General features: G+C 47.6%; 36 protein-coding genes, 1 other RNA gene and 3 pseudogenes. 22 read left to right on the forward strand and 18 right to left on the reverse strand.

The window, feature by feature from the left end:
- Nucleotides 1-103, reverse strand: a 103-nt coding sequence (locus DXZ20_RS23010) for a helix-turn-helix domain-containing protein (protein ID WP_163703591.1), incomplete at its 3' end; no start/stop codon positions are given.
- A gap of 248 nt (nt 104-351) precedes the next feature.
- Here DXZ20_RS23010 and DXZ20_RS23015 point away from each other — a divergent pair.
- The 5 genes and pseudogenes from DXZ20_RS23015 (at nt 352) to DXZ20_RS23035 (ending at nt 4,555) form a co-directional block, all read left to right on the forward strand.
- Nucleotides 352-1,038, forward strand: coding sequence for a type 1 glutamine amidotransferase domain-containing protein (locus tag DXZ20_RS23015; protein WP_163701071.1), 687 nt, complete (start codon nt 352-354; stop codon nt 1,036-1,038).
- Nucleotides 1,039-1,266: 228 nt separating this feature from the next.
- A complete protein-coding gene (locus DXZ20_RS23020; protein WP_163701074.1) occupies nt 1,267-2,061 on the forward strand; it encodes a phosphoribosylaminoimidazolesuccinocarboxamide synthase in 795 nt (264 codons plus the stop codon).
- 161 nt (nt 2,062-2,222) lie between these two features.
- Nucleotides 2,223-3,197 carry a glutathione S-transferase family protein gene (locus DXZ20_RS23025; RefSeq protein ID WP_163664634.1) on the forward strand — a complete coding sequence of 325 codons (975 nt, stop codon included), beginning with the start codon at nt 2,223-2,225 and terminating at the stop codon, nt 3,195-3,197.
- Nucleotides 3,198-3,298: 101 nt separating this feature from the next.
- Nucleotides 3,299-4,093, forward strand: a complete 795-nt coding sequence (locus DXZ20_RS23030; protein ID WP_163664632.1) for an ADP-ribosylglycohydrolase family protein — start codon at nt 3,299-3,301, stop codon at nt 4,091-4,093.
- A gap of 55 nt (nt 4,094-4,148) precedes the next feature.
- A pseudogene (locus tag DXZ20_RS23035) lies at nt 4,149-4,555 on the forward strand (2-oxoglutarate and iron-dependent oxygenase domain-containing protein).
- A gap of 290 nt (nt 4,556-4,845) precedes the next feature.
- Here the strand turns inward: DXZ20_RS23035 and DXZ20_RS23040 are convergent.
- Entirely contained in the window at nt 4,846-6,078 is a 1,233-nt protein-coding gene (locus tag DXZ20_RS23040) for an aminotransferase class V-fold PLP-dependent enzyme (protein ID WP_250564945.1), read from the reverse strand.
- A gap of 677 nt (nt 6,079-6,755) precedes the next feature.
- Here DXZ20_RS23040 and DXZ20_RS23045 point away from each other — a divergent pair.
- Nucleotides 6,756-8,753: a C1 family peptidase gene (locus DXZ20_RS23045; RefSeq protein WP_163701079.1), complete on the forward strand. Its 1,998-nt coding sequence runs from the start codon at nt 6,756-6,758 to the stop codon at nt 8,751-8,753.
- 111 nt (nt 8,754-8,864) lie between these two features.
- The gene (locus tag DXZ20_RS23050) at nt 8,865-11,681 is read left to right on the forward strand and encodes a WD40 domain-containing protein (RefSeq protein WP_163701082.1); all 2,817 of its coding nucleotides are present in this window, start codon (nt 8,865-8,867) and stop codon (nt 11,679-11,681) included.
- A 180-nt stretch (nt 11,682-11,861) separates the two neighbouring features.
- Here DXZ20_RS23050 and DXZ20_RS23055 read toward each other — a convergent pair whose 3' ends face one another.
- Nucleotides 11,862-12,917, reverse strand: coding sequence for an MBL fold metallo-hydrolase (locus tag DXZ20_RS23055; protein ID WP_163701086.1), 1,056 nt, complete (start codon nt 12,915-12,917; stop codon nt 11,862-11,864).
- Nucleotides 12,918-13,910: 993 nt separating this feature from the next.
- Between DXZ20_RS23055 and rbp the strand changes: the two genes are divergently transcribed.
- Nucleotides 13,911-14,204 (forward strand): RNA-binding regulator, encoded by a 294-nt coding sequence (gene rbp, locus DXZ20_RS23060; protein ID WP_163664623.1) that lies wholly within the window; start codon nt 13,911-13,913, stop codon nt 14,202-14,204.
- Nucleotides 14,205-14,503: 299 nt separating this feature from the next.
- Here the strand turns inward: rbp and DXZ20_RS23065 are convergent, their stop codons facing one another.
- From DXZ20_RS23065 to DXZ20_RS23095, 7 genes and pseudogenes are all read right to left on the reverse strand, one after another.
- Nucleotides 14,504-15,919: a tetratricopeptide repeat protein gene (locus DXZ20_RS23065; protein WP_163701089.1), complete on the reverse strand. Its 1,416-nt coding sequence runs from the start codon at nt 15,917-15,919 to the stop codon at nt 14,504-14,506.
- 58 nt (nt 15,920-15,977) lie between these two features.
- Nucleotides 15,978-17,381: a sensor histidine kinase gene (locus DXZ20_RS23070; protein WP_163701092.1), complete on the reverse strand. Its 1,404-nt coding sequence runs from the start codon at nt 17,379-17,381 to the stop codon at nt 15,978-15,980.
- A gap of 2 nt (nt 17,382-17,383) precedes the next feature.
- Nucleotides 17,384-18,013, reverse strand: a complete 630-nt coding sequence (locus DXZ20_RS23075; protein ID WP_163664617.1) for a LysE family translocator — start codon at nt 18,011-18,013, stop codon at nt 17,384-17,386.
- Nucleotides 18,014-18,218: 205 nt separating this feature from the next.
- Complete coding sequence (locus DXZ20_RS23080; RefSeq protein WP_163701094.1) at nt 18,219-18,773, reverse strand: AAA family ATPase; 555 nt, start codon at nt 18,771-18,773, stop codon at nt 18,219-18,221.
- Between the two features lie 232 nt (nt 18,774-19,005).
- Nucleotides 19,006-19,431: a type II toxin-antitoxin system VapC family toxin gene (locus tag DXZ20_RS23085; RefSeq protein WP_163701097.1), complete on the reverse strand. Its 426-nt coding sequence runs from the start codon at nt 19,429-19,431 to the stop codon at nt 19,006-19,008.
- Nucleotides 19,422-19,622, reverse strand: a complete 201-nt coding sequence (locus DXZ20_RS23090; RefSeq protein ID WP_163671665.1) for a hypothetical protein — start codon at nt 19,620-19,622, stop codon at nt 19,422-19,424. Before DXZ20_RS23090 ends, DXZ20_RS23085 begins: the two co-directional genes overlap by 10 nt.
- Before the next feature lie 163 nt (nt 19,623-19,785).
- Nucleotides 19,786-20,714, reverse strand: a pseudogene (locus DXZ20_RS23095) (IS1595 family transposase).
- A 96-nt stretch (nt 20,715-20,810) separates the two neighbouring features.
- On the opposite strand from DXZ20_RS23095, the pseudogene DXZ20_RS37710 reads away from it, so the two are divergent.
- Nucleotides 20,811-20,978: pseudogene (locus DXZ20_RS37710) on the forward strand (Uma2 family endonuclease); the annotation flags it as partial.
- Nucleotides 20,979-21,441: 463 nt separating this feature from the next.
- On the opposite strand, the gene DXZ20_RS23110 reads toward DXZ20_RS37710, so the two are convergent.
- A complete protein-coding gene (locus tag DXZ20_RS23110; protein ID WP_163701106.1) occupies nt 21,442-24,990 on the reverse strand; it encodes a WD40 domain-containing protein in 3,549 nt (1,182 codons plus the stop codon).
- Nucleotides 24,991-25,503: 513 nt separating this feature from the next.
- The gene (locus DXZ20_RS23115; protein WP_163701108.1) at nt 25,504-27,156 is read right to left on the reverse strand and encodes an FAD-dependent oxidoreductase; all 1,653 of its coding nucleotides are present in this window, start codon (nt 27,154-27,156) and stop codon (nt 25,504-25,506) included.
- A gap of 283 nt (nt 27,157-27,439) precedes the next feature.
- On the opposite strand from DXZ20_RS23115, the gene DXZ20_RS23120 reads away from it, so the two are divergent.
- The 3 genes from DXZ20_RS23120 (at nt 27,440) to DXZ20_RS23130 (ending at nt 30,490) form a co-directional block, all read left to right on the forward strand.
- Nucleotides 27,440-28,228: a phytanoyl-CoA dioxygenase family protein gene (locus DXZ20_RS23120; RefSeq protein ID WP_163701110.1), complete on the forward strand. Its 789-nt coding sequence runs from the start codon at nt 27,440-27,442 to the stop codon at nt 28,226-28,228.
- A gap of 114 nt (nt 28,229-28,342) precedes the next feature.
- Nucleotides 28,343-28,651, forward strand: a complete 309-nt coding sequence (locus tag DXZ20_RS23125) for a cupin domain-containing protein (RefSeq protein ID WP_163669415.1) — start codon at nt 28,343-28,345, stop codon at nt 28,649-28,651.
- A gap of 471 nt (nt 28,652-29,122) precedes the next feature.
- Nucleotides 29,123-30,490, forward strand: coding sequence for an MATE family efflux transporter (locus DXZ20_RS23130; RefSeq protein WP_163701113.1), 1,368 nt, complete (start codon nt 29,123-29,125; stop codon nt 30,488-30,490).
- Nucleotides 30,491-30,506: 16 nt separating this feature from the next.
- Here DXZ20_RS23130 and DXZ20_RS23135 read toward each other — a convergent pair whose 3' ends face one another.
- Entirely contained in the window at nt 30,507-31,067 is a 561-nt protein-coding gene (locus DXZ20_RS23135) for a TetR family transcriptional regulator (protein WP_163669411.1), read from the reverse strand.
- A gap of 162 nt (nt 31,068-31,229) precedes the next feature.
- Here DXZ20_RS23135 and DXZ20_RS23140 point away from each other — a divergent pair, with 162 nt between their 5' ends.
- A complete protein-coding gene (locus tag DXZ20_RS23140) occupies nt 31,230-31,853 on the forward strand; it encodes a glutathione S-transferase family protein (RefSeq protein WP_163701116.1) in 624 nt (207 codons plus the stop codon).
- Between the two features lie 91 nt (nt 31,854-31,944).
- On the forward strand, nt 31,945-32,550 hold the full coding sequence (locus DXZ20_RS23145) for a pyridoxamine 5'-phosphate oxidase family protein (protein WP_163701119.1): 606 nt from the start codon (nt 31,945-31,947) through the stop codon (nt 32,548-32,550).
- Nucleotides 32,551-32,626: 76 nt separating this feature from the next.
- Here DXZ20_RS23145 and DXZ20_RS23150 read toward each other — a convergent pair whose 3' ends face one another.
- Entirely contained in the window at nt 32,627-33,406 is a 780-nt protein-coding gene (locus DXZ20_RS23150; RefSeq protein WP_163701122.1) for a ZIP family metal transporter, read from the reverse strand.
- Between the two features lie 276 nt (nt 33,407-33,682).
- On the opposite strand from DXZ20_RS23150, the gene DXZ20_RS23155 reads away from it, so the two are divergent.
- From DXZ20_RS23155 to DXZ20_RS23170, 4 genes are all read left to right on the forward strand, one after another.
- On the forward strand, nt 33,683-33,976 hold the full coding sequence (locus DXZ20_RS23155) for an STAS domain-containing protein (RefSeq protein ID WP_036018518.1): 294 nt from the start codon (nt 33,683-33,685) through the stop codon (nt 33,974-33,976).
- 126 nt (nt 33,977-34,102) lie between these two features.
- Nucleotides 34,103-34,546, forward strand: an RNA gene (gene rnpB / locus DXZ20_RS23160) — RNase P RNA component class A.
- 47 nt (nt 34,547-34,593) lie between these two features.
- On the forward strand, nt 34,594-35,364 hold the full coding sequence (gene rnc / locus DXZ20_RS23165; RefSeq protein ID WP_163669403.1) for a ribonuclease III: 771 nt from the start codon (nt 34,594-34,596) through the stop codon (nt 35,362-35,364).
- A 60-nt stretch (nt 35,365-35,424) separates the two neighbouring features.
- Entirely contained in the window at nt 35,425-36,444 is a 1,020-nt protein-coding gene (locus DXZ20_RS23170; protein ID WP_250565890.1) for a Gfo/Idh/MocA family protein, read from the forward strand.
- 95 nt (nt 36,445-36,539) lie between these two features.
- Here DXZ20_RS23170 and DXZ20_RS23175 read toward each other — a convergent pair whose 3' ends face one another.
- Nucleotides 36,540-38,552 (reverse strand): sensor histidine kinase, encoded by a 2,013-nt coding sequence (locus DXZ20_RS23175; protein ID WP_163669401.1) that lies wholly within the window; start codon nt 38,550-38,552, stop codon nt 36,540-36,542.
- 500 nt (nt 38,553-39,052) lie between these two features.
- On the opposite strand from DXZ20_RS23175, the gene DXZ20_RS23180 reads away from it, so the two are divergent.
- The 3 genes from DXZ20_RS23180 (at nt 39,053) to DXZ20_RS23190 (ending at nt 41,758) form a co-directional block, all read left to right on the forward strand.
- The gene (locus DXZ20_RS23180) at nt 39,053-39,772 is read left to right on the forward strand and encodes a RibD family protein (RefSeq protein WP_163701126.1); all 720 of its coding nucleotides are present in this window, start codon (nt 39,053-39,055) and stop codon (nt 39,770-39,772) included.
- A 189-nt stretch (nt 39,773-39,961) separates the two neighbouring features.
- Entirely contained in the window at nt 39,962-41,152 is a 1,191-nt protein-coding gene (locus DXZ20_RS23185; protein ID WP_163701128.1) for a GNAT family N-acetyltransferase, read from the forward strand.
- A gap of 198 nt (nt 41,153-41,350) precedes the next feature.
- On the forward strand, nt 41,351-41,758 hold the full coding sequence (locus tag DXZ20_RS23190; protein WP_163701131.1) for a DUF4346 domain-containing protein: 408 nt from the start codon (nt 41,351-41,353) through the stop codon (nt 41,756-41,758).
- Here DXZ20_RS23190 and DXZ20_RS23195 read toward each other — a convergent pair.
- The gene (locus DXZ20_RS23195) at nt 41,755-42,759 is read right to left on the reverse strand and encodes a glycosyltransferase family 2 protein (RefSeq protein ID WP_163701134.1); all 1,005 of its coding nucleotides are present in this window, start codon (nt 42,757-42,759) and stop codon (nt 41,755-41,757) included. The two genes, DXZ20_RS23190 and DXZ20_RS23195, sit on opposite strands and share 4 nt — an antisense overlap.
- Nucleotides 42,760-43,374: 615 nt before the next feature.
- Between DXZ20_RS23195 and DXZ20_RS23200 the strand changes: the two genes are divergently transcribed.
- A complete protein-coding gene (locus DXZ20_RS23200; protein WP_163669390.1) occupies nt 43,375-43,911 on the forward strand; it encodes a PTPA-CTERM sorting domain-containing protein in 537 nt (178 codons plus the stop codon).
- A gap of 163 nt (nt 43,912-44,074) precedes the next feature.
- Here DXZ20_RS23200 and DXZ20_RS23205 read toward each other — a convergent pair whose 3' ends face one another.
- Together DXZ20_RS23205 and DXZ20_RS23210 are read right to left on the reverse strand one after the other, a co-directional pair.
- Entirely contained in the window at nt 44,075-44,344 is a 270-nt protein-coding gene (locus DXZ20_RS23205) for a YciI family protein (RefSeq protein WP_006515648.1), read from the reverse strand.
- Between the two features lie 59 nt (nt 44,345-44,403).
- A partial coding sequence (locus DXZ20_RS23210) for a cofactor assembly of complex C subunit B (RefSeq protein WP_163703593.1) occupies nt 44,404-44,750 on the reverse strand: 347 nt, incomplete at its 5' end.

The raw sequence follows: 44,750 nt of genomic DNA on the forward strand, positions 1-44,750 counted from the left end.
GACTGACATAGGATGTGGAAACGCCCAGCCGCTTTGCGGCAGCGGAGAAACTGCCTGCATCCACCACGGTCACAAATTCTGACACACCATCCCAAATGCCCATGGATCTATATTGTTGCTGCTGAGCAAAGGTCATTTAACTAAACTCGATTTTATATTGCCTGAGCAACAATAAGCATATAGTTGACCGATTCGACCCAACTGGGGCTGTAGTACTGACTTTTAAGACAATGCCGACGGGTATTGACAGTTAGGCAAAATAGCATTGGTTTAGCGTGCTTTAGGGTTTTCGGATTAATTTCTTTGTGCTAGATTTTTCAGATTTTCTAAATTCGTTAGGAGCAACGTTCCATGGCTAATCCTCGTATTCTGATTGTTCTCACATCCCACGACCAACTAGGTGACACCGGACATGCCACTGGGTTCTGGCTAGAAGAACTGGCCTGTCCCTATTACACCTTTTTAGATGCTGATGCCACTGTTACGCTTGCATCTATCCAGGGGGGCCAGGCTCCGTTAGATCCAAAAAGTCACCTAGAAGAGAGTCAAACTGACGATACAAGGCGTTTTATAGCAGATAGTGCAGCCCAAATCGCATTAGCCAATACCCTGGCTATTGACCAGGTTGATGCAGGTGATTATGACGCTATTTTTATGCCCGGTGGTCACGGCACCATGTGGGACTTTGCAACCAGTTCTACCCTGAGCAATTTGATTGAAGCCTTTGATGAGGAAGAGAAAATCATTGCAGCTGTCTGTCATGCGCCTGCTGGATTGGTGAATGTGAAAACCTCTGCGGGTGAGCCGTTGATCAAGGGTAAAGTAGTCACTGCCTTTTCCAACAGTGAAGAAAAGGCAGTTGCATTAGACACGGTTGTTCCCTTCTTGTTAGAAACTCGTCTGCGGGAGTTGGGGGCAATCTTTGAAGCCGGTCCAGACTGGGGAGCTTTTGCTAAGCAGGACGGTAACTTGATTACGGGTCAAAATCCAGCTTCGTCTGAACCAGCAGCTCAGGCTGTTTTGGCGGCGTTAAAGTAGGCTTTGGAAAAGTTTTTGAGTGGTGTGCGATCGCATCACGCTGATGGAAAGTCGGATGCGATCGCACAGAGTAAACAACTGCCTCCCTTTACTCCCTCTTCCCCTTGAACTCTCCTTATCCTCCATCACCTTCCACTTTTATCAAGATTCTTATCGCAAAAGTGTCACTTAGCACCTATTAAGGCAAAATTGGGCGGCTACAATAGCCTCACCAATCTGGAAAAGGCGATGGTATCCCTCAGATCCAAAACGTTATTCTTTTCTGGCATCACCGCTGGTATTGTTATCAGCTGGTTGACTCAGCTAACCCCAGCCTGGGCCAACTGCCCCGATTGGGTCGGTAGTGTAGAGTGGCATCGCCCTACAATGACCGCCCATTTCCAATTTCTACAAAACCAGACCAGCTATCCATGGGGTAACGCCCGTGTTTTTGAACGTATTGAAAACGGCCAGGTCTTTCTAACAGAAGCTTTTGATACGCTCGACGGAGAACAAAAGCAGCAAGTACTTCAGACACTGTTCTCCTTTGATAGTCGAGACTACCTCACCGAAGAAGACTATTTAGAACGTCTGAAAGCACCAGGAATGGGACTGTCTCCCTACCAGGTCATGACCCATGAGGGCCGTTTACTACGCGGAGTGTATGACGGCTGTACTGTGTTTATCCTATTGACCGAAAAGCAGCGCTACAGCTGGGCTTATCTTAGTCAGGGTCGCAGCCAGCCCTATAACCTAGCCGATAGCCTGTTACGCAACGCGGGACAACCAAGCTGGCGACAGGTTAATTTCCCCATCGGTGCCATGGCTGAAAAGAGAGTCCGGCTTAACTTCTGGAACTCCATAGGCTATGAAAACAGCGACTGGTGGATTGCCTGGGTGCCAGAAAATGGCTATTTTGAAATTAATGTCCCTGGGAATTTTGACACAGCTCTACTAGAAGACTATTGGCAAGTTGCCGATCAAAACTACCGTTATATGATTGTAGGCAACGACGGAACCTGGCTAGAAGAGAAACGATTTTAGATAAAAGCTAAGCATGAGTGTTTAGGGACTTACCGCTAAATAAAATACCCGTTTTGCCTGGCTGTCAGATGTTAGGCGTTGGGTGCTTTAGCCTATTAGCTATGAAGCTAAAGTACTGTCAACATTTCAAACAGTGAACTTTACCAGAATAGCGTATAGCGATGGGACTATTAGTCAATGGCATATGGCAAGACCAATGGTACGATACCAGTAGTACCGGCGGACGCTTTGTTCGTAAGGCCTCTCAATTCCGCAATTGGATTACACCTGATGGTGCCCCTGGCCCCAGAGGAGCAGGTGGCTTTAAGGCAGAAGTTGGACGCTATCACCTTTATGTCTCTTACGCCTGCCCTTGGGCACACCGCACCCTAATTTTTCACACCTTAAAAGGCCTAGAAGAGATCATATCGATCTCTGTTGTCCATTGGCTTATGGGTAACAATGGTTGGACCTTTGAACCAGGAGAAGGCGTCATTGCCGATTCTTTATTTAATGCTAAGGTTTTACATGAAATCTATACCCATGCTGACCCTAACTATACTGGGCGGGTAACCGTACCTATCCTATGGGATAAACAAACTCAAACTATTGTTAACAACGAATCGTCAGACATCATACGCATGCTTAACAGTGCGTTTGATCAAATTGGGGCTAAATCAGGAGATTTCTATCCTGATTCGCTCAGAAAAGAAATTGATACCTTGAATGAACGTATTTATAACACCGTCAATAATGGCGTGTATAAATGCGGCTTTGCCACTACCCAGACAGCCTATGAAGAAGCCTTAAAACCACTGTTTGAATCCCTTGATTGGCTGGAAGAGATTCTAACTAATCAGCGCTATCTTACCGGTAATCAGCTTACCGAAGCTGACTGGCGATTGTTTACAACGCTGGTGCGCTTTGATCCAGTCTATGTCGGACATTTCAAATGCAACATGCGGCGGATTGTGGATTATCCAAACCTTTGGGGGTATGTGCGCGAGCTATATCAAATGCCTGGCGTGGCACAAACGGTAAATTTCTCACATATTAAACGCCACTATTACCAAAGTCATGAAACCATTAATCCAACCAGCATTGTTCCCAAAGGTCCGGAAATCAACTTTATGAAGCCTCACAAACGCAAGTTGTAAAGGATATTTTCAGGTTTTAATCAGTAACAGTATCCCACTTGAACACATATACGTTAGAATGCGGAAGCGGCGAATGTCGATGGAAATCAATTAACTAAGATATGCTCGGAGTCATTCTTGGAGATGCGTTTGGTTCTGCCCATCAACGCACCAAAATCCAAGACTTTGAACTGATTACTCCAGATAGCCACTGGACAGAAAACACAGTTTTTACACTGGCTACTGCAGACTACTTGCTCTATGGCGGGGAATACGAAGAAAGCTATACACGTTGGTATAGTTGGTATCCCGATGTAAAGGGAGGGTACAACAACAGCTTTAGTGAGTGGGCTAAGACAAATGGCCTAAAGCCTTACTACAGTTGTCGTAACGATGGCGCACTGAGAGCGGCCCCCATCGCCTATGCATTTGACAATCTTAAAGAGGTTATGGAAGAAGCTGAGCGCTCTGCCATGGTCAGTCACAACCATCCTGACGGCATTAAAGGTGCCCAAGCAACTGCTGCTGCTATCTTTCTAGCCAAAGAAAAGGCTCCAAAGGAGACCATCTCACAGCTGTTAACCAGTATTTTTGGTTATAGCTTTAAGACACCTTACCAAGAGTTGCAACAAAGCTATCAGTTCAGCTGCTTAGCAACAGACACTGTGGAAGCAGCTATTACTGCATTCCTGTACTCCAAGGACTTTGAAGATGCTGTTCGCAAAGCCATTGCCCTCGGGGGTGATGCTAAAAGCCTGGCCGCCATTGCTGGTGGTATTGCGGAGGCCTTTTATCCAAAGGTGCCAAAATCACTACAGACATTAGTGTGGGATTTACTGGATGAAGGTCAGCAAGATTTAATCACCGAGTTTCAGACCGAATTTGTAAGAGAGGTGTTACAAGTACAGGCCGCTTAATCCTTGGGTAATGAACACTGATAACGTTCAACCTCAGTAAACAGAGATACCGATAATCGACTGTTCCAAATTTCTTGTCGGCACTCCAAAAAGTCAGCAGCACACCGCGCAAGCAATTTTTCGAGCCTGCCACGGTGTGGGTTTTCTATGTCTAAAAAACCACGGCATTCCTTTATACGCGATTGATCAAGCTTTTGATCAGTCGCGGCTTTTTTTAACCGTCCCCTCACCGTAAAACAGCAATTCGCCTGGTCTAGCATCCATAGCAATCGTGGCTACATCGGCATCGAACGAGAACGTCTCGATGAAACCAAACCAGCGGATCTTAAGGAAGCCTTTAATATTGGAAAAGAGCTCTCTACTCCACTGAACAGACTTTTGTCCACAATCTTTGGCCCAGTGATCAACCATTTTTTTGCCAGACCATTAATATTTTTTTCAGATATGCTTAGCTACCGCTAATAAGCATATCTGTTCAAGCATTTGCCTGGGCGCGCGCGCTGTAGGCCAATTCAATCGTTCCGATAGATCCCCCCCTACAGGAGCACCCGTTTAAAAAACTAACCAACACCAAAACCAGACCAAACCTCTCCCGCCGCACCATGGGTGACGAAGCCACCTACATACAAGTCGACATGCGCAACGCCCCAGTGGTTAGCTTCCGATGCCATATCCTATGTGCCGGGTATGTGCTTTGGCATTGATAGTGGCGGATTAGACTAACCCATGCGCAAATGGAGAGGTTTATCGTGTTAATCCAAAGCAGCGGCAAGCCCGTTAATCAATTGGCTAATCTCATCCTCGATTGTGTAATGGAGAAATGATAATCGCAAAACTCCAGTATCAACGGGAATATTCATCTCCGCTAACGGACGCATGCTGTAAAAATTTCCCTGCCCTACCATCAGTTTCTTTTCTGCTAGTACCGCACATATCTCATCAATGGATTTCTTTTTGGGTACGACAGATACAGTGGGCGCGCGTAACGCTGGATCATCTGGCCCGATAATGGAAATATCGTCGCGCTGCCGTAGCCACTCCAGAAGAGGTTTTAGCAAGCTTTTCTCATGCTCTTGGAACAGTTTCTTAAGCTGCCGTCCCTTTTCTGCATGGTTAACAGCTTCAGAGAAATGATGCTCATAAACTGTATCCAGATACTGGGCTACACCAACAGCAGCAGCAATCTGGGCATGGTCCGGACCAGCTGGCAACATCTTCTTCCGAGCACTATGTGCATTAAAGGAATGTCCCTGGTTGGGTAATTTATCCATGATCTCTTTTTTAATAGTCATGAGACCGAGATGTGGCCCCCATGTCTTGTACAGGGAAAACAGATAAATATCGACCCCCAGAGCCCTAATGTCCGGTAGGCCATGGGGGGCATGGGCTACCCCGTCAACAACAACACAGATATCCGCAGTCTTTACCTTTGAGACAATCTCTGCGACCGGATTCGTATGGCCAATGACGTTGGAACAATGGGGAAATGCCAGCAGTCTGGTTCTATCGGACAACAGGGTATCCAGATGATCCGGATTCAACCTACCTGTCTCAGGGGCAATGCGCCATTCCTTAATCACAATGCCTGTTTTTTCAAGACGTCTCCAAAATCCGGCATTGGCCTCATGATCCTGATTAGAGAGGATGATTTCGTCCCCCTCGTGCCATATCTCCCGGAAGGCATGGGCCAAAACATAGAGGTTCTGGGTAGTAGATGGGCCAAAATGAACGTCATCTTCGCTAACATTGAGGTATGCAGCTAGTTGACGGTAGGCTTCATCCATTGCCGCACCAGCTTTTTGTGCGGCTGGATAATTGTAATAAGGTTGAACTTTGGTCTGTGTATAGTAGTCGTTTAGATGGGAAATTACCTGTCGGCATGTATAGGACCCGCCTGCATTTTCAAAAAAGCCCCATCCGTCTAATGACGGTTCTGCAAAGGCAGGAAATTGACTTCTAATAAACTGTGAATCTAACTGCGTCAAAGTTCTCTCCTCATCTCAGGCAACAGTAGGTAGTCATTAGCTTATAATGATCTCGCCTCGCTCAGGGGGATGTTAATCCTTGTGCAGGCAATGCTAGAGCGTTACATTATTCTATGGCAACAGATTTGTTAGGCGATGGTCTGCTCAATCAGGCAATAACAGTAATAGTCCCATAGCGAGGCTAATCCACTCGTCGCCATCAATGTCGAGTCACCAAAACAGCGTGGACCACAGATGGAGCAACCACCACACTCCACTTTGTCAGATGAACGGTACCAATGAATACTGTTTTATCCCTCAATAGACAGAGCTGTTTTGAAATCAGCCAGGGATTGAAAGCCCATTTTTTCGTTCAGAAAACCGAGCTTTAGGGGCTAGTTTCAATGCCAAGATCTCATACTGAGAATTGCTGCGATTGAGCATAACGGATCGTGAAATCAGGTAATAATTTGATAATTTACTAAGTTATGTCCGAAAAATTAGTCCGTAGTTTCGGAGAAGAAGTTACAAGGAAGTTACAAAGAAGTTACAAATTTAAGGAGAGATTGGTACCTACGGTCACTCAAGCTGTTGGTGGCTGATCCAAGTAGCAGCTTGACTGCTGACTTTTTTGACGATTTTTTCGCACTTGAGCAAAGTCAATCGTATCTAACACTATTAGGGGTGCTAAGAGTACTATGGGCGATCGCAAAACTGGCTGGATTACTGACGGGCAGAGTCTCCAGGATTACCAGCTAGAAAATCAAGAAGTGAGGGCGCTTTTAACCCGTGTAAAAGTGACCAAGCAGTTTATTCGATTCCTGGAAAAGGCCAAGCAGGAAATTACCCAGAATGATGAAGAAATTTTAGCGGCTACTCAGCAGGAGCCATCTGAGGAAAACCTCATCCCGAGATTTTTTAGATCCCTTAAAAAGTGGTTTACAAAGGATGCTAGCTCGAATGAGCTGCTGAACACATCGATCAAGCATCTTCAAAACAACATTAAACAGATTCTGGCTAATGTTGATTCGGACATAGAGTTATTTGATGCTGAGTTGGTGATACCGAATGACTACCAGGCCCAGAAAGATGTGGTCAATAGCGATCGCATCGCCCCCCCCATCGACACGGAAATCAGCCAGCACCTCGCCAAGATTTTAGATAGCAGCCTAGCAAATCTGCCAAAGAGCGTAGCATTTAACCATGAGCTGCTGGCACAGGTTGAGGGTGCTCTGCAGGAACTTTCTCCTATTTCAGCACAGGAAAAAGCAGCCTATTCAAAGCTGATTGAGGATGCTTTTCACCTGCTACCGGAGCTGATATCTAAGCTCTCCAATGCACCAATACTACAGGAGCTGATGCAGCAGCCAGAGCTAATAGCCAACTTCACCAACTTCACAGATTCAAAAATGCTAAAGGAGCTGATGCAGCAGCCAGAGCTAATAGCCAACCTCACCAACTTCAAAAATTTGATATCGCCCACTAGACCATCGGGGGACAAGCTTAAAATTCGTCAGTTTCCGCTCCCTACTACTGATCCAGACTCGGTTACTGGGGAGGCAAAGACTATCAGACTGCAACTGCCCCTGACTCGGCATCTGGTGAATCGCATTACCCACGGCGAAGACATCCTGCTAGAGCTGCCTCGGGTCGTGGATTTATCCTACTGGTGTTCGCCAGTCAAGGACCAAGGGAGCCTGAATGCCTGTACCAGCAGCGCCATTGCATCCCTGGTGGAATATTTCCAAAATCGCTACGCCCAGGGCTCATCAGCAGATGGTACCTTTACCCCAAGCCATCTCTCCGCTCGCTTTTTATATAAGGTTGCTCGTCGGTTGGGGGCTGGGGAACTAGGAGCTGACGCAGTGAAACGATATGGTCGATACCTCAAAACCGAGACCGGCCAGGCTGTCTCCGAGGCAAAGCAGCAGGCTCTCTTGCAACAGCTTAAGGCAGACATGGAGGTCGCGTTTACGTCCACCGCACAGCTGCAGAAGTACATTGACGATGAAAAAATCGCCGAATTTATGACCGACTTTACCGATATCGGCGCTTCCCTGCGGCAAACCTTTAAAGCACTACAGCTATTTGGGATTCCCCAAGAGCGCTACTGGCCCTATACTTCTAGCTCTCCAGATTTTGATCTAGAGCCCAGCCCCTTCTGTTACGCCTTTGCCCAAAGTTATCAGGCACTTAAATATTTCCGATTGGATCCCATAACAGAGAATCCTGGGTCCCCCAATGAGCCAACCTTGGAATGTGCTCAAATCATCCTGTCTCAAATTAAAGTGATTCTAGCCTCGGGCTTTCCTGCTGTCTTTGGCTTTATCCACGATGCAACCTACGATCAGCCCTACGGCAAAACATATACTAACGGGGGTAATATTGTCTGTCCGATAGATTCAGAGAAAATCAGCGCCCTCAAGCAGCAAATTCACGACCCTAACAACAGCCAGGTGACGGGCCATGCGGCTTTGGCGATAGGCTACGACGACGATCGCCGGGCCTTTTTGATTCAAAACTCCTGGGGAACTGACTGGGGCAAGCAAGGTTATGGCTGGCTGTCCTATGATTATGTGCTCCAGGGACTGGCCACCCACTGGTGGACGCTGCTGACCACCAAGTGGGTAGAGGTGAGCAACTACGGTCTTGATACTCGTTTAACGACACCGATTAAAACGAAAAAGGACAAGTAGGCTTTGCGCCAGTGGTGTCCCACGTTCTGTTTGCTAGAGCCCGTTTACTAGAGCCCCAGCCTGGTGCTTCCCAGACGATTACACCTAACTACCATCTACCCAGTGTTCCCAATGGATTTTTCACCTACGTCATCTGACGCGTCACCTGACGCGTCACCTGATACTGTTCAAGAGAGCCCTCGCAGCCAGTACGATCTCTTTGTTTCCTACTCCAGACGCAACAAGGCCTTTGTGCAACAACTGGTGGAGCGGCTCCGCTCCGTCGGTTACAAGCTATGGGTAGATTGGGAAGAGATTCCCCTACTGTCTCAATGGCGAGAAGAAATTCGTCAGGGGATTGTTGCAGCAGACAATTTTTTGTACATCATGAGCCCTGATTCTGTGGCATCAGCAGAATGCACTAATGAAGTGGACTGTGCCATTGCCCACAACAAACGTTTAGTGCCGATTCTCTACCAAACGGTTGAGCCTCAGACAGTGAATCATAAGATCGCAAACGTTAACTGGGTCTTTTTTCCAGATCCTGACAAAGAACCCGACCAATTCGAGTCCGCTTTTACCGACCTGTGCGATTCTCTCAGCAAAGATCTCGATGCTGTCCGTGTCCACACCCGCCTGCTCACTAAGACCGATGAATGGTTGCATCACCAACAGGATACCAGTCTGTTGCTGAGGGGCAAAAACCTAGCGTTCTTCGAGCAGTGGGCGCTGTCCCCAGCTCAGCAAAGCTCTTCTCTGACGGAGCAGCAGCGGAACTATTTGCTTGCCAGTCGTCAAGCAGAAACTCAGCAACAAAAGCAAACCCTGCGGCAGCAACGTCTGGCCTTGATGGTAATTTCCAGCCTACTGCTGCTGGTTGGTCTTTTCGCCACTGTCGGGGAGATGAGGCGACGCACCGCTGTCACCCGAGAAATTGCGGCCCTCACCACCGCCTCTGCCGCCACCCTGGCTCAAGGCTATCCCCTGGATGGCCTAAATCAGGCCATCCAGGCGGGCCATCGGCAGCAGCAGGCCCACTGGCTGAAGCAGCCAGATCTGTTGGCGTCGGTGCGGACCGCTATGGTAACGGCACTCTATCAAACCCAGGAATATAACCGCCTCGAAGGTCATAACGACTGGATATACGGTCTTGCAATACATCCTACCGATGGCACGATCGTCTCCGCTAGCCGGGATGGAGATATCAAATATTGGGAGTCATCGGGGCAGCTGCGCCAGACCCTGACCGACGCCCATGGTGGTGCAGCGATCAACTACGTGCGCTATAGCCCTGACGGGCAAATGATGGCCTCCGTCGGGGAAGACAGCCTGGTGCGCTTGTGGACCGCCGAGGGAGACCCCCTATACACCCTGGAAGGACACCAAGATTTTGTGGTTGGCCTGGCCTTTAGCCCCGACGGCAACGCCCTGGCATCGGCCAGTGACGACGGTACCGCCCGGCTGTGGAACCTGGCTAATCAGACCAGCATGGAACTGACGGGTCACCAGGATATTGTAAATAAAATGGCCTTTAGCCCCGACGGGCAACTGCTGGCCTCTGCCAGTGATGATGGCACCGTGGGGCTGTGGCAGTCCGACGGTAAGTTTTTAAAGTTCTTAGCAGGTCATGGGAGCTGGGTGATGGATGTGGCCTTTAGCCCCGATGGCACAACCCTGGCTAGCGCTGGCGACGATGGCACTGTCCACCTGTGGCAGCAAGATGGGACTCTGATCACAAAATTCGTAGCCCACGACGACAGAATCAACGCCGTAGCCTTTAGCCCTGACAGCAGGTGGATTGCCACCGCCAGCCGCGATCGCACCGTCAAGCTATGGCATAGCCAGGATCAGACCCTGGTAAGAACTCTACGGCAGCACCGGGGAGCGATCCAGACCTTTGCCTTCACCCCCGACAGTAGCAGCTTGCTGTCCGCCGGTCGCGATAGCGTTGTGCGTTTCTGGGCCTTGGATCTACCGCTGACCCAGCAATACTTGGGCCATCAAGGCGATGTCTACAGCGTATCCCTTGGTCCGGGTCCGGGGCAGTGGGTGTCCACTAGCGCCGATGGCAACCTCCGGATCTGGAACCAGGAGGGAAAGAGTCATGTGTTGCAAGGAGAGATCGACACTGTCTATCACGCTAGCGTCAGCCCCAACGGTCAATATATTGTCAGCGGCGGCAGCGACGATGACACAAACACTGGCCTAGTGGAGCTGTGGGACTCTGAAGGTCAGCTCCTCCGCAGCCTGGGCCGCTATGGTCAATGGGTTGTTAGTGTGGCCTTTGACACTGAGAATCAGACCATTGCCGCCGCCACAGATGATGGAACAGTTTATCTGCTGGGGCTAGATGGCACGGTAAAACACACTCTGGCCTATGGCGACTCGGTCTTTAATGTGGGTTTCAGTCCCGACGGCCAGCATATGACCGTCGCCGGAGAAGGCGGCCTCCAGATCTGGAATACGCAGACCTACGAGAAGGTTGAACAAATTGACTACCCCGCCAGCGTATACCAGTTTGACTATAGCCCTACCGGAGATTTGCTGGCCTTTGCCGCCAGTGACAACAAGGTGGGTCTTTGGACAGTGGGTTCAGGGAATCTACAAATCCTGGAGGGCCATGCAGGAGAAGTCTACGGAGTGGAGTTTAGTCCCGACGGCCAGCTCCTGGCCTCCGCCAGTGCTGACAAAACCATTCGCCTCTGGCAGCGATCCGGAGATGCGATCGCATCCTGGTCAGGCCACCAAGACGCTGTCCTTGATGTGAAGTTTTTCCAGGACGGCCTCTCCTTGATCTCAGCCAGCTATGACGATGCCCTAATCAGCTGGGACCTCAGCGTTCTAGATCTCAATCGGGCCATGGCAGTTGGCTGTGACTGGCTCCAGGACTATCTCACCAATCATCCCGAGAGTGAAATTGCCCAGCAGGGCATCTGTAGCGACGGGTAGTCTGATGGTGAGTGGTCGCGATTCATTATTTCGTATAAGGCAGCTTGATCATGGATAACTGCCACAAAATCGCGACCCCTGCCGCTCAACCCTGCTGGAATCCCTCTTGGAAATACAAGAAATGGGGTACACACCTCTACAGAAGATCTGCACCCCAATCTCCATAAATTTAGGAGTAAGCTAAGCTGTAAACCGCCAGACAACAGGTTCCCAACCATAGGCATTCCCCTGGGTTCTCACGTGCCCCAACCCTGGAAAGGGCATATGGGGCACCAACAACAGTTGACGCTCAGCTGTAGTCGTTTCAAGTAGCTCACGACGGGCCATCACGCCCTGTGCAGGATCATCATCAAAGACAACTTCCCAGTCCGGGTTTTCCAGGTTGAGAGGATCGCTAAAGAACACATCTCCTGTGGAGAGCAGACTATCTTCACCAGAGGTAATGAGGAATGACGCTTGTCCTGGGGTGTGCCCGGCAGAATCAATCGCCTGGATATGGGGAATGACCTCATCGCCCATGGCAAATAGGGTGGTGCGATCGCGAATTGCCGTCAGGTTCCCCTTAGCCGCAGCAATGAGTCCGGTGCGTGTTTCTTCGTCCAATAGCGACTTAGGCATCTCCACGGTGTCCGCCATCCAAAACTCAGATTCTGCCTGGGAGATGTAGAACCAGGCATTGGGCAAACGTAACTGACCATCGGTGTCTAAAATACCGCCAATGTGGTCCGGGTGAGCGTGGGTCAAAATAACAGTGTCAATATCTGTGGCAGCAATGCCTGCCGCTTCTAGATTTTCCAACAGATGACCAGCGGTAGGCCCAAAGGCATTGCCTGCACCCGTATCAATCAGCACTTTATGGTCGTCAGTTTCAATGTACAGGGCATTGACGTGGGCAAACACATCTTCTGTTGAGAGAAAATGTTCTGTCAGCACCGCTGTTACGGCACTGGGGTCGGCATTGGGGACAAAGAAACTGGCGGGAAAGGAGAGGGTACCATCACTTACCACCATGGCGTTAAGGTCACCCACTTTGAAGTGATAGACGGCGGCATTGGTCGGGCCGGTTTCAAGTGTCGTCTCAACCGGATCAGTTTGTGCGATCGCGTCGTGCCCCAAGATCACCAGGCCAAGGGTTATCCCTGTCGCTAGCACCAGTAACTGCCAGCGACGAAACCTGCGAGAAAGATAGTGTGTTAGTCCTCTTAATAGAGCACCATACCAGTGTTGTTCTCTCATATTTGCTCCTATTTATTGGGTTCCAGAGGCGAGTTGATTTTGGCGGCAAATTCAGCCATTTTCTAAACTCATTGGGCGCGATTTTCAAGTTTCCTGGCTATTTTAATCCACCTAAGACTATCGCGCTTTGCAGCACCAATAGAGGAATCCTCAGAGAACTGTTTGATATCTGACGTGATTGATACCTGATGTATTAATGACTTGCCATCCTATGGTTTCGGCAACGAAGCGATCTCCAATCATTAAGAACGTTTGCACCAATGATGTTTCCAGTCCCTTAGAACAACAATGCAGACAAAGGAAGTCTCTGTTCTCGCAAGCTAGCGGACCAGAGTAAGTACCCATTAAAGGCAGCGTAATAGCTAAAAGCGACGTAATAGCCAAAAGCGACGTAATAGCCAAAAGCGACGTAATAGCTAAAAGTGACGTAATAGCAACTTTCGAACCCTAAAGTTGAACTCTTAGAGATAGTCATCTAAAACATATCTCTAGGAGTTCACTCACCTGGCAAAATTGGCTTAACACAGTCTCAAACCGTATCGCTATGGAACGAATAGATATCGAATCAAGACGCTCGTACATCCATGATTTTTTCATACTCCAGATTAATTATGCAGTTTTTCGTATTTTTTTTGACCTATAGAATAATAGCTATGTATAACGCCTGATTCAGCGTGTAATCGCAAATATACGGAAGCCCAAGAATTAGGTGTGTTTAGAGCTATGAATTGACTTGATCTAGTAGATGCAACACACCACTACGCCAATCCAATAAAGGTCTAAATTTCGGAAATAGTAAAGTAATAAGCTAAAACTCCACCCTATTAACTAAAAAAGCTATCACCATAGGGTTCCCAAATCCTAAAGTCAAATGCTACGATAGTGTACGGTAAGTTTTCGGCAGAGAAATCAGTTTTGTTGCAGTCTCAATTTCAGTAACAGGAATATCTCCGTTTAACTCGCTACATGTTTTTCAATTAAGGGGATTTCCTTATGTCTATTTATGTGGGCAATTTGTCCTACGATGTCACTCGTGAAGATATCGAAGACGTTTTCAATGAATACGGTCGTGTAAACCGAGTCAGTTTACCCATGGATCGTGAATCGGGTCGTCCTCGCGGCTTTGCGTTTGTAGAAATGGCGGCTAAAGAAGATGAAGCCAAAGCCATCGAAGCACTAGATGGTGCTGAGTGGATGGGTCGTGTGATGAGAGTCAACGAAGCCAAGCCTCGTACTGCATCTGCAGGTAGTGGTGGTGGTGGTGGCTATCGTCGCAACTCTTTCTAGACTTTTAACTGCTAACTAAATCGAGATTTTGTTAGTGTTATTCGCGGGTGGTTCTAGGAATCACTCGCTTTTTATTGGCTCACTTTAGACCACAGGGGTGTCGGCCTAAGGCCACATAATGGTCCAACTCGCTCAATATCGTCTCATTCAACTGATTAGACTTTGCAGCCAGGGCCATGGCTCACATTGCTTTTACCTTGGTCGCAGATAAACCACAGTTACGTCAACTGTCAGGGGCAACGGTAGAAAAATGGTCTACACCTTTCACCCCCACCTCAAGTCTCCCATTTTATGCAAGTCTAATTTAAATTAGATTCAAGAATGTGCTTCGTGTTCAACTGCAAACCAATAGCCCCAGTGCCTAGTCGTAAAATATCTTCGTACTGCTCCAACGATGCGGGATAGGCATTCTGTTGACAGTTCTGCCAGTTATCCGCAGCACTACTCAAACGCTCATTTTGTTCATCCAGGGTAGCAATATAGCAATAAGCCACCCCCTGACCTGGATACGTGCCTTCATTCACGACCATTTTCTCAATATTGATTGATGCTTGAAAGTGCTGATGAGCTTCTGTAAGTAATGCCTGCTGTTCTACGTCAGAAACATCCTCAGATTTCCCTCGTTTCATAAGGGTAATGCCTAAGTTTCGATGCATTGATGCCTTTAGAAACAGCTTTCTGTCATCTAGCTCGTCCATATCCTCCAACTGATTTAACCCGATACGAAACAGAACTTCTGCATCAAATAAACCACTAAGTTCTCCAAACTCAGTAGATTGCTCGTTTTCAGCGGCAGCTAAACTCAAAGTACCCATGCCATTAAGGGCAACCAGATCTCCTTTCAGCAAACCATCCTGATATTCGGCTTGGGCTTCTTGAAATTTCTCTAAATTCTGATACACTTCTGCCAGGTGATTATGGGGCTCTGTAGCATCTGGATTAAATGCAATGGCCTCTTTATAGTACTCAACTGCCACATAGAGATTACCAGCATTTTGAGCCCTAAGCCCCTGGTGATAATAGTAATTAGAAAACTGAGGCAGAGAGTTATACACCCCATAGGACGCCAACAATAACAAAATAGAAACTACCAGCGTTGCTTCCGAGTGAAAATAGGTGGGAATATTAATTTTTTTGAGAGTGTTTTTGACTAACCTGCGACCACGGTGGGTTAAGGTACCACTGGCAATTACCACCAGCCCTGTCGCTTGGGACAACGTACTCAAGGCCTGGATCAAATCAAACCCACCGACAACCGAAAATGCCTGTGCTGTAATGGTTAAGAATGACGCTGAAATCACCAAACAACTAGCACTCAAAAAATTCCACAGCCAGTCAAAGTGATCTAATCTATGACGCTTTTCTTCGGATACATAGGGCTCTAACCACCACCACCAAGCAGTTTCATCAGGTTGTCGACTACGACGACAGTCAGCCAGTTTGCCATCTTTAAGCAAAGCTGGAGCTAGCAGCTGGAGCTGATTATCCAAATCACTGAGACGAGCTAACGTATTTGCCTGCTGAATAATAGAGCCAGTTGCCTGGAGTTTGCTCTCCAGGGCATCTCGGATCAACAGTAATCGCAAAACTTGCTGCTTCGCTATAGTGTCAGAGGTTTTCGCCAGTCGCGCTAGCTCCTGAGTATAGGCTTGCAATGCCACTTGCACAGGAGGAGTATGGCTGCTGTGCAATGATTTGGGTAATATCTGGGCCATGCCTAGATTCCGTCTACAGTATCGGAATAATTGATGTTCCTACAGATATACAGTTCCCTTAAAGTGGGAGCAGCACAATAAAACAGGTACATCCTGGCATAGACTCAATCATCAGGCTACCTTCATGGCGATTTTCAACAATCCTACGGACCACATCTAATCCCAGACCAGAACCTTTGCCCATGGGTTTGGTGGTAAAAAATGGTTCCGTTAATCGGTTTTTAATCTCTTCTGGAATCCCCGGACCATTATCCTCGACTTCTACTCTAAGGCAGTTATTTTTCTCACAGGTTCGAATCGTTATCTTTGGCGGTACTCCTGAGTCGCTCTCACAGAGAGCATCAATGGCATTGTCGATCAGGTTAGTCCATACCTGGTTTAGCTCACTACCAAAGGCCGTAATCTCGGGAAGCGTCTGATCATATTTGCGCTCCACTGTAATGCCGTGTTTCAGTTTAAAGGCAAACAACCGTAGGGTATCTTCAATGCCGTCATGGACATTAATCTGTTGCTGGGCCGCTCGATCCATGTAGGAATAGGACTTCATCGATTGAACCAGGGTAGAAATCCGTTCGGCACCGTCTAAACCGTTCTGAATCATTCCCATGACGTCAAAGGATAAGGCTAGCCAGCGTAGTCCCATATCTCGCAGTTCAGTTGGGTCATCGCGCCAACGCGCCATTAAGTCTTCTAGCTTAGCAGGGTCAACATGACCAGCTGCTAAGGGTTCTACCAGCTTCCACGCATCTTCTACGCCATAATCGTCTAGCCAGTCCGTTAAGGCATCTTCTCGATCAGCCTGGGCTAAGGGGTCATTATCGGGATGGGCAATGGCAGCAAACCCGCGATCGCGAATGGCTTCCCATTCCTCAGTATGGTCATCCTCAACTTGCTGTTGACCATATACCAGGTTCATCCGCTGCAACTCCAACATGGCAGGTTGCAGATCTTTAAGTGCTCGCACAAGAGCGGCGGCTGGGTTATTGAGTTCATGGGCTAACCCAGCTGACAGGGTGCCCAATGCAGCCATTTTTTCGCGGCCCTGGATAAATGATTCTAAGCCCCGTAATCGTTTGCCAACGGTGCGAAAGATATCGCGTTCAAATTCTCGGCAACTGTGGATAACGTCTAAAAAGTCGGCACACTGTAGACGATAGAGGTCAACATCTGTGTCTGCTGTCAGGGTTACCGGCACCAGATCTTCTGTGAGTACTTGAATCTCTCCAAAAAAGGATGGGCTTACATGGCGACCAAGGGGCATATCGACACCATTACTTTTACGGCTGATGGTAGTCTGACCACTTAGCTGAATAAAGAATCCTCGGGGGCGATCGCCTTCTTTAACCAGGACTTCACCGGCAGAGAGATGGATGTGTTCGGCGCGATCGCAAATCCAATCCAACCGCTCCCGAGGCAATGTTTGAAACGGTTTCATCTGCAACAGAGAATCAACACAGAGCATCGTTATTCTCCCTCACCAGTTAACGCCACATAGCTACCCAGCGCAATCAGCCCTGTTCCCGTCGCATAGCGCTGTCCTCTCCTCAGCCTCGGACTGGACTTCAACCACTGACCAATGGGGCCGGCTAGGGCAATAACAAGAAAATCAACACTAGTATTGAGGGCAACAGATGTGGAACCCAGCAACAGAAATTGAGCAAACACAACACCGTCTGGATTAATAAACTGAGGAATAAACGCCAAAAAGAAGAGCGCTGTCTTAGGGTTCAGAACTTCGACAGTCACCCCTTGAAAAAATGCCCGTTTATACCCTGTGCTACGAACATTTGCCATCCCTATGTGGTGATCTCGGCTCAGAATCGTCTTGACGCCAAGATAAATCAGGTATGCTGCGCCCAGGTATTTCACCAAATTAAACGCAAACGCTGACGCTGCTAGCACAATCGAAATCCCTAAGGCCGCTGCTACCACATGAAACATTCCCCCCACTGAGGTGCCGATTGCTGAAGCAATCCCCTCAATGCGACCACCCCTGAGACTGCGGGTCATCACATACAAAATACCGGGACCAGGAGTAATCGCCAGCACAATGGCAGCACTGAGAAACAATGAAAAGGTAGCAAAATCAGGCATGGGAAACACTTAGTGATGGGGCCAATAGACTATCTAACGTTAATTTGTATTCTTTTAACTCTTTCGATAAAAAAATGACTTTCAAGTTCCTGCGGCTATTTTAGCGGGTTTAACACTGATCTAAGGCGCTTACGCTTAAATAATCCCCCATCACTCATCCACCCATCTACAGCCCCAACCTGGGTCTTTATTTTTGTGCAGTCCCCTAAGCCTTCACATCACCAAGCGTGGCTAACCAGTTATCGGTTTGGAACTGAGATTGCAGATGTACCACCTTCAAATGTTTATACTCGGGTTGCTTCAACAACTGAGGATATTGTTTACGGCGTTTAAAATAGGTTTGCAACATCCATAACAAAATGGACTCCCGGCTAAAAAAAGACTGCCGAATCGTTTCGCGGTTACCGTTCCACAATTCTTCTTGCTGAAATGCCCGTCGTACGGTGCGTCGCCACAATCGTCGCCACACCAAGCCAAATGGATAATCTAACAATACAACCGTATCGGCTCGTCCCCATACAATATCGCGCACCTGGCCATAATTGCCATCAATAATCCAGCAATTGCCCATCAGTGCATCTGATACCCGTTGGCGAAATATATCGTCTGGTGGTTCTCCCCAGTTTGGCTCCCAATACAAGGCATCTAGCTCTAAATGAGGAATTTGTAATCTCTGCGACACCTCACGCGCCAATGTTGTTTTGCCTGAGCCGGACGTACCCACCACTACAATTCGCTGACCAGAAAAACCTGTTTGCATAGCGCCTACACCCTAACCAATGTTGCACAGGATTTACTTCTACAACAGAATTCAGTTAATTTACGCCAAATATAATCAATTCAGACACATTTTCCGCATTTCATCAGAGAGAAAGGATAACAACCTAGTTTCTCTAAACAATGATTAGAGAATTGGATAGTCGTAATAGGCTTGGAAAATACTGATGAAAGTATGTTGCCATCATCGGATTAGCACGGTATGAGTTTCGGTCTTATTCATCTTCTGATTCTGACTCTGACTCTGGTTCGGGAATTAACTGAATGAGTCCAGTTTGAAAAGCATTGTCATAGGTAATGATTGGCAATTGCTCAAGTTCCGCTTGAGCCATAAGCATACGGTCGAAAGGATCACGATGGGCAATCGGCAAATTTCCAGCTCTAAGAGCATGGGTAGCCGTAATCGCTAATTCGATCAACCTTGCTTTGTGCAAAATCTGCGGATAATTCTCAACCAGCTCTTTGGCCTCAGGAAGTTTACCAATGCGATATTTGGTAGCAATTTCCCAAGCAGATGCACTGCTTACCAAAATGCGATGCTCCGGATTTCGAATAATATCCCGACAGTCAGCATTCAGCTTGGGATCATCAAAAAGCCACCACAATAGGATATGTGTATCGAGAAGATAGCTCATTCCCATCTTTGAAGCTCCTCTTCGGGTAGAGGCTCGAAGAAGGTATCATCCAGCTGACCGGTTAATAGCCCAGGTGTACGAGGCTGAGGATGTTCTTTTGCTAACCCTAATCGAAAGTAATGAATCAAGTCGTAAAGTTCGACCAACTTTTCCTCAGGAATAACTTGCAGTTCGTGGATGATTTTTTGGATCAATATCATCAGGCTTACTCCTCTAAGGTCTAGTAAGGTGACTTGACTTGGGCTTTGCCTATCATGACGCATCATCTTAGCAATCGCCAATAGCTTTGATACCAAATGATGCTTCGTTTAGTGACTTAGTAACGGCAATTTTCTTTGGCTCAATAGGGGATTCAGGGAGTTAGCCCAGCAACGTGCCTAATAGACTACCCAGCCAGGCTTTCCCTCTTTTTCTGGCATTATGCACAAATTCAAAGAACCCCAAATAGATCGGCAATTTTTCTTGCGAGATGCCTCGATGAGGTCTCAACCATGAACGCAATAATGACCAGAAGCCTTCCATGGTATTGACATGGACTTCACAGAATCCATCTCCATCGTCATCTCGGGCATATTCTCCAGCACTGTGACAAACACTCTTATGAGTATATCCCCAGGTCTCCAAGCGAGCATAGATATCATACTCGTCAGTGTAGATGAGGGTTCCAGGCTTAACCATCGACTGAATAATCGGCTTAATGGTTTGTTGTTGAACATTCGCGAGCATTTTAATCACCACCTCCCCTCCCCGTTGAATCATCCCGAAGATTGGCGGTTTCTCCGTTTCGAGCGTACCGCGCCCCCGAAGCCCCTTGAGTTTACGCCTGCGACCCTTGCGCCCTTTTTTTTAACCTGCTCGGGTTGCCCTTTGTGTCCTGCGGTCACATAGACTTCATCAAACTCCACTGTCCCCGATAACTGCACTTCTGGGCGCTTATCGGCTATCGCTTTGCGTAATTCACTCGTCATCTGATGCACATCATCTTTATGCAGACTCAACTCTTTGGCAATTTGTTGATTGGAGACATTGAGGCCCATCAAATACAAGCACACTATCCAGGTTTGTAACGGTTGATGACGCCCCTCAAAGAGGGTGTCGGTCAAATCATCAAAGTGGCGACCACAGTCGCTACAGACATACCGCTGGCGAGCCGCATAGGTTTCATGCTTCCCTCATTTGGTAATGTTTTTCGAGCCACACTCAATACAGAAAATACCCTCGGACCAACGCATCGTACGTACTGTCTCGTAGCATTTATTCTCATCGATTAACTTGGATAGCGTTAGCATAATAGGGGAGATGACCGTGGACGGGATTCCCTGACACTACCCTGCTTAGCTTGAGTTTATCAACCTCCCCAAAACAGCTATTGAGCCTTTTCTTTTATCTGGGCTTTCTTGCATCCTGATGAGGTGTTTCAGTCCTATGAGCGTTGTTTGCTTGAGAAACCAGAGACTCAGGCTTGCGCTCCAGATTTGGTACTGCATAAGGGTGACAATATTCCTAAATGGCAATCGGGTGAACCCAGGCGGATTAGTACAACTCGCCATCGTTTCTCTAATGCCTCAAAACGGGATTTCACCGCATCAAGCCGTTCTAACAGTTGCGTTACCAAGCTAACGACCGCATCCTCTCCCTGTTGGTACACGGCACGGATCTCGTCTTCACTGAGTTTGAGACGACGCTTTGATTTACTCAATGTATGGCTTGAGGCTACTTAGGGCTTGCTGAAAAAGTAATCAGTGCTCTAACAGCAAGGAATTTGACCGATTTTTCAAAAAGCTAGTGCAAGGTCGAAATCGCTGAAACCATTGATTTTCCGTAAAATTCTGTTATTTAACCTTGCACCTAACTGAGCCTTTTGAGGCTGAAAGCCTTATCTAGATTCGATTCCGATTTATTCAGCAAGCCCTACTTAGGGTTACACTACCTTAGCCTGGGCAATAGGCTTGAAAAGCTCTCTATTTTTTAAGCCTGAGTAGTTACCTGAGACAAAGCAAAACATCTGACTGTGAACTACAGATTGGTTTGAACATCTATAAATTCTGAGATGCCAATTTTTCCAGCCAAGTCTACAACATTCTCTGTAAATTCATTTACATCACTAGAGAATGTGGCTGCCCCACTAGCTAAAGTAGCTGCTGTTGTACCAGCAACAATTAAACGCTGTAGGCGTCTTCCTATACGTTTAGGGTTCTGTTTTTCCGGCATCTTCAGATCAGATTCAATATCATCTAACTCCATAAGAACTTCTTCTTTTTGCTCTTCTGGAAAAGATTGCGCTGCACTACGTAGAGTAGTCATAAGACGATTAATATCATCACTATTCTGGCTAATATGAGCTGTCATGGAACCATAATTTTCACCTGCAACATTACCTACAGGTCCATGGAAATGATTAGTCTGTGAATTCATAGGTCTCATAGTTTGTGATTTGACAATTCCTAGCAGTTCAGAGGTATTTTTCTCAGATATATCTAAGCGCTCTTTAAGGCTGACATTATCCTCCTCATCGCTGTCAATATTCTGTTTGAGCAAACCACGCTTTCCAGTAATCCCCCATAAAAGCTGGTCCATTGGATCTGGATCGGAAGCACCAAAATCTATCCATGGCCTGTCTTTGAGGAAAATTGGAAGCTTCGGACACTCTAAAACATTACTTAAAAGAACAGGAATAACAGAACAACCTTTTCTCACAAATTCGCGAATGAAAGACTGTAACTCTTGATTGTCCCAAGGAACATAGTTATTGTTACCAACAAAAACTGCTACTGACTTGATCTTGTCTATATGACTTTCAAGAGATTGCTGCCATGACAGTCCTGGCTGTAAATTCCATTCATCAAACCAAGGTAAAACCCCTGCTCTCTTTAAATGCTTGCCTACTGTTCTAACTGCCGATTTATCTCTTGGATCATAACAAAGAAAAACATCAAAGTCCTCAGTAGCTATTTTACCCTCTAAGATAGAACTAGCTGTATCTAAAGTGCGTTGATTATCGGCAGCTGTATCCATAGCAGCAATTTTAGAGAGTGTCATATTTTCATCATCACTTTCAATATCTGATTTTTTATTAATAAATTTAAGAAAACCAAGACGCTCCTTACGATCTAGCAAGGAAACCTCTGTATCACAGACATTACATCTAATTGAATTGAATCCATATTCTTTGCGTTTTGTTGCCTGTTGTTCAGTTACAGGAGTAGAGCACTTAGGACACACAAACAATCTTTTTCTCTTTAGACTATCTGTTACGACATAACGATTCAGGTATATGGAAATATATTCTTCAAACTGGAACCGAATTTCTTCACTCGTAAGCTTATTAAAAAATAGCGTCAACTCTGCTTTTCCATCTTCAAGCTGCCGCAACAAAAGACCACATTCACTTTCTGTATATGTCGTGAAAATCGCTGCATTTTTCCACATCTGTTGATTTCGAAATAAACCACTATGCGAAAGTCGAACAGCTAATCTTGAATAAACATTTTGAACAGATCCTTCAAATTCAAAGGTTACTGCCTTTCCTTCTGGATCTAATACATCAGGAAGTTCCCGAGTAAATTGGGAAGGAAATACAAGATAAGTGCCATCTTCAGATTCTTCTCGCAAAGCAATTTCATGAGTCAACAAGTCTTCAACTGTAGCTAGTAAAAGCAGTTTTTCTTGCTCTCTATCTGAAATTCGCTCATCCTCAGACATTCTGAAAGTTCCTTCACGAACCTTCTTTTCTGCTATACAGCCTAATCCATCTGACTCATCTCTTGCAGTCATGACTAATGTAGATGCATAAGCATCTAGCAATTCAGGTTGCAGCAAGATCAAATTACCAAAACTCAGTTTTCGTACAAGCCCTTGGGATTCCACTCGTCCAATACAAGTTTCAAACTGAGCCCGTAGATTTTTGCTCTCATTGACAGCAGATTTCTCAGCCTGTAAAAAAGCACGAAATAGATCTTCAACACTAGACAATAAACGGTTTGCCTGTTTTTCCTTAACTAGAAATCGCTTGATCCTCTGAAAAAGCTCTGTTGAACTAATTGATGGGATAATACTCCAATCAATAGATTCTTGTATAGCTGCAGATAGCTCTTGGATTTCCCACCCCTCTCTGGCACTGGTTTTAAAGTAACCATCGAAGTTTAAGTCCCTCAGAATAGCTTCAATACGTTGATTACTGGCGTCAATACCTCCCCTATCAACACGAGCAGATACGAGCAGTCGTTTAAGTGGCAGAGCTGCATCACCTTGCAGACGCTGAGCCTCGTTTAAAGCCCTACTCCAGTAATGCACGCCAGTAAATGGATCAGTATCACTTCCTGAGTCAAAAACGACTATAGCTACTGCAACTTCATTCAAGTGTAATTGATGGATAAGACGATAGCCGGGTTGCCCTGCTAAATCCCACAACAAAACTTCTCGCAAGGTAGTGTTACCATCATCAGATTTAGATTCTTGGCTGTCAAAGATCCAAACACGCCTTCCATGCGTTGAGTCGGTTTTTTCAAAAGGCTTTCCAGTAAGAACTTGAGCTAAGCCCGATTTACCCACCCCTGTATTACCCAACAACACAACTTTAGCATTGCTATATCGAACGGTTTCTACCACATCAGGGGCCATAAGAATAGCATCAATATCCAAATGCCATAAATGAACAGCAGAACCCTCTCTATCAAGAGTTGCCAGTATAGGCAGTCGTGGATGAAATGCAAGTCCTCTAGCTTGTAAATAGCTAGAGGACTCATTAAACTCTCTAACTATCTCCCAAGTGTCACATCGCCATACTTTAACAATTCCATCACTTGATTGTGATGCCAACAAGCGACCATCGAAGGAGAATGAAACACGAGTGACTTCTTCAGCATGTCCTTCTAAAATATGTTTTAATCTCTTTTGCTCACAGTCCCATACGCCTATAGTACGGTCAGCAGAAGCCGACACAAGAAATTGACCATTGGGAGAAAAAGCCAGACTAGCAATACGTCCACTATGGCCTTGAAATACTCGAACACAATTCCCTTTCTTAAGAGACCACAATCTAATAGTTTTATCGCTAGAACCTGTTGCTAGAACTTTACTATCTGGCGACCATGCTAAAGAATCGACACTTCCAGAATGGGCCTTGAGTGTAAAGCGTAATTTCCCATTATTTGTTGCATTATACACTCTAATAGTTCGATCATTCGAACCAGATGCTCTTATCTTCCCATCTGGGGAGAAAGATACACTGTTAATAGAAGCTGAATGCCCCTGCTTTGAAACTGCTTTATTTGTCCTACGATTCAGAACCCTTAGATTTTTAGTTGTAGTACCAAAAGCAAGTTCTTTGCTATTTTTAGACCATGCAAGACTTGTAACAATTCCCGAGCGGCCTTTGTTGATAAAAACAGATTGCTGCTTACGATTGCCTAAATCCCAAACTCGAATAGTTTTATCTATCGAGGCCGAAGCAATGAGTTTTCCATCCATTGACCACTTAATATCAGTAATAGCGCCTTCATGACCTGCAAAAATATACTCTGACTCCAAGCCATGAAGGGATAAATCGTATGTCTTCTGTACCATCAAAAAATAAACTACTCTAATCTAAAATAAGCACTTTTACTGAATGCCCAAGTTGTAGCCACGAATATAGCTTATTTTTATTACAATGACAGTAGACAGGTTCATGATTCATCACATGATTTATCACTGATGTTCTGTTGTACGCAAAAAATCTCTACCAGTAACAAAATACACTTAACAACACCAGAAAATTACGTAATCTCAGCCTTTAAAATACGCAAATTCATTACGATTTGTAATATCGTCGATCTAAATCAATGGATTATTTACATATTTTAGGCGTTTACCTGGTTTCTTTAAAAGTCGAGTGAAACAGCCTGAATACGATACCGATATCGATCGAAGCAGCAAGCTATTTTAAGAGTAGTTTCAGATTTTTCAGATTTTTCAGATTTACTGGCATTACAGCCAAAGTTAGAATCTCCAAACCAAAACAATCACAGTGACAAGCTTAGTAACAACTTCATACCCTCAATCGTAAATAGATTTTTAAGGATTCATCCTACCTCAGACCTACACATTCGCTAAGTGCCGATGCACAAACTGCACACAAATCGACCCTTCACCCACACCCGATGCCACCCGCTTCACCGACCCATGGCGTACATCACCCACCGCAAAAATCCCCGGAACATTCGTCTCCAACAAAAATCGATCGCGCTCTAACGGCCAGAGCGCACCATTGGGAATATCCGCCCCACTATAAATAAAGCCACGCTCATCCCGCTGTACCACATCATCGAGCCAGCCTGTGCTCGGTGTTGCCCCAATAAAGATAAACAGCGAATTGGTCTTAAACGTTTTCACCTCTCCTGTTTGAGAATCTTTCACCAAAATCCCTTCTAGTCGATCACCGCCCTTAGCCTCCACCACACTGTGAAACGGCATCACCTCAATATTGTCAGTGCCTGCTATCTGGTCAATCAAATACTGCGACATGCTCTTTGTCAGCGACTCACCCCGCACTAACATCCGCACCTTGCGGGCATACTTCGAGAAATACATGGCTGCCTGCCCTGCTGAGTTGGCACCGCCCACCACATACACATCCTCATCCTTGCAGGCAGCCGCCTCTGTTTGGGCCGCACCGTAGTAAACGCCTGCCCCCGTAAACTGCTCTACACCAGGTACTGATAGCCGACGCCATGACACCCCCATGGCTAAGATCAGAGCATGGCAACTAATCTCACTACCATCCGATAGGGTCACAATCCGATAATTGTCTTCCAACCGAATCCCCGTTACTTCCTGAGGCGTTAAAATCTCCACCCCAAAACGTTTTGCCTGGGTGACTGCGCGTCGAGCTAAATCGCTTCCACTAAGTCCCACCGGAAAGCCTAAATAGTTTTCAATCCGAGAGCTTGTCCCCGCCTGTCCGCCAGGAGCTTCTCGCTCAATCATCACGGTCCGCAGCCCTTCTGAAGCACCGTACACTGCAGCAGCTAACCCTGCCGGACCACCACCGACGATCACCAAGTCATAAAATGGATTCGCCGCTTCAGTCTGCATCCCCACCTGCTGCGCCAGGTCAGTCGTACTAGGCTTTACCAGTTTCTCACCGCTGGGCAGCAGCACCAGCGGCAAGCAGGGGTTATCCTTCTCGCCGGCATAGGTCACTAGCTGCCGCGCTTCTTGGTTCGACTCAATATCTAGCCAACGATAGGGCACTTGATTCCGCGAGAGAAAATCCCGCAGCGCATGGGAATCTGGTGACCAGCGATCGCTAATTACCTTTACCCCTTGAAATACTGGCTTAAATGTTGCCTGCCAATCGTGCAGCAGATCATCTAATACTGGGTAAAGTTTTTCTTCTGGCGGGTCCCAAGGCTTTAGTAGATAATAATCTAGTTGGGCCATATTGATGGCATCGATCGCTGCATTCGTGTCTGCATAGGCTGTCAATAATGCTCGCTTAGCAGCAGGAAAGATGTCTGAGCCCTGGTTCAAAAACTCGACACCGCTCATGCCCGGCATACGTTGATCTGCCAAAAATAACGCCACAGTATTGCCACGCAACTTTAACTGCTGGGCAGCTTCTAGGGCTGTTGCACCTGAGTCGGCCCGTACAATGCGAAAGCGATCCCCATATTGTTTGCGCAGATCGCGGGCAATAGTCTGTAGCACAGCAGGATCATCGTCAATGGTCAGAATGACAGGCTTATCCATGGGGCAAAGAAGGCTAACTTATTTCTCGCATTCTTACAAATTCTAAGCCCTGTTGACATGAGAATTGCCAATGGCATGGGCTCAAGATTTTCATTTTGATGGAGGTTTTGCGCCTCAAATCATTAGAACAGCCGGTATATCCTTAAAAAGCTAAGCCTTACAATGTCTCAGTTATATTTATGCTTGAGTCGATAATTCGCAAAAATTTTGACCAGGCAGCAACGCACTATGATCTTATGGTCTTGTTTAAACTTGTCTTTTTATACTTTGCAACCAGGCTTCTATGAATACGGCTAAACAATTTGAAGAGCAAGGTCATGTCATTCTGCCTAGATTCTTTAATCCGGAGGAGATTGATCAACTTACTCGTATCATTGACCGCATCTACAGTCAGTGGCAGGAGGAAAATCATGATGCTCTGATTGAGCAGAAACTCATCAATATGCACTCGCTGACTAACCCTAGATATTTTCAAGGTTGCAGTCATAAAAGAACTGAGTTCTTCGAACTACTCTTACCAAGTAAACTCACGAATAGATTAGAGAGTATCTTCAAGACAGATATTTATTTTCACAATACACAACTCTTTTTTAACCCCCACGACAAGGAAAAACGACCCTACTGGCATCGTGATCTGCAATACAGCCCCATTGATGATAATGTGCAAGCCGCTGAACATAACAATATGCTTAGTCTCCATGTGAGAATTCCCCTTGTTGCAGAAAAAGGAGTAGAGCTCATACCTGAAACCCACAAACGTTGGGACACCGAACTAGAAAGAAACGTACGCTTCGAGCAAAATGGCCATAGAAATTATGAATCCCTGCCTGGCTCTGTCTTAATTGAACTTGAACCAGGGGATGTACTGATTTTTAGCGCTCAAATAATTCATCGAGGCAACTATGCTCTAAATCCTACCCGCAAAGCGCTAGACCTTTGTGTAGGCAAACCTCACCCTTTAGTCGAAAGTTTTCTAGACCCAACAGATCTACCGACTGACGAAGAAATCAAACATATCCAGAATAGTAATTGGTATGATCTGGCACGAAACATTGTACCCTCCCACAACTAGCAATAGATTCGGAGTGACACCCTGTGAGGCCAGCAGTTGTTGATAACGTTTAGGTGTAACTCCCAAGGTTTTTTGGAAAACAGTAGTATCTACAAATCTTCTCAGCACCGATCTATGACCCACTTTCCCAAACAGCTACGTGCTTTACCTAAATTCGATGGCCCATTTGATGCCTATAAACTCATGGCCCAAAACTGCGATGTTCTCTTTGCCACCTATCCCGCTGGAACAGAAATCTCACCCCACCATCACAATACCGACAATGTTGGCGTCATTACCCAAGGCGAACTTATTCTGATTATAAATGGTAAAGAGAGTCATTATCAGCCAGGTGATTGGTATCACGTTCCCGCCCAAGCAGTCCATGCGGCAAGGTTCGAACAAGAAACCTCAGAAATTGAATTCTGGTTCAGAGCAGATTAGATAGAGAATTTTCAGTAAAGACACATTCAGTTATCCACCACTCTTAAATCCCCAAACATTGGAGGGCTTTCAGGTTTGCCTAAGGATTAGGTAAACAAAAAGAATTACGTTATGAGAGTCTGGTCAATCGCTGCAAATATCGGAGGGCATCCACAAGGGAGTGCCCCTATGAGGTGATCCAAATTAATTAATCCAACTCACATCTTGCACCTGGCGTGGTGGCGATAACCCACCGTGGACTCAAAGTCGCACGGCTAATTGGATCAAAACCCTCTAAAGGGGTTAAAGAATCGCTGAAAGCCTATATTTAGGGCATCATAGCCAACGTTGTCGCTTTAGCAGACAGCCCTCAATTAGCGTTGGGTTTTGAACCCAACGTGGGTTTTAGCCTCACAATCGACTTAGTGCAAGATCTCAGTACAACCTCCAATCACCACCTACTCTACACTGAGCAAAACCCCTTGCCCCTCTATGAACCAAAAACTCACCCAAGGCCCCGTCGGCAAACAACTCATTACCCTCACTATCCCCATGGTCTGGGGCGTCTTCGCCATCATCGCCTTTAACCTTGTCGACACCTACTTCGTCGGCCAACTCGGCACCGCTCAGCTGGCTGCCATGAGCTTCACCTTCCCCGTTGTCATGACCTTCGGCAGTCTCGCCATGGGCCTTGGTGTTGGTGCATCTTCCGTCATCGCTCGTGCCATTGGCGAAGGCGACATGAGTCGAGTCCAACGCTTCACTACCAATAGCCTTACCCTTGCCGTCACTGCCGTCATCCTCTTCGTCAGTCTGGGTCTATTCACCATCAACCCACTTTTCAAAGCCCTTGGTGCAGGTCCTGATGTTCTCCCCTACATCCGTGACTACATGCGCATCTGGTACTTTGGCATGGTCTTCCTGGTTGTACCTATGGTTGGTAACAGCGCTATCCGTGCCGCAGGCAACACCCTGACGCCGAGTATCATCATGACCCTGTCCGCCGCCGTCAACATCATTCTCGACCCGCTATTAATCACGGGTGCCCTCGGCTTCCCCCGCCTCGAAATCCAAGGCGCAGCCCTCGCCACGGTTATTGCCCGTGCCACCACTTTAGTCGCCGCCTTGCTCGTTCTTCGCTTTAAAGAGAATCTTCTCTCTGCCCAATTCCCAGATATCAACGAAACCCTCTGGTGCTGGAAAGACATTCTCACAGTCGGTCTCCCAGCGGCAGCCTCCAGTATGATCAACCCCATCTCCATCGGAGTGATTACCAGTTTTCTCGCCATCCACGGTCCTGCAGCTGTTGCCGGATTTGGTGTGGCCTCAAGACTGGAAGCCTTTGCCCTCATTACCGTTATGGCCCTATCCGCCAGCATGGGACCTTTTGTGGGTCAAAATTGGGGAGCACAAGAGTTTGGCCGAGTCCGCCTTGCCCTGCGCCAAAGCTTTTTATTCTGCATGGGCTGGGGATTATTTATGGCCATAGGTCTAGGACTGGGCGGACGCCTTCTTTCGGGCTTGTTTAATCAAGATCCCAGTGTAATTGCCGTGGCCACCCAGTATCTATGGCTAGTTCCCATCAGCTATGGTACCGCAGGCATCATTCAGGTTAGCAGTTCTGCGTTTAACGCCATGGGTAAACCGGTGCCATCCATTATTATGACCATTACTCGGATGTTTGTGCTGTATATTCCATTGGCCTACCTAGGTAGCCGTATCGCTGGCCCTATAGGAATTTTTGTTGCTGCGCTGGTGTCCAATTTAGCCGTGGGAATAGGAGCCTATTGCTGGAATCGTAAGCTGTGCTTTAAACCAGCAACGATTCAGGCCACACCTCAAGAAGCTTTGAATCAGTAGTGCAAAAGCTCAAAAATTAAACCTTCATAGGCAATCCGTCCCAAAGGCGATCTGGAAGCTGAGCGATAGCTCGCTGAAATGGCTTGGGGTCATCTAAACCACGAGACAAAATCAATGATCCTTGGATGGTCATTACGGCATCTTCACCTCGCTGCTGGGCCAGGTCTGGATCTAAGCCAGCTTCGATTAAGACTGATGCGATCGCATCCACCAACGTCTGCAAGCGATCCTTAATCGCTTCATGAAACATATCCCGCGATGCCCCCAGCGTCAGCGATGCCAGCAAACAAGGCTGTTCACCGGCCTCATATAAGGCAGAGATGCGATCGCACATCCCCCTTAACCGCTCCAACGGCTCGCCATCCCCTTGCAGCGGGGCCACAATATTGTCCGCCATCCATCTACCCGAATAGGCCAACGTCTCCCGTACCATCTCCGCTTTCCCACCTGGAAAATGATGATACAAACTTGCCTTACCGAGACCCGTCGCCTCAGCAATGTTCGCCAAACTCACCCCGTCATAACCATGACGACGAAATAACCGAAATAGCACTGGCAAATAGGGTTCACGCGCCACAAACAACCACCAAACTTACAGTCTTGAGCCTTCCCAAAAGGGATCAACCTTACGGCCACCTTTAAAAGAGAATCATCTTTATTGACATTGTACCGTTCGTTCGGTATAAATTAACCAGACCGATCGTTCGGTTCAATATTAAATCATTTAAGGTCTCAACCCATGCCAAAACTTTATGGTCATCCCATGTCCGGCAACAGCTACAAAGTCAAACTGTTCTTGAACCTCCTAGGGATAGACCACGATTGGGTCACCGTAGACCTGCTAAAAGGTGAACACAAACAGCCAGAATTCTTAAAACTCAACCCCTTTGGCCAGGTACCTGTACTCACCGATGGCGACGTTGTTCTAGCTGATGCCCAAGGTTCACTGGTTTATTTAGCCCGTAAATATGACAACAATGGGGCATGGCTACCAACGGAACCATTGGCCATGGCCGAAGTGATTCGCTGGCTCTCCATCACGACGGGGGAAGTACGCCAAGGTCCAGAGTCAGCCCGTCTATACCATTTGTTTGGTGCTAACACCATTAACATTGAGCGCGCAACCGAAAAAGCAACATTTATTCTCAACCAGCTCGATCAGCATCTGAGCGACCATAATTGGTTGGTTGGTAGTACGCCTACTATTGCTGATGTTGCCGTCTTTCCCTATGTTGCCCTTTCGCCCGATGGCAAAATTGACCTCTCGCCCTATCCCCATGTGTTGTCCTGGATTAAACGAGTCAAACAGCTCCCTGGTTTCGTAGGCATGCGAGGAATCGAAACTCTTGCAGTGACTGCCTAGTGAAAAACAAATCTTATAGGGACGTTGCATGTAACATCCCTATAAGATTCGTGAAACCCTAAATATTCTCAAATCTTCCCCCCCTAAACTCATGCCCAGCAAATTCGCCGACATTGCCTTCACCCCTGCCGTCAAAGCCGCCCAAACCCAGCGAGGTTCTCGAGAAACCTACGAACGCTACACCGCCAAAGCCCCGCCAAATGACACAATCACGCCGGAGTTGGCTGAGTTTATCACTCAGATGGATGGTGGCTATCTAGGCACCATCGGTTCTAACGGCTATCCCTATATACAATTTCGCGGGGGACCACCTGGCTTTCTCAAAGTACTAGACAATAAGACCATTGGCTTCGCTGATTTCTCCGGCAATGTGCAGTACATCACGGTGGGTAATCTGTCTGAAAACGATAAATCTTTTCTCTTTTTGATGGACTATCGACATCGCCGTCGGTTCAAACTGTGGGGTCGTGCCCACTATGTCGAAAATGATCCTGAATTAATTGAACAACTCCACATGCCAGGGTACCCAGCGAAGATCGAACGTGCAGTCTTATTCACCCTTGAAGCATTTAGCCAGAATTGCCCTCAACATATTCCCGTACGCTATTCTGAGCAAGACCTTCAGGAGGCAATTGAGGCAGCTACAGCGCCCCTACAGGCAAAAATTATCGCGTTAGAAAATCGTCTTCAAGGTTAATCTCTCTTCTCGTGTAGGGACGTTCCATGGCACATCCCTACACGAGATAATTTTTCATTCAATAATTCCTAACTCTTTAGCCTAAAAACTGTTCGACCATTCCCATGATCACAACGCCAGTCAACAACCCAACCGAACCGCTGCTTTTTAGGGTCTTCAAGTTTAACTCAGGCAATAGCTCATGGAATACAACAAACAGCATGGAACCTGCCGCTAATGCCATGCCCATGGGGGCGATCGCACGCCCCCCATCGACCAGTGTTACTCCCAACCATCCTCCTAAGGGTTCTAACCAGCCAGATAGGGTAGCAAACAGCAGCGATAAACCGATGCCATAGCCTAACTGACGCAAAGCTAGCGCTACCATCAAGCCTTCAGGCAAATTTTGCACAGCCACACCAATGGCAATGCTCGCATCATGGGTAGACGCTGCCCCCAAACCCACTGCCAAGCCCTCTGGAAAATGGTGTAGAGCAATAGCCAACACAAACAGCCACAGGTGTCGCCCATGGCCTGGCTGTGTCAGCTCTGGCTGAGGCAATACACGGTCTAAACCATAGAAAATCGCAACACCAATAATGACGGCAGCCACAATTTCTCCTGTGCCTGTGCCATAGCCAGCCGACTGCCCCGCCAACTGCACAGCCGGTATCAATAACGAGAATGCTGCCGCTGAGAGCATCACCCCACTCCCCATACTCAGCAACAGAGTCTGCCAACGATCACTTAACTGAGACGTAAACAGTATGGGTACCGCACCCACACCTGTGCCAAAACTGGCTAACACACTAGATGTAACCCCGTCAGACATCACATCCGACGCGACACTAGACCAGGATTGAGAGAGCTGTTCCATAGAAAACCTCCGACAGAAAATCTCCGACTCAGGACTCCATACTAACTCAAACTCATTATGAGTACGGGTGAGTTAAATCACACAAGCACCGATCTTTAAAGATGTGCAGTTCTATACGACAAAGATCTAAGTGTTTTCAGGGATATTACGGTTCTTAGAAACGACACATCATGTGGAAACTTTACGCAAAATGGTGTCTATCTCCGTGAAAAAACCCAAGGATTCATCGAGATATCTCGCTTAATTTAGTAATGTACTGAGTAACATTTACTACCCATGAATACAAGTTCGGTTGCATCCCATGTAGTCATTCGTCTACCCAGTCGTGTGGATAGTTTTATCTCACCGTTTTTTGAGCAAGATTTGAAACAGAAGCTTCAGCCTGGCGTCACCATCATCATCGACATGGCAAAGACTAAGTTTCTCGAACCTGCGGCAGCATCTGTATTTTGGGCAGGAATTATACAATCTCGCAAAGAAGGAGCCAAAATTATTGCTAGGGACATGAATGAGCAGGTCAAGCTTGTTTTAGAACGATCCGGCCTACTGCACCATTTACAGGAATTGTAAATGGCAGCTAAATGCCAAACGATAGAACAATACGCCTTGATCGTCCATGCCCGCACTCACGATGCCCTAACTTAATTATCGGCTTTGACGCTACACTGTGACGCCGCGATATTATAGTTAGTCGGAAAGAGTTGGTGCTGCGGTTGCGGGCTAAGGACTTAGCAAAGCCCTTAGCTTGAGGAAAGTCCGGGCTCCTGAAAGGTCAGGCTTGCTGGGTAATTCCCAGTGCGGGTGACCGTGAGGATAGTGCCACAGAAACATACCGCCAATGGAAAGGCGGAAGGCGGAAGGTGAAAGGCGGAATTTAAATTCATCCTTCATTCTTCATCCTTCATCCTTTTACAGGTAAGGGTGCAAAGGTGCGGTAAGAGCGCACCAGCAGCATCGAGAGGTGCTGGCTCGGTAAACCCCGGCTAGGAGCAAGGTCGCAGGGGTCATGGTTGACCTTTTTCCAGCCCCGCTTTTGGTGTACCGCTAGAGGCAACTGGTAACAGTCGTCCCAGATAGATAACCGCCCGTTGATGTTCGCATCAGCGAGAACAGAACCCGGCTTACGGCTGACTCTTTCCATTTTTTTGAGCATAGGAGGGTGGGGCAAGTCCACCAAATAACAGTGAATGCTAAGTGGCCACAGGGCAGTAGACAGCAATCAGTCAGCAATCAAGGATGATCCACGACGACAACAAGAGTTATCACAATTTGTAGCAAAGTTAGGGGTAACGGATCCTACGGCAGTGCGTTGGGACCTGCTGCATCAGGCCCTGATAGATATTTCTCGCTCAGCAGATCAAAATAATGAAGTGCTGGAGTTTCTAGGTGATGCAGCCCTAAGGCTAGCTGCCGCAGAATTTTTGCAAGCAACCTACCCCCACATGTCGGTGGGAGAAATGGCAGCAGTGAGATCGCAACTTGTCAGCGACCGCACGTTGGCAGTTTTGGCCAGAGACTACAACTTTGGGCGCTACCTACATATATCGTCTAGTGCCGCTGGGGACCAGGCCGGCAGAAGTTCACGGCTGGCAGACGCATTTGAAGCTGTCTTGGGCGCACTCTACCTGAGCACCCAAGATCTCAGCCTGATTCATCCCTGGCTTGATCGTCAGTTTGAGCGGCTTACCCAAACCATCAAAAACGACCCAGCCCGCCACAACTATAAAGCAGCCCTCCAAGAACTCACCCAGGCCCACAGTAAACAGCTGCCAGCATATACTGTCGAAGAAATTAGCCAGCGCCACGGCGATCCGGAGCGGTTTTATGCCCAGGTCCAGTATCAGGGCAAACTCTGGGGAGATGGCAAAGGTCCCTCCATTAAACAGGCAGAACAACGCGCCGCGCAGCAAGCCTATCAACAATTGGAACCCTTGATTACCGTTAACTCAAATAGCTAGTAACCCTGACTGCCACAATGGGCAAAATGGGCAGCGGACCGCTCAGCGAGGTATAGGGCAATGGATCCAGAAACAAGGCAAATCAAGCTGGCACTGATGGGAGTGGGGCGGTGGGGCACCCATCTACTGCGCAACTGTCTGGCTCATCCCCAACTTCAGGTGAGGGCGGTCGTCGATCCGTCTTCAGAACGGTTGACGACCATAGCCCAAACGTTTCACCTAGATGCCTCAGTGGCACTACTCAGGAGTTGGGAAGCGGCCTTAAACATTGACGGTTTAGAAGCTGTTGCGATCGCCACCCCCGCCACCACCCACGAGGCTATTGTCACCGCTGCCCTCAAACGTCAGCTGCATGTGCTGTGTGAAAAACCCTTGACGCTGACTGCCAATACATCTAAGGCACTTTGCCAATTAGCCCGTCAGCAAAATCGGCAGCTATTTATTGACCACACCTATCTCTTCCATCCGGCTGTTATGGCGGCCAAGGCGAATCTAAACCGTCTAGGCACTCCACGCTACGGCTATGCCGCCCGCACTAACCTGGGTCCCGTACGTCACGATGTTGATGCCCTCTGGGATCTAGCGATCCACGACATTGCTATTTTTAACCATTGGCTGGGGGATTTCCCCACACATGTGCAGGCCCAAGGTCTGAACTGGCTAAAGCGTTCAAACCAAGTGCAGCTAGCCGATGTGGTGTGGTGTCGTTTGAAATATGCCAGTGGGTTTGAAGCAACGGTACATCTATGCTGGGCCAATCCCCACAAGCAACGACAATTGACTATGGTTTGCGATCGCGGCAGCCTCATCTTTGACGAAATGCGACCTGAATCGCCCCTCACACTACAGCTAGGGCAGCTAGAAGCCGACACATTTAGTCCCATAGGCTTAAGTACAGAGTCCATCGACATTCCTAAGCAGGAGCCATTGGCCACGATGTGCGAGCATTTTGTCCAAAGTGTGCTCACCAATCAGTCATCATCCATATCTTCGGGCATCGTTGGCACTGATCTAGTCGCCATCCTAGAAGCCTTATCCAAATCCCTAAATCAAGCAGGCGCATGGATTTCTACACAGTAAAAGCAAGACAGTAAAAACAAGAGTCGTTTTGCGTTCTCAGATCTTTATTTTGAGTTGAGTTTATACCCGTTAACTCAAAACTAAACACTCCAAACTTACCCCTCTGTCTTCTGCCCCACCAGCACCTGCTCAGCAGCTTCTGTCTTATCCTTTTCAGGAGTCTCGGGTTCATCGGCTTCACCCTGGTTAGCCAAGAGCGGTAGACTCACGGTAACTGCCGTACCTTGAGCCACCCCCTCACTGTAGAGGCTAATGCTGCCCCCCATCAGTTTCATAAAGTTCTTCGAAATCGCCAGGCCTAACCCCGTCCCCTCATAGCTGCGGGTGTGACTACCGTCCACCATTACAAAAGGATGGAAAAGCTTTTGCTGATCCTTGGGATCAATGCCAATTCCAGTATCCTGAATAGTCACGCTCACGCGAGGTGCGGGCACTGGTGCAGAATCGTCATCTGGAGCATCAACCGATTGCACTATCTCAATCTTGGCCGTAATACTGCCACTGTGGGTAAATTTAACGGCGTTGTAAACGATATTCAGGAACACCTGCTTGAGCTTATCGCCATCCCCCTTCACCCAGATGGGGTCTGACTTCTCAGGACGATTCAGGGTCAAGCCCTTTTGCTGAATCTGTAGAACCTGCATATCCAGAACATCTTGAACGATGCCCCCCAAGTCCAGAGTATCTAGATCAAGACTGACGGTGCCCGATTCAATTTTGGCAATGTCCAAAATGTCGTTGATAATTTTCAGCAAATGAATGGCTGCATTATCCGCCCGTTCTAGAAATTCCAGTTCCTCTTCGCGATCATCACAGGAGCCATCGCGCACCAGACGGACACAGCCAATAATGGCATTCAGTGGTGTGCGCAATTCATGGGATGTATTCGCCAAAAACTCATTCTTAAGCTGATTGGCCATCTGGGCGTTTTCCCAAGCCTGGCGTAACTCCTGGGCTCCTCCTTCCAGACGACGCAGCATGCGTTCTAGAACTTGCCCCAAATAATCAAGTTCCCAAATACTTCGGTTCTTGGGCGCAGCCTTGACCTCAGAGGAAAGGTCCTGAACTTGCTGAGTATAGTGAATCAATCGCTCCACCGGCAATGACAGACTACGGGCCACATAAAGCGCTAACAGAGCATTGGCAGCTAGCAATCCCAGGGTCAGCAAAAATAGAATCATCCGGATTTCCCACAGCGCGTGGAGGGCTTGATCAAGCGGCGTTACCGCTAACACATTCCACGTCTGAATCTGACCGGTAGACACCGGCAGTTTGGCACCGCTGTAACCCGCTAGCCACTCGTCACCACTTTCCAGCAAACTAAACAGGTGCAGGGTGTCCGAATTCCCTACGCGAATACTGCTCATGATGCTAACAAACCGATCAGCACCATGGAGGTCATCGACCGATAGACCGACTAGGTTTGGATTGGGGTGGGTAACGACAATGCCATTGGGATCGATAATGACCGTTTTACCTACCAGAGAACGGGGATTGGTGTCTTCTAGCTGCGTAAATCCAAACTGAGCTGATAGGGTATAGCGCAGCTGCCCTTCGGGGCTATAAATAGGTGTGGCGACAATCAAATCAAGCAGGGAAGAGTGCATCCCTTGCTCTTCATTTTCCACTTCAAGGACAGTTTCTGAAACCGTCCGATTAGGGCTATCAAGGTCCACTAAATAGAAGTCTGACTTTCCCGTGGATTCCTGTTGCCAAGGCAGCTGTAACGGTGTGGGCAAGAGGGAAGACTCACAGGTACTTAACACGACATTACCGGTGCCAGCATCAGTCAGCTCTAAGCACCCAACCGTGTGGGAAGCTATTTCGGTATACTGCCTCAGGGCTCTAGAGACTTCAGGGGTCTCTCCAGTTCTCAAAGCTTGGCTATCAGCGAGCAACATCAGCTCTGATTCTACTGCTCGTATGCTGTCCCTAAGACCACTTGCCTTGTTAATAGCACTGCTGGTCAAGTTTTGGCGGGCCGTGTCCAATAGGCTTGAACGCGCCTTACGCAAGGTAATCGCCTGACCAATGAGTAGCACAGGCGTACTCAATAGCAAGATACGCAGTATCAGTAACCGGCGAAATGAAAGAGGACGCTTAGCCATAAACCGCTAACAACTTATAGGATCGTCGCTGACTTCAACAAGGAAACGTAGATAAGACATGGAGTCAAATTCGTAGATAACAACAAAAGAAAACGCTTGCCATCTTGGTCTGCCGCAGTCTAGCCAAAATGGTCCGCAGACGTCACCGTCTCATTTACTTTGATGTTATATCTACTGGTAAACCACAATGAACCAATATCAGTTTTCGCAACGACCGTACCCATGACCATCGTGTTATTACTGATACCGGTACTAACACCCACTTAGTTTATCGACTGGTCTTGTCTAGCTACCGGCTAGCAAGCCAAAAGTTGAAGTAGCACTCACATAGATGAAGCCTTATCAAAGGTAGCTTAATCCCTTGAAATTGAATATTGTCAGGCATCAGACAGGTCAGTGTCGATGCTTCAATTCGTCAATCGATCGGTCATGTTCGCTATGCTTCAGCCTCTCACAAATTGCTTCATACCGAGAAGAAGCCATCACCGCTTTTTGAATAAATGCCGCCGTTAAACCTACAGCCCTACGCCAAAACATCCAATCGTCCCTACGTCACTACTGTTTTGGCCATGAGTGCCGATGGCAAGATCAGTAATCCTCAGCGCGGTGCTGCTCGTTTTCCATCAGCCGCCGACCAGCACCATCTAGAAAAGCGATTAGCGATCGCAGATGCCACTCTATTCGGCGCTGGCACCTTACGAGCCTACGGCACCACGGCCCTGATCAAAGACGCAAAGCTCCTGGAAAAACGGCGTCAAAACACTCAACACCCCCAACCCATCCACATCGTCTGCTCCAGATCAGGCCAATTAGATCCGACTGCTAAGTTCTTTACTCAGCCAATCCCCCGTTGGTTGTTAACAACCAGCCATGGGGCAGCCAACTGGCAAGACACAGATCATTTTGAACGGCTATGGATCGCCCCTACTGTCCCCACAGGCCAAGACTTCGCTTGGGAACAAATCCTGACCAAACTCAAGGCCTTAAATATTCATCAACTAATTATCATGGGCGGCGGTCAACTCGTGGCGGCTCTGATGGCCGCTGACTTGATTGACGAACTCTGGCTCACCATTTGCCCCTTAATCATCGGCGGAGACAAGTCCCCCACCCCCTGCGACGGAGATGGATTTTCCCTAGACAATGCACCAAGATTCACCCTGATATCGCATCAAACCGTTGGGAATGAAGTGTTCTTAAACTATAAACGTCACCGCTAAGACTATTGAGTTTTGAGCTGACGTAGTTTGCCTGGTTTGAACTTGCCAAGCCGCAACTAACTAAGAACAAGGCACCAGGAACCAAGAACTTACAAAACTCAAAACTTACCCTACGCCGACTTTGCCCCATTCCCATTCCCCATCTGCCGCGCTACATTACCGTAGTGGATCAATACGCTATGCCAAGTAATGGGGAAAACCATCAATCAGCCGTTGACCGACTATACGCTGCGTTGGGTCAATCGTATGGCAGACTTACCCGCAGCCGATTGGGATAGCATGGCACAATCGATCAAGACCCCTTTCTTCGAGTGGTTTTGGCTAAATTCCATGGAGGTCTCTGGCAGTACTAAAGCTCAGACCGGTTGGCTGCCCAACCACCTGACAGTGTGGTGCAAAAATAAATTAGTGGCTGCCGCACCGCTATATCTCAAAGGCCATAGTCGCGGTGAGTTTGTATTTGACCATCAGTGGGCAGATTTAGCAGATCAGCTGGGCATTGACTACTACCCCAAGCTGCTGGGCATGTCGCCATTTACCCCTGTCGAAGGGTATCAGTTTTTAATCGCGGCTGGGGAAGATGAGACTGCACTCACCCAAGTCATGGTGGCAGCTATCGACCAGTTTTGCGTCCAGAATCAGATTTCAGGCTGCCATTTTCTCTACGCGAACCCTGACTGGCGGGCGTCAATGGAGAAGCTGGGCTTTCAAAAATGGCTACACCATAGCTATATCTGGAAAAACGAAGGCTACAGCAGCTTTGACGATTATCTAGCTCGATTTAATGCCAACCAACGCCGCAATATTAAGCGAGAACGCAAGTCTGTCGCCAAGGCTGGACTGCATTTTGAAGTGCATACTGGCAATGGCCTATCTGATACCCTGTGCAACCTGGTGTACGACTTTTACAGTGATACCTGTGACAAGTTTGGCTGGTGGGGTAGTAAATATTTAACCCGCAAGTTTTTTCAGCAGCTATATCCAGAGTTTTGCGATCGCACCGTTGTATTTGCCGCCTACAGCGACGACAGTAACGATCCCCTTGGCATGTCCTTTTGCCTGACCAAGGGAGAAAAGCTCTACGGGCGCTATTGGGGAGCTTTTGAAGAGTACAATCACCTGCACTTCAACGCCTGCTATTACGAACCTATCGACTGGGCCATCGCCAACGGCATTAAGCTATTTGACCCTGGTGCTGGAGGACGCCACAAAAAACGACGCGGTTTCCCCGCTTCCCCTAACCACAGCCTGCATAAGTTCTATCATCCCACCTTGGCCCAGGTGCTAGACAATTACATCGACCGCATTAATGTCGCCGAACAGCAGGAAATTGACGACATCAATGCAGACCTCCCCCTCAAGCCATTAAGGACGGAATAAATAAAATAGAAGCATTGCTGAGCCTCGGGATAACTTGAGGGGTGAGACACCGTCAAATCGCCATAGTGCTAGACCGGTGCATTCCCTAAATCAGCACGATCCTAGGTGAAATCAAGGGATCTGCACGGTAGAATATGGGACCCAAAGGACCCTATGGGTCCCAAAAATGTTCTCACGTTGTGAAACCGTCTCTTTACCATGGCTCTAAGTCAAGACACACGCCCATCTGCCGCCACCCTCAAAACCCTAGATAACAAACTGTCTAAACGGTTTATTGAACTCGATCCTGACGGTTATTTTTTGATCTATCTAGACACTGAGCAAGGGCTGATCTGCGCCAAGCATTTTACCAATGTCATTAACGACAAGGGCGTAGCCTGCGATCCAGACACAGGCAAACCTTTATTGGGGAAAAAGACTGAGGCCCCACGCCAGTCTTCTCGCTTATATCAGGGTCGCACCGCTAAAGAGTTGTGCATGAAAATCTTCGAAGACAAAGAAAACCCTTGCCTCATAAGCTATTTAGACCATGCTGCTTATCTTGGTCGAGAGTTTGTGCGCGCTGAAATTGCCCTGGTCAATGATGAGCCTTATGTTCAGGACTAATCCTGAACACCACTCAATTTGCCACCCACGATTTCGCGCACCCGATAAATGGGGCGTTTTTGCGATTCGTGGTAGGTGCGCATCATCAGCTCAGCTAACAGTCCTACGCTCAATAACTGAATTCCTGAAATAAATAACACCACTGCCAACATCAACAGAGGGCGATTGCCGATCTCAGCATTCAAAATAAACTTTACAAATGCTAGATAAATGCTCAGACCTAACCCGGCAAACACGGATATGGCTCCAAACGGCCCAAAGACGTGCATGGGGCGGGTCAAAAAGGTTTTCATAAAGTAAATGGTCAATAAATCTAGGGCAACTCGAAAGGTGCGACCCAGACCGTATTTACTTTGGCCAAACTGACGGGCATGGTGGCGTACGGGGACTTCACTAATACGCGCTCCCTCAATGTAAGCTAGGGCTGGCAGAAACCGATGGAGCTCACCGTAGAGGTTCATATCTTTGACCACATCGGCGCTGTAGGCTTTCAGTGAACAGCCATAGTCATGCAGCCTAACGCCGGTTACCGTGGCAATTAGCCAGTTGGCAATTTTGGATGGCAGCAGTCGAGTAATGGCATTGTCCTGCCGATCTTTACGCCAGCCGCTTACCAGATCGTAGCCTTCGTGCAGCTTTTGGTAGACCGTGGCAATATCTGCAGGCTCATTTTGCAAGTCTCCGTCCAGGGTGACGATCACCTGCCCCCTAGCGTAGTTAAATCCAGCTGCCATGGCAGGAGTCTGGCCATAGTTACGTCGTAGCAAAATCACCCGCAAATCATGGCGTTCTTTGGCCAGGGCTTTAAGTAGCTTCGCTGAACCATCCGTTGAGCCATCATCCACGCAGATCAACTCATAGGAAACCCTCATGGTCCGAACTGCGTTGGTAATTTTTTCCACCAGCAACGGAATACTGTCATATTCGTTATAAATAGGCACAACGACCGATAACTCATACCGAGTATTAACGGCAGCAATTTGACTGGGGGAGGTCACCATAGTGGGATTTGAATCCAATGGACTTAGGCAGAGCTAAACAAACACTAACATTCCCCACCACTCATTATTCGGTTTCAGAGGTCAGAATAGACGTGTTTAAGTGCCTCGATAAGCGTTAACCATGCTTTAGACGCATCACTAACTGTCCATTAGCACCGCTTGCAAAGGTCACTGTTTCGTTAAAGTTGTGCCCATGCATCACGTTTTGCCAATCTGCTGCGCGTCAGGCCCAACTGAGTGAATTTATGATGCAGCTTTTGCCTGACGAGTTACGTTCATTGCGTAGTAACTAAATAATCGACCGTAAGGGTTGCCCACCACTTTCCAGTGGTGTCCATCACTGTATTGTTGTCATCTATCCCACAGCTTTCATCTACTGGTTCATCTCAGTCTGCGCCCTTTTGACTCAGTAATAACGTAGCGCTGTGACCTGATTGATGGTATGGGGCTGTATGCAGTGCTCGTCTGTGCTGATTGTCTGTGTGCGATCGCGAGTCACGTCCTTGTTGCGATCTCAAACTCGCCAAATCTCTCTCGTCAAATCGTCTATGAGATCTTGGCAAAGTGGTAAAAGCTGTGGCTTACATCTACTTTGTTGTTTTGGAGCTAAGCTCGATGAAAGCTCAATATACTTCTGTGGCACTAGTTGCGGCTGGCATTGCCATACTTTCGACGACAACACCTGCTGCTGCCGCCAATATCTTTATTGGTAGCCGCGAATTTTCTGTTTCAACAATTTCTGGTGAGACATATGAAGATGTCTTGCCCACACTAAAAAAACAGCTCTTTTACGGGAACGAGGAACTCGCCGTAGATCTAGCAACACAGCATGCAACTAAAGGTCCCCTGTTCGCACATCTATTTGGTGAGCGCTTCGTTGGCCTCGATTTCATTGGAATCAAGTATGATCCTGCCTTTGTTGCCACCATTCCTCCCGAGTTTCGAGACTACGGAGACGAGGTATATCAAGAGGTTGTGTTTGCCGCTTCTTGCGATCGCCCTGATTTCTACGAATGTATACCCACCCCCTTTGACATATCTGATGTTCAGTTTGCCGTACTCCAACAGGTTCCTACACCGGCTCTACTGCCGAGCTTAATTGGACTAGGGCTGGCGGCTATTCGCAAGCGGAAGCAATCCATCGAAGCTTAGGACTATAGCTGGTCTAGTGTGCCTATAACAGGCGCACTAGACAACAACTGAGCATATTAACCAAATGCCTAACAATCAAACAAAGACGAAGACAATATCCTGAGCCATTGGACCGATGTCAGCGACCGATGTCAGCGACCGATGCCAGCGACCGATGCCAGCGTTAGAAGACTTTATTCCACTCGTACACTTCGTACTCGGTCCAAATACCATTAACCCAATAAGGATCATTCTCCACTAGCTGCCGAACTATGGCCTCATCATCAGCTTCATAGGTACCGAACACTTTACTGTTATCGGTTGTTGGCCCCAACGAGGTCAACACGCCCTTTTCTTTTTGTGCTTGCAGTCCAGCGAGATGATCTGCACGATAAGGGGTGCGTTTCTCCAGAGCATTCTCACAGTAGCTCCCCCACATCACAAACTTGGCCATGGCTCTTTACTCCTGCTATCTGTTCACTAGCACAATAGACAGAATACAAGACCATCGCCTCAGGCCTTCACTTCACGAGTAGCCTGCGTATCCAAACTAGCCCCTAGCTTATCGGCAATGCCCTCAACCCAGCTTTCATCCTGTTTAGTGTAGCTGCGAGGCGCATTGGCCCCCAAAACCAGTACCCCCTTTTCCCCCATGGGTTGGCAAATTATTCCTTGGGTGTTTTCAGGCAAATAATTGAATTCAACCTTACCAGGATAAAGTTTAAGATTCACCAAATAAACCGGCTGTTTTCTAGTCAGCGTACGCTCCATAATGGGGCCAACTTCAACCTCTTTATTGGGACCAAGAATACCGCGCCGCATCAATGTCTGACCATCGTAGTAAGCCACCAACGAACGAG

Origin of the sequence: Adonisia turfae CCMR0081 (assembly GCF_011009555.1) — a bacterium.
Classification (GTDB): Bacteria; Cyanobacteriota; Cyanobacteriia; order Phormidesmidales; family Phormidesmidaceae; genus Leptothoe; species Leptothoe turfae.

Excerpts from the sequence above, each read along its gene's own strand:
- DXZ20_RS23020 (WP_163701074.1), top strand. The coding sequence starts at position 1,267 with ATGGTATCCCTCAGATCCAAAACGTTATTCTTTTCTGGCATCACCGCT.
- DXZ20_RS23205 (WP_006515648.1), bottom strand. The coding sequence starts at position 44,344 with ATGGCCAAGTTTGTGATGTGGGGGAGCTACTGTGAGAATGCTCTGGAG.
- DXZ20_RS23015 (WP_163701071.1), top strand. The coding sequence starts at position 352 with ATGGCTAATCCTCGTATTCTGATTGTTCTCACATCCCACGACCAACTA.
- DXZ20_RS23170 (WP_250565890.1), top strand. The coding sequence starts at position 35,425 with ATGGATCCAGAAACAAGGCAAATCAAGCTGGCACTGATGGGAGTGGGG.
- DXZ20_RS23120 (WP_163701110.1), top strand. The coding sequence starts at position 27,440 with ATGAATACGGCTAAACAATTTGAAGAGCAAGGTCATGTCATTCTGCCT.
- DXZ20_RS23180 (WP_163701126.1), top strand. The coding sequence starts at position 39,053 with ATGCCGCCGTTAAACCTACAGCCCTACGCCAAAACATCCAATCGTCCC.
- DXZ20_RS23115 (WP_163701108.1), bottom strand. The coding sequence starts at position 27,156 with ATGGATAAGCCTGTCATTCTGACCATTGACGATGATCCTGCTGTGCTA.
- DXZ20_RS23145 (WP_163701119.1), top strand. The coding sequence starts at position 31,945 with ATGCCCAGCAAATTCGCCGACATTGCCTTCACCCCTGCCGTCAAAGCC.
- DXZ20_RS23185 (WP_163701128.1), top strand. The coding sequence starts at position 39,962 with ATGGGGAAAACCATCAATCAGCCGTTGACCGACTATACGCTGCGTTGG.
- DXZ20_RS23030 (WP_163664632.1), top strand. The coding sequence starts at position 3,299 with ATGCTCGGAGTCATTCTTGGAGATGCGTTTGGTTCTGCCCATCAACGC.
- DXZ20_RS23200 (WP_163669390.1), top strand. The coding sequence starts at position 43,375 with ATGAAAGCTCAATATACTTCTGTGGCACTAGTTGCGGCTGGCATTGCC.
- DXZ20_RS23125 (WP_163669415.1), top strand. The coding sequence starts at position 28,343 with ATGACCCACTTTCCCAAACAGCTACGTGCTTTACCTAAATTCGATGGC.
- DXZ20_RS23190 (WP_163701131.1), top strand. The coding sequence starts at position 41,351 with ATGGCTCTAAGTCAAGACACACGCCCATCTGCCGCCACCCTCAAAACC.
- DXZ20_RS23080 (WP_163701094.1), bottom strand. The coding sequence starts at position 18,773 with ATGCAAACAGGTTTTTCTGGTCAGCGAATTGTAGTGGTGGGTACGTCC.
- DXZ20_RS23155 (WP_036018518.1), top strand. The coding sequence starts at position 33,683 with ATGAATACAAGTTCGGTTGCATCCCATGTAGTCATTCGTCTACCCAGT.
- DXZ20_RS23140 (WP_163701116.1), top strand. The coding sequence starts at position 31,230 with ATGCCAAAACTTTATGGTCATCCCATGTCCGGCAACAGCTACAAAGTC.
- DXZ20_RS23150 (WP_163701122.1), bottom strand. The coding sequence starts at position 33,406 with ATGGAACAGCTCTCTCAATCCTGGTCTAGTGTCGCGTCGGATGTGATG.
- DXZ20_RS23050 (WP_163701082.1), top strand. The coding sequence starts at position 8,865 with ATGGATTTTTCACCTACGTCATCTGACGCGTCACCTGACGCGTCACCT.
- DXZ20_RS23130 (WP_163701113.1), top strand. The coding sequence starts at position 29,123 with ATGAACCAAAAACTCACCCAAGGCCCCGTCGGCAAACAACTCATTACC.
- DXZ20_RS23175 (WP_163669401.1), bottom strand. The coding sequence starts at position 38,552 with ATGGCTAAGCGTCCTCTTTCATTTCGCCGGTTACTGATACTGCGTATC.
- DXZ20_RS23195 (WP_163701134.1), bottom strand. The coding sequence starts at position 42,759 with ATGGTGACCTCCCCCAGTCAAATTGCTGCCGTTAATACTCGGTATGAG.
- DXZ20_RS23110 (WP_163701106.1), bottom strand. The coding sequence starts at position 24,990 with ATGGTACAGAAGACATACGATTTATCCCTTCATGGCTTGGAGTCAGAG.
- rnc (WP_163669403.1), top strand. The coding sequence starts at position 34,594 with ATGCTAAGTGGCCACAGGGCAGTAGACAGCAATCAGTCAGCAATCAAG.
- DXZ20_RS23070 (WP_163701092.1), bottom strand. The coding sequence starts at position 17,381 with ATGCTCTGTGTTGATTCTCTGTTGCAGATGAAACCGTTTCAAACATTG.
- DXZ20_RS23055 (WP_163701086.1), bottom strand. The coding sequence starts at position 12,917 with ATGAGAGAACAACACTGGTATGGTGCTCTATTAAGAGGACTAACACAC.
- DXZ20_RS23045 (WP_163701079.1), top strand. The coding sequence starts at position 6,756 with ATGGGCGATCGCAAAACTGGCTGGATTACTGACGGGCAGAGTCTCCAG.
- DXZ20_RS23075 (WP_163664617.1), bottom strand. The coding sequence starts at position 18,013 with ATGCCTGATTTTGCTACCTTTTCATTGTTTCTCAGTGCTGCCATTGTG.
- DXZ20_RS23025 (WP_163664634.1), top strand. The coding sequence starts at position 2,223 with ATGGGACTATTAGTCAATGGCATATGGCAAGACCAATGGTACGATACC.
- DXZ20_RS23065 (WP_163701089.1), bottom strand. The coding sequence starts at position 15,919 with ATGGCCCAGATATTACCCAAATCATTGCACAGCAGCCATACTCCTCCT.
- DXZ20_RS23085 (WP_163701097.1), bottom strand. The coding sequence starts at position 19,431 with ATGGGAATGAGCTATCTTCTCGATACACATATCCTATTGTGGTGGCTT.
- rbp (WP_163664623.1), top strand. The coding sequence starts at position 13,911 with ATGTCTATTTATGTGGGCAATTTGTCCTACGATGTCACTCGTGAAGAT.